This is a genomic window from Gammaproteobacteria bacterium, assembly GCA_041395725.1.
Classification (GTDB): domain Bacteria; phylum Pseudomonadota; class Gammaproteobacteria; order Pseudomonadales; family Pseudohongiellaceae; genus NORP240.
Genome location: JAWKZW010000001.1, coordinates 1 through 57671, shown reverse-complemented (window position 1 = coordinate 57671; position 57671 = coordinate 1). Strand labels below are relative to the sequence as shown.

The 57671-nt window shown below is 57.0% G+C and carries 51 protein-coding genes (1 of these 51 running past the window's edge); 27 read left to right on the top strand and 24 right to left on the bottom strand.

The genetic code is table 11. The features are described from left to right. The 8 genes from R3F50_00255 to R3F50_00220 all read left to right on the top strand — a co-directional run. A protein-coding gene (locus R3F50_00255) for a hypothetical protein (GenBank protein MEZ5488736.1) crosses the window boundary here: on the top strand, positions 1-489 show its 3' portion. It extends 879 nt beyond the left edge of the window; only the last 489 of its 1368 coding nucleotides appear in the window; its start codon lies beyond the left edge, outside the window; it ends in the stop codon at positions 487-489. 182 nt (positions 490-671) lie between these two features. Further along, the gene (locus R3F50_00250) at positions 672-1055 is read left to right on the top strand and encodes a DUF302 domain-containing protein (GenBank protein ID MEZ5488735.1); all 384 of its coding nucleotides are present in this window, start codon (positions 672-674) and stop codon (positions 1053-1055) included. A gap of 276 nt (positions 1056-1331) precedes the next feature. Further along, complete coding sequence (locus R3F50_00245) at positions 1332-1973, top strand: (2Fe-2S)-binding protein (GenBank protein ID MEZ5488734.1); 642 nt, start codon at positions 1332-1334, stop codon at positions 1971-1973. Beyond that, entirely contained in the window at positions 1970-4138 is a 2169-nt protein-coding gene (locus tag R3F50_00240) for a xanthine dehydrogenase family protein molybdopterin-binding subunit (protein MEZ5488733.1), read from the top strand. Before R3F50_00245 ends, R3F50_00240 begins: the two co-directional genes overlap by 4 nt. After that, on the top strand, positions 4135-5133 hold the full coding sequence (locus R3F50_00235) for an FAD binding domain-containing protein (protein MEZ5488732.1): 999 nt from the start codon (positions 4135-4137) through the stop codon (positions 5131-5133). Before R3F50_00240 ends, R3F50_00235 begins: the two co-directional genes overlap by 4 nt. Continuing rightward, on the top strand, positions 5130-5504 hold the full coding sequence (locus R3F50_00230) for a hypothetical protein (GenBank protein MEZ5488731.1): 375 nt from the start codon (positions 5130-5132) through the stop codon (positions 5502-5504). The genes R3F50_00235 and R3F50_00230 overlap by 4 nt, the downstream gene beginning before the upstream one ends. Continuing rightward, on the top strand, positions 5501-5827 hold the full coding sequence (locus R3F50_00225) for a hypothetical protein (GenBank protein MEZ5488730.1): 327 nt from the start codon (positions 5501-5503) through the stop codon (positions 5825-5827). Before R3F50_00230 ends, R3F50_00225 begins: the two co-directional genes overlap by 4 nt. Positions 5828-5842: 15 nt before the next feature. Further along, on the top strand, positions 5843-6562 hold the full coding sequence (locus R3F50_00220) for a DUF6445 family protein (GenBank protein MEZ5488729.1): 720 nt from the start codon (positions 5843-5845) through the stop codon (positions 6560-6562). A 74-nt stretch (positions 6563-6636) separates the two neighbouring features. Here R3F50_00220 and R3F50_00215 read toward each other — a convergent pair whose 3' ends face one another. Next, entirely contained in the window at positions 6637-7542 is a 906-nt protein-coding gene (locus tag R3F50_00215; GenBank protein ID MEZ5488728.1) for an alpha/beta hydrolase, read from the bottom strand. Between the two features lie 140 nt (positions 7543-7682). Then, positions 7683-8636, bottom strand: a complete 954-nt coding sequence (locus R3F50_00210) for a hypothetical protein (protein ID MEZ5488727.1) — start codon at positions 8634-8636, stop codon at positions 7683-7685. Positions 8637-9069: 433 nt separating this feature from the next. Between R3F50_00210 and R3F50_00205 the strand changes: the two genes are divergently transcribed. Beyond that, positions 9070-9810, top strand: a complete 741-nt coding sequence (locus tag R3F50_00205) for a hypothetical protein (protein MEZ5488726.1) — start codon at positions 9070-9072, stop codon at positions 9808-9810. A gap of 312 nt (positions 9811-10122) precedes the next feature. On the opposite strand, the gene R3F50_00200 is transcribed toward R3F50_00205, so the two are convergent. Continuing rightward, on the bottom strand, positions 10123-12201 hold the full coding sequence (locus tag R3F50_00200; protein ID MEZ5488725.1) for a PhoX family phosphatase: 2079 nt from the start codon (positions 12199-12201) through the stop codon (positions 10123-10125). 558 nt (positions 12202-12759) lie between these two features. Here R3F50_00200 and R3F50_00195 point away from each other — a divergent pair. After that, entirely contained in the window at positions 12760-13623 is an 864-nt protein-coding gene (locus R3F50_00195; GenBank protein MEZ5488724.1) for a CPBP family intramembrane glutamic endopeptidase, read from the top strand. A 173-nt stretch (positions 13624-13796) separates the two neighbouring features. On the opposite strand, the gene R3F50_00190 is transcribed toward R3F50_00195, so the two are convergent. Together R3F50_00190 and R3F50_00185 are read right to left on the bottom strand one after the other, a co-directional pair. Next, positions 13797-14417, bottom strand: coding sequence for a YceI family protein (locus tag R3F50_00190; GenBank protein MEZ5488723.1), 621 nt, complete (start codon positions 14415-14417; stop codon positions 13797-13799). Between the two features lie 61 nt (positions 14418-14478). Beyond that, the gene (locus tag R3F50_00185) at positions 14479-15480 is read right to left on the bottom strand and encodes a cyclase family protein (protein MEZ5488722.1); all 1002 of its coding nucleotides are present in this window, start codon (positions 15478-15480) and stop codon (positions 14479-14481) included. Positions 15481-15674: 194 nt separating this feature from the next. Here R3F50_00185 and gdhA point away from each other — a divergent pair, with 194 nt between their 5' ends. Beyond that, entirely contained in the window at positions 15675-17012 is a 1338-nt protein-coding gene (gene gdhA / locus R3F50_00180) for an NADP-specific glutamate dehydrogenase (protein ID MEZ5488721.1), read from the top strand. Between the two features lie 100 nt (positions 17013-17112). On the opposite strand, the gene R3F50_00175 is transcribed toward gdhA, so the two are convergent. Next, positions 17113-17652, bottom strand: a complete 540-nt coding sequence (locus R3F50_00175) for a hypothetical protein (GenBank protein ID MEZ5488720.1) — start codon at positions 17650-17652, stop codon at positions 17113-17115. Positions 17653-17759: 107 nt separating this feature from the next. Next, positions 17760-18866 carry a pectin acetylesterase-family hydrolase gene (locus tag R3F50_00170; GenBank protein MEZ5488719.1) on the bottom strand — a complete coding sequence of 369 codons (1107 nt, stop codon included), beginning with the start codon at positions 18864-18866 and terminating at the stop codon, positions 17760-17762. Positions 18867-19229: 363 nt separating this feature from the next. Here R3F50_00170 and R3F50_00165 point away from each other — a divergent pair, with 363 nt between their 5' ends. Together R3F50_00165 and R3F50_00160 are read left to right on the top strand one after the other, a co-directional pair. Beyond that, on the top strand, positions 19230-19502 hold the full coding sequence (locus tag R3F50_00165) for a hypothetical protein (GenBank protein ID MEZ5488718.1): 273 nt from the start codon (positions 19230-19232) through the stop codon (positions 19500-19502). 39 nt (positions 19503-19541) lie between these two features. After that, positions 19542-19991, top strand: a complete 450-nt coding sequence (locus R3F50_00160; protein ID MEZ5488717.1) for a MaoC family dehydratase — start codon at positions 19542-19544, stop codon at positions 19989-19991. Here R3F50_00160 and R3F50_00155 read toward each other — a convergent pair. From R3F50_00155 to R3F50_00145, 3 genes are all read right to left on the bottom strand, one after another. Then, on the bottom strand, positions 19988-20911 hold the full coding sequence (locus R3F50_00155; GenBank protein MEZ5488716.1) for a cation diffusion facilitator family transporter: 924 nt from the start codon (positions 20909-20911) through the stop codon (positions 19988-19990). The genes R3F50_00160 and R3F50_00155 overlap by 4 nt on opposite strands. Before the next feature lie 89 nt (positions 20912-21000). Next, a complete protein-coding gene (locus tag R3F50_00150; GenBank protein MEZ5488715.1) occupies positions 21001-21897 on the bottom strand; it encodes an alpha/beta fold hydrolase in 897 nt (298 codons plus the stop codon). Between the two features lie 17 nt (positions 21898-21914). Continuing rightward, on the bottom strand, positions 21915-22730 hold the full coding sequence (locus R3F50_00145) for a tetratricopeptide repeat protein (protein ID MEZ5488714.1): 816 nt from the start codon (positions 22728-22730) through the stop codon (positions 21915-21917). 86 nt (positions 22731-22816) lie between these two features. Here R3F50_00145 and R3F50_00140 point away from each other — a divergent pair, with 86 nt between their 5' ends. Further along, on the top strand, positions 22817-23671 hold the full coding sequence (locus tag R3F50_00140) for an NAD-dependent protein deacetylase (GenBank protein MEZ5488713.1): 855 nt from the start codon (positions 22817-22819) through the stop codon (positions 23669-23671). Here R3F50_00140 and R3F50_00135 read toward each other — a convergent pair. Next, on the bottom strand, positions 23633-24232 hold the full coding sequence (locus R3F50_00135) for a hypothetical protein (GenBank protein ID MEZ5488712.1): 600 nt from the start codon (positions 24230-24232) through the stop codon (positions 23633-23635). The two genes, R3F50_00140 and R3F50_00135, sit on opposite strands and share 39 nt — an antisense overlap. A gap of 246 nt (positions 24233-24478) precedes the next feature. On the opposite strand from R3F50_00135, the gene R3F50_00130 reads away from it, so the two are divergent. From R3F50_00130 to R3F50_00120, 3 genes are all read left to right on the top strand, one after another. Continuing rightward, a complete protein-coding gene (locus R3F50_00130) occupies positions 24479-25636 on the top strand; it encodes a DUF2868 domain-containing protein (protein ID MEZ5488711.1) in 1158 nt (385 codons plus the stop codon). Next, entirely contained in the window at positions 25633-26988 is a 1356-nt protein-coding gene (locus R3F50_00125) for a GTPase/DUF3482 domain-containing protein (GenBank protein ID MEZ5488710.1), read from the top strand. Before R3F50_00130 ends, R3F50_00125 begins: the two co-directional genes overlap by 4 nt. 138 nt (positions 26989-27126) lie before the next feature. After that, entirely contained in the window at positions 27127-28014 is an 888-nt protein-coding gene (locus R3F50_00120; GenBank protein ID MEZ5488709.1) for an aldolase/citrate lyase family protein, read from the top strand. Positions 28015-28026: 12 nt separating this feature from the next. Here the strand turns inward: R3F50_00120 and R3F50_00115 are convergent, their stop codons facing one another. Beyond that, a complete protein-coding gene (locus R3F50_00115; protein MEZ5488708.1) occupies positions 28027-29079 on the bottom strand; it encodes a hypothetical protein in 1053 nt (350 codons plus the stop codon). 564 nt (positions 29080-29643) lie between these two features. On the opposite strand from R3F50_00115, the gene R3F50_00110 reads away from it, so the two are divergent. Then, the gene (locus tag R3F50_00110) at positions 29644-31671 is read left to right on the top strand and encodes an alkyl sulfatase dimerization domain-containing protein (protein MEZ5488707.1); all 2028 of its coding nucleotides are present in this window, start codon (positions 29644-29646) and stop codon (positions 31669-31671) included. Positions 31672-31860: 189 nt separating this feature from the next. On the opposite strand, the gene R3F50_00105 is transcribed toward R3F50_00110, so the two are convergent. From R3F50_00105 to R3F50_00090, 4 genes are all read right to left on the bottom strand, one after another. After that, entirely contained in the window at positions 31861-32838 is a 978-nt protein-coding gene (locus tag R3F50_00105; protein ID MEZ5488706.1) for a TauD/TfdA family dioxygenase, read from the bottom strand. 75 nt (positions 32839-32913) lie between these two features. Next, the gene (locus tag R3F50_00100; GenBank protein MEZ5488705.1) at positions 32914-33891 is read right to left on the bottom strand and encodes an aldo/keto reductase; all 978 of its coding nucleotides are present in this window, start codon (positions 33889-33891) and stop codon (positions 32914-32916) included. Further along, the gene (locus tag R3F50_00095; GenBank protein MEZ5488704.1) at positions 33891-35129 is read right to left on the bottom strand and encodes a Gfo/Idh/MocA family oxidoreductase; all 1239 of its coding nucleotides are present in this window, start codon (positions 35127-35129) and stop codon (positions 33891-33893) included. Before R3F50_00095 ends, R3F50_00100 begins: the two co-directional genes overlap by 1 nt. 5 nt (positions 35130-35134) lie before the next feature. Then, on the bottom strand, positions 35135-36877 hold the full coding sequence (locus tag R3F50_00090; protein MEZ5488703.1) for a solute:sodium symporter family transporter: 1743 nt from the start codon (positions 36875-36877) through the stop codon (positions 35135-35137). 178 nt (positions 36878-37055) lie between these two features. Here R3F50_00090 and R3F50_00085 point away from each other — a divergent pair, with 178 nt between their 5' ends. Further along, positions 37056-37739, top strand: coding sequence for a DNA-3-methyladenine glycosylase I (locus R3F50_00085; protein MEZ5488702.1), 684 nt, complete (start codon positions 37056-37058; stop codon positions 37737-37739). Between the two features lie 44 nt (positions 37740-37783). Here the strand turns inward: R3F50_00085 and R3F50_00080 are convergent, their stop codons facing one another. Beyond that, complete coding sequence (locus R3F50_00080; protein MEZ5488701.1) at positions 37784-38431, bottom strand: DUF2959 domain-containing protein; 648 nt, start codon at positions 38429-38431, stop codon at positions 37784-37786. Positions 38432-38499: 68 nt separating this feature from the next. Then, positions 38500-38703 (bottom strand): YqaE/Pmp3 family membrane protein, encoded by a 204-nt coding sequence (locus R3F50_00075; GenBank protein ID MEZ5488700.1) that lies wholly within the window; start codon positions 38701-38703, stop codon positions 38500-38502. 626 nt (positions 38704-39329) lie between these two features. On the opposite strand from R3F50_00075, the gene R3F50_00070 reads away from it, so the two are divergent. The 3 genes from R3F50_00070 to R3F50_00060 all read left to right on the top strand — a co-directional run bounded on the left by R3F50_00070 (position 39330) and on the right by R3F50_00060 (position 44627). Then, positions 39330-41540 (top strand): penicillin acylase family protein, encoded by a 2211-nt coding sequence (locus R3F50_00070; GenBank protein MEZ5488699.1) that lies wholly within the window; start codon positions 39330-39332, stop codon positions 41538-41540. A gap of 133 nt (positions 41541-41673) precedes the next feature. Next, positions 41674-44040, top strand: a complete 2367-nt coding sequence (locus tag R3F50_00065; GenBank protein ID MEZ5488698.1) for a beta-propeller domain-containing protein — start codon at positions 41674-41676, stop codon at positions 44038-44040. 227 nt (positions 44041-44267) lie between these two features. Continuing rightward, positions 44268-44627 (top strand): hypothetical protein, encoded by a 360-nt coding sequence (locus tag R3F50_00060; protein MEZ5488697.1) that lies wholly within the window; start codon positions 44268-44270, stop codon positions 44625-44627. On the opposite strand, the gene R3F50_00055 is transcribed toward R3F50_00060, so the two are convergent. Genes R3F50_00055 through R3F50_00045 form a run of 3 tightly spaced genes read right to left on the bottom strand, consistent with a single transcriptional unit; the run spans position 44619 to position 47654 of the window. Further along, a complete protein-coding gene (locus R3F50_00055) occupies positions 44619-46130 on the bottom strand; it encodes a DHA2 family efflux MFS transporter permease subunit (GenBank protein ID MEZ5488696.1) in 1512 nt (503 codons plus the stop codon). The two genes, R3F50_00060 and R3F50_00055, sit on opposite strands and share 9 nt — an antisense overlap. Positions 46131-46138: 8 nt before the next feature. Next, positions 46139-47212: an HlyD family secretion protein gene (locus R3F50_00050; GenBank protein ID MEZ5488695.1), complete on the bottom strand. Its 1074-nt coding sequence runs from the start codon at positions 47210-47212 to the stop codon at positions 46139-46141. Beyond that, a complete protein-coding gene (locus R3F50_00045) occupies positions 47205-47654 on the bottom strand; it encodes a MarR family transcriptional regulator (GenBank protein ID MEZ5488694.1) in 450 nt (149 codons plus the stop codon). The genes R3F50_00050 and R3F50_00045 overlap by 8 nt, the downstream gene beginning before the upstream one ends. A 573-nt stretch (positions 47655-48227) precedes the next feature. Between R3F50_00045 and R3F50_00040 the strand changes: the two genes are divergently transcribed. The 3 genes from R3F50_00040 to R3F50_00030 all read left to right on the top strand — a co-directional run bounded on the left by R3F50_00040 (position 48228) and on the right by R3F50_00030 (position 51631). Continuing rightward, positions 48228-49550: a cytochrome c gene (locus tag R3F50_00040; GenBank protein ID MEZ5488693.1), complete on the top strand. Its 1323-nt coding sequence runs from the start codon at positions 48228-48230 to the stop codon at positions 49548-49550. Positions 49551-49560: 10 nt separating this feature from the next. Beyond that, complete coding sequence (locus tag R3F50_00035; protein MEZ5488692.1) at positions 49561-50493, top strand: hypothetical protein; 933 nt, start codon at positions 49561-49563, stop codon at positions 50491-50493. 505 nt (positions 50494-50998) lie between these two features. After that, positions 50999-51631, top strand: a complete 633-nt coding sequence (locus tag R3F50_00030) for a hypothetical protein (protein MEZ5488691.1) — start codon at positions 50999-51001, stop codon at positions 51629-51631. Between the two features lie 124 nt (positions 51632-51755). On the opposite strand, the gene R3F50_00025 is transcribed toward R3F50_00030, so the two are convergent. Next, positions 51756-52931, bottom strand: a complete 1176-nt coding sequence (locus tag R3F50_00025; protein MEZ5488690.1) for a type III PLP-dependent enzyme — start codon at positions 52929-52931, stop codon at positions 51756-51758. A 566-nt stretch (positions 52932-53497) separates the two neighbouring features. Then, a complete protein-coding gene (locus R3F50_00020; protein ID MEZ5488689.1) occupies positions 53498-54466 on the bottom strand; it encodes a hypothetical protein in 969 nt (322 codons plus the stop codon). A 515-nt stretch (positions 54467-54981) separates the two neighbouring features. Here R3F50_00020 and R3F50_00015 point away from each other — a divergent pair. After that, a complete protein-coding gene (locus R3F50_00015; GenBank protein MEZ5488688.1) occupies positions 54982-55707 on the top strand; it encodes a YebC/PmpR family DNA-binding transcriptional regulator in 726 nt (241 codons plus the stop codon). 90 nt (positions 55708-55797) lie between these two features. Beyond that, positions 55798-56811 carry a transposase gene (locus tag R3F50_00010; protein MEZ5488687.1) on the top strand — a complete coding sequence of 338 codons (1014 nt, stop codon included), beginning with the start codon at positions 55798-55800 and terminating at the stop codon, positions 56809-56811. A 30-nt stretch (positions 56812-56841) separates the two neighbouring features. Here R3F50_00010 and R3F50_00005 read toward each other — a convergent pair whose 3' ends face one another. Continuing rightward, positions 56842-57501, bottom strand: a complete 660-nt coding sequence (locus R3F50_00005; protein ID MEZ5488686.1) for a DsbA family protein — start codon at positions 57499-57501, stop codon at positions 56842-56844. Positions 57502-57671: the final 170 nt, after the last annotated feature.

The window sequence follows — 57671 nt, the reverse complement described above, 5'->3', positions numbered from 1 at the left end:
AATACTTTCGACGTGGACGAGGACATCTACCTGCTGTCCATGGGGCCTCACATGCACTACCGGGGCAAGGCCATGCGCTACGAATTGGAATACCCGGATGGCGAAAGGGAAACCCTGTTGTGGGTACCCAAATACGACTTCAACTGGCAGTTCCTGTACGAGTACAAGGAGCCCAAGTTCATCCCGGCGGGTTCCACCATGCACATGAGCTGGTGGTTCGATAATTCCGAGAGTAATCCCTGGAATCCGGACCCGACCCAGGACGTGGTCTATGGCCCCGCAACCACTGATGAGATGGCCAACGCGCGCATTTATTACGCACCGGCCATACCTCGCGGAATTGTCGTCGGTGAAGATCTGCCCGCCGATGTGCTGGCCGAAGCCCGTGCCTCCGAGCAGCGCCGTCGTGAGAATACGCGCGTGGACTTCGGTCCCGGAAGTGACGATTTCAGCTGGTTGACTGAAGACGAACGCGAACACGATCACTGATCGGTCGAATGGTTGTTCCAGTACAGGAAAGGGGCGGAAGGGCTGCAGGCCCGACCGTCCTTTTTTGTTTTCAGTGAGCCGGCAATAAGCGCCCTGGCAGTTTACGATTATAAGTAAGAGAGTTGTAAGCCACGCAAACGAGGCAGAACTGGTATTAACCCGGTTGGAATTCCATGACTGAGATGTACTACATTGTTGAGTCCTCCAAGTCTTTCGAGCAGGCCTCCCAGGACCTGGATGCGGCGGTAAAACGGCATGGCTTCGGCGTGCTGCATATCCACGATCTTGGCGAGACATTGCGCAGCAAAGGTATTCAGTTTGCAGAGCAGTGCCGGGTTTTTGAAGTGTGCAATCCACAGCAGGCAGCGAAAGTGCTGGCAACTGACATGCGTCTTAACATGGCCTTACCCTGCCGAATCTCTGTGTTCACCGAGAACGGTAAAACCAGGCTCGGCCTGATAAAGCCGGCCCGGATGCTCTCGGGCTTATCGGATGACCAGCAGCTGGCGGAGATTGCCGGGGAGGTCGAGAAAAAAACTCTGCAGATGGTTGATGAGGCCAAATAATTTTCGGTTTCGAGTGGCGCCGCTTTGCAGGGACCGCATGGCAGGGATTCCAGGCCCTTGGCGGTGGAAGATTCGAACCAGGCCGGTTGCTTCTTAATATCTGAATCAGCAAGTCAGTCGACGGGAAGCCACGGGACAGTAAATAAAACCAGAAAACAAAGGCACTAATAAGAACCGCAGAAAATGGGCAAGCCTAAACTGCAAGAAAAACAAAAAAACAAAAAAACAAAAAAGACAAAAACAAAAACAAAAAACCTAAGCTTGGGGAGACCAACAATGAGCGACCCCTCAGACAAATTCTCTGATACCAGGCCGGCCGACACGCCGGAACTGTCCCGCCGTACGTTCCTGAAGACCACTGGCGCCACGGTCGCGGCTACAACTGTGGCGCCGGCAGTAATCAGTGCCGCATCAGCCAGGGCGCAGGAGAGCAATCAGGGTGCCGGCACGGCCATCGAGTTGACTGTCAACGGTGTGCTGCGCCGGGTGACGGTGCAGGACCATTGGACGCTGGTTGAGCTGTTGCGCGATCATCTGCAGCTGACCGGTACCAAAATAGGTTGCAACCGCAGTGAATGTGGAGCCTGCACGGTGCTGGTAGATGGTCAGCCCCTGTATTCCTGCAGCCAGCTCGCGGTGTGGATGGATGGCCGCCGTGTCACCACCGTGGAAGGGCTGGCAAGGGACGGGCAGCTCTCGCCTGTTCAACAGGCCTTCGTGGACCACAATGGTGCCCAGTGCGGATATTGTACGTCAGGTCAAATAATGACCGCAACTGCCTTGCTTGCTGCCAACCCAAGCCCAGGTGCCGAGCAGGTGAAAGCCGCCCTGGTGGGTAACATCTGCCGCTGTTCCAACTATAACGCTATCGTTGAAGCGGTGGTTGACGCTGGACAGGGTAATGGAGGTGCAGCATGAGCGAGCAGATCAATTACGCAGTTGAACCTTTAAATACCGTCGGCCATGAGACGCCCCGTATCGACGCCGTCGAAAGGGTCACCGGAGCTGCCCGGTATACGCGGGATCAGCGACTGCCAGGGATGCTTTATGCCCGCATTCTGCGCAGCCGCCTGCCTCACGCCCGCATCCTTTCTATCGATACCCGCCGGGCGGAACAGCTCGACGGCGTGCTGGCGGTGATTACCCATGAAAATGCCCAGGTGGTGTGGGGGTCCGGTTCGGTATCCGGTGGGCGCCAGTACAGCGATCAGGTCAAGGACGCCACCCTGCATCGCCGTTACATCTTCAACAATCCCTTGCGGTTTGTCGGTGAGCCGGTTGCTGCGGTGGCGGCTACGGACCGTCATATCGCGGAGCAGGCCCTCGGCCTGATCGATGTGAGCTACGAAGAGCTGCCGTTCGTGCTGGATCCGGAAGAAGCCCTGCAGGCCACTGCTGCAAAGATCTGGCCAGAGGGCAACCTGGCTCCTGATGCCGGCAATAATTTCGCGCCCATGGTAACCCGTCGCGGTGAGATTGATGCCGGCTTTGCCCAGGCCGACCGGGTATTCGAGGACCGCTACAGCACTTCTTTTATTCACAATGCACAGATGGAACCCCGTTGCGCACTGGCGCACTGGGAAGACGACAAGTTGACTCTTTATTCCCCGACCCAGGGGATTTCCAATTGTCGCCATGATACGGCTCGCGATCTGGGCCTCGCGGATCATCAGGTCAGAATTATCTGCCAGTACATGGGAGGCGGGTTTGGCAACAAGAACCAGAACCAGGACACGGATCTGATTGCCGCCACCCTGTCCCGGCGGACCGGCGCGCCGGTGATGCTCGAGTATTCCCGCAAGGAAGACTGGACCGGGGTACACGGTCGCTGGCCTACGGTGCAGTACTACAAGGTGGGCGTGACTGACGCCGGCACCGTGACGGCCATGCAGATGAATGCCTACAGCGGCATGGGCCCGTATCGGAAGAACTCCGGTGGCATCAGTGGCATGGAAGGCTATGCCTGCGATAATTTTGAACGAACCATCTACCCCGTCTACACCAACCGGACGGTATCGGGCAACTTTCGTGCCCCGTCAGAACCCCATGGTCATTACGGAATCGAGTCCATGATGGATGAGATTGCCTATCAGTTGGGCATGGACCCGGTGGAATTCACCCTGATCAATATGCGGCGCCCCACCGACGCCCGACCCTTTACCAATTATTCGCTGGATCAGTGTATCGCCCGTGGGGCGGAACTTTTCGATTGGTCAAACCGTCGCCGGGTCAACCCCGGTTCCGACACGGGTGCCTTCAAGCGGGGGGCCGGCTTTTCCTTCATGATGTTTCGAGCCGGGCTCGGTACCAGCAGCGCCATCGTGCGCGTGGATGAAAACCGGCGTTACACCTTGTTTGTCGGGGTTACCGACATCGGCCCGGGCGCCAAGACCACCATGGGTATGATTGCTGCCGAAGAGCTGGGCGTACCGCTGGAGCAGGTGGAGGTGGTATCCGGCGATACTGATCGCTGCCCCTACTCGGTGGGCGAATCAGGCAGCCGTACCACCATCATGACCGGCTACGCCGTGGTTGAAGCCTGCAGGGACCTGAAGCGCCAGATCGCCCAACGGGGTATGCCGGCCCCGGGCAATGCCCTGATCGCTTCAGCGACCCCGTCACCAACAACGGACGGCAAGGTGCGCAACTGCTTCGCCGCACATTTCTGCGAGGTGGAGGTGGATACCCGTCTGGGCACGAGCGTGGTAACAAAATACGTGGCGGTGCATGAATCCGGGCGACTGATAAATCCCCAGACTGCCAGAGATCAGATTCGCGGTGCCACTATCCAGGGTATTGGACAGGCGTTGCATGAGAATACCCTGTATGACCGCAACACCGGCCAGCCCCTCACCTCGGGCTATTACAGCGGGCGCCTGGCGACCCACCTGGACGTGCCGGATATTGAAGTCGAGTTTATCGAGGTGGATGACGGCTATGGTCCGTTTGGCGCCAAGACCGCCGGTGAGTCGGGCATTATTCTTTCTCCGGCCGCGGTCGCCAATGCAGTAAGCAATGCCATCGGAATACGCATGAAGGAATTGCCGATCACTCGCGACAGAATTCTGGAGGCGCTGTCATGAAACAGTTTCAGAACGTTAATGCGCGCAGTCTCCAGGAAGCCGTCGGTCTCGCACAGCAGGCCAGAGAAAGGGGGCAGGTCATTGCTTTTTCTGGTGGTGGCACCGACCTGCTGCAGCAGGTCAAGGATGGTACCGAGCAACCGGATGTATTAATCAATCTGCGTACTGTAGAGGGTGAAGACCAGATCACCCAGGTGACCGGCGGTATCCAGATCGGCGGGCAGGTGACTCTGGCGGCACTGGCTGCCAGCCCTGTCGTCAGAGCCGGCTATCCGGTGCTGGCGGAAGCCGCCCAAGTGGTTGGTACGCCCCAGATCCGTAACGTGGGGACGCTCGCCGGCAATGTCACCCAGCGGCCCTGGTGCTGGTACTATCGCAACGGCTTTAACTGCTACAAGGCCGGCGGCACCCAGTGCTACTCCGTGGCCGGTGAAAATCAGCAGCATGCGATTCTGGGTGGCGGTCCCAGCTACATTGTGCACCCCTCCGACCTGGCCCCGGCACTGGTGGCCCTCAATGCCCGGTTTAATCTCATTGGCCCCGCGGGCCAGCGCAGTCTTGCCGCGGAAGAGTTTTTCCAGCTGCCGGCTGAAAATCCCCGCTACGAGAATGTACTTGCCCGGGACGAATTGCTGGCCAGTGTGCAGCTGCCAGAGCCGGCCGCCGGCAGGGTCAGTTCCTACCATAAAGTGATGGATCGACAGGCCTGGACCCATGCGGTGGTCAGTGCTGCTGTGGTGCTGGAGTTGCGTGACGGGGTCTGCGATCTTGCTTCCATCGTATTGGGCGGAGTGGCGCCCATCCCCTGGCGTGCAAGAGAAGCCGAGGCGTTACTGGTCGGTAAGGCGCTGACCGCCACCCAGGCGCAGCAGGCCGGTGAAACCGCTGTCAGCGGCGCCCGGCCACTGGCAAAAAATGCCTACAAAGTGCCTATGGCCAGCGCCGTGGTAGAGCGCCTGCTGCTGGCGCTTACAGATCAGCAGGCCGGTGTATGAAGCGCCGGGATTTCCTGCGATTGCAGTCTGCCGGGAGCCAGCAGATCGCGACCCTGTCCTGTGAACGGCTGTTTATGTGCTACGCCGATAGCAGTATCCGGCAGGAGGGCAGGGCAGGCCTGTTACCTGAAGGCGAAGACTGGTGGGCCTGCGAGCCGCCACGCCAGGTGGACAGGCTGTCGGCCGAGCAGCTGTTCCATGAGATAGGCCAGGAAATTGCCGGTGCCGACGTGCTGGTGCTGAAGGATCGGGAGTGGCTGCAGGATGATGAATTTGGCCGGCATGTCGAGCAACTGCTTGGCAACTTCAGGGCGCAGAATCGAGAGATTCGCTATTCAACCATAAATTCCAGAACAGCGGTGAAGTCATGACTCTTGTCACAATCCGTCAGCTGTCGATAGTCCTCGTGCTCCTGTTATTGACCGCGTCCTGTGAGCCGGCCGTGGATCAGGATGAATTATTGTTGCAGCGCCTCAGCGCGGCCATGGCCGCGGCCGCTGATCTGCCTCAGGCGGGGCTCACGATTACGGTCGACGGGGGTGCGGTACTGGTCTCGGGCAGTATCGATTGCGAAGCCTGTGGGGGTACGCGCACTCCCGGTGGAGTGGATACCATCCAGCAAAACCTTGGTGCAGTGATCAGGGCGGTGCCGGGTGTCGGCGCGGTGACTTTTGATCTGCGAGGGTCCCGCTAAAAACTGGAGAACCTGATGGGCTCTGTAATCGAATTCAATCCTGACTACAGGATCGAGGTGCGAAAACTGGCCGGCGGATCTGCGCTGGTGATCGTGGATGATGTGCTGCGCGATCGGGAACAGCTGGTGAGGCTCGCCCAGGAGCAGTTTCCGCAGATACCGCCGGGAGGTCGCTGGCATTACCCCGGTATCGAAGTGCAGCTGGCGGAGGACTTCGCCGAGCCCTGCGCGCGTTTTTTCCGGCGTCATGTGCGCGAATATTTTGATCTGTCGAGGCTGGTCAGGGAAGCCTATGCACGACTCAGCATGGTTACCGTCGCTCCCGAACAACTTACCTGGATGCAGCGCATGTGTCATGTTGATATTTCGAGCACTACCCCCGGTGAATGTGTCATCGCCTCGGTACTGTATCTTTTCGAAGACTGTGAGCTGGGAGGTACGGCTTTTTTCACACAACGGCCGGAAGTAACGCCCTATCTCGAGCTGCTCGAGCAGGGGAACCCGGGCCCCAGATCTGCAGAGTTCGAATTCTTTCAGCAGGCACCTGTCTATCACACGGGAAGTAACGAGTTTTTCCAGTTGGATCAGGTGGCCGAAGCGCGCAGCAACCGGATGATCTTCTACCGGGGGAATGTTCACCATAGCGCCCACATCATTGCGCCACAGCTGTTATCTGAGGACCCTGCAAAGGGCCGGCTGACCCTTAACGGGTTTTATCGGGTGGCAACCCGGTAATCTAGGGGACAGACCACGTTTATTTCGTCGTTAAAAATAAACGTGGTCTGTCCCCTATTCGCCCTATTCCGTGTCTACCAGGAAGTCTTGCCCAACAGCCGCATGATAGCCACGATCGTGGCATCGTAACCTCGGGAACCCTCCCTGACGAAGGCGCCGTGCTCCTCGTTGCTGATAACCTGCACATTGATCTCGTCACCGGCTATGACTGCCAGGGCAGGATAATCGGGTATGCGCATGGTGGTCTTGCCCTGAGCGAGAATCCTCGGCAGGGATACCGGGTACCGGTAGGAGCTCACCACAAACTCCTGGGGAATGCCCCAGGGCAGCCACTCCAGAGGTGAAATCTGACGAAAATTATCGAGGTTTTTCTCAACCGGGCCGCCCACCAGGTTTTCGAGCAGTGGCTCGCCACAATAGATCTCTCCAGAGGTGCCATAGGAATCGATGACCTCCGGATTAATATATGCATCGGCCATGACAAGCCCCATTGGCTCTACTTTCGCTGCAACGTATATTTCGCTGTCAGGTGGCAGCTGTGAACGCATGGCCAGCCATGCACCAAAGTGACCACCTGCCGAATGGCCAACCACCAGCGCTTGATCGGTATCGATCGGGTAGTCCTCGGCAATGGACTGCAACTTGTCGAAGCCATAAGCAATATCCTGCCAGGTTCCGGGCCAGCCGCCGCCAGGGTCGGTGGCGCCACGGTATTGCAGGTTCCAGGCCGCGATACCATTTTCAGTCATTACTTTTGACATAGCACGGTAGGCGTTCATCAGTCCTTCACTGGAGCGCCAGCACCCGGCGTGAAGAAAGGTGACCACCGGAAAAGGGCCTTCTCCCGCAGGCAGGTATAGCTCGCCGTACTGCATGGAATCCGGACCGTATTGGATCCTGGTCTGGGCGGAGATGTTGAAGGGTGTGCATAAAGCCAGCAACAAAATTGCCAGCAGGGTATTTGACCGGGTTGTTTTCATAAGATTCTCTAATTGCCTTGCCTGTTAACTGATGAAGATTATAAGGGGTAATAGGGGACAGACCACGTTTATTTCGTTTATTCAGTCGCTAAAAATAAACGGGTAATAAAAATAAACGTGGTCTGTCCCCTATATACGGGTCAGTCGGTTATCCCAAGCTCTGATCGGACCTCGATAACCCGCTCGCCACGCAGGGCACCAGTCATGCTGTAGTTACCCTCGTGGCAGGAGTATTCGTAAATATGTCCGCTGTCATCCCGGGTGAGAGAATACTCGCCGCGCCAGGGCTCCGAGTAATAAACCGGATCATCTACCGTGTACTGATAAAACAGTTCGGTATCAGAAACCCGCGTGAAGCGCTCGGTAACATGCGCATCGCCGCTGAGCAACATGGGGCGCCCCATGGTGGCGCGGGCCGGGATGTCAGCGTCGTAATGAGTTGTTTCCACCACCAGGGTGTCGCCTTCCCAGCGGCCTATGGAGTGGCCTTCCATGGTCCGAATAGCGTCGGGACGCCCCTGTCCGTCCATATGGATGACCCGCAGCGGCGCATTTTCTTCGCTGAAAAAAGCAATCTTGTCAGGGGTCTGTACGATGCCATGGTACAGCTGGTAGGAAAACGCCCGCATGGGCGGTGAGCCCCAGGCTTCGATACAGCGTTCCACGCCGGGTCGCTGCTCGGGGTGATCGAAACCGGTACCCTCAAAATAGCCATAGGCGGCGCTCCGGGCGCCGAATTCATTGTAGGGCAATCTGCCGTTTTCCGGGTGGACGATGATGGAGCTGCGGTATTCGCCTTTCACCATGGCCAGCACCGGCGGGCCGAAGTTATCGATATCGGGGTCCGTGTTGCCGTCAAGACCACCTTGCTGATGGACAGCCTGGGCGAAGCCGGCAGCCTGTTCGGGCCCCAGCACAAGAGGAAGACCCTCGGGACGCTCCAGCAGGGTGTTGAACCGGGTACCCCAGACGCCCTGTAGATCGGGCTGGCCGTGCTCGGTTCTGGGTGCCTGGTATGCGCTATCGGTCTGGGCATTGGCCCATACGCTGATCAGGCAGGATGAAAATAGCATAAAAAGGGCGCGCGTCTGCATAGTGATGTCCTCGCAATTATGGTGGCATCGGGACCGAGTCGACTGCGTGCTCTAGCCGGAATTCAGAGCCAGGCCATTGGCTTTCAGCACGAGCCCATGACCTCGGTCAAGCGGCGTCGTCTGGGGATTTTCAGGTGTCAACCTGTCAGCCTTGACAGTGATTTAACTACAAAATCATTGCCGATACCACCGCAGCGGAAATTGCCCCTTCGGGTGGGGCCTGTCGGGCGTCACTGGGGCGTTGTCGCGCTTGGCTGGGGCTGGGCCATTCCCTGCGCACGACGCCGCAGTGACGCCCGACAGACTCCAGCAGAGCGTTGCCCTAATTAGTCAGTGGTTCCCTCGGGTGTAAGGCTGTGTCGCAAAAGTGACACACTGTTTCACTACTCTGATCGGATTTAATTTGCTCGCGCTGCGAAATCGCTGACTTACTATGGAAATCTTTCGTTGCCTGTGGCCATGGACGCTGCTGCTGCACTTTATGCTGGGCAGCCAGAGTCTCGCCCGGGAATCCGACCAGCCTGGTTCGGAGCCTCCAGTGGGTCAGTTTACGTTGTTCGGTGAAAGTCCAGACGGCGACAGCGCCACAGAACAAGAGACGAGGGAGGCGAATCGCCGTCGGCGTGCTGCCGACTCGGATGAACCAGAATTCACCTTGTTGGGCACTTCTCGCATTGGCGATCGCTACAGCGCCATCCTGAGACACCGGGATGGAACCGAGATCGTCGTCGTTAGTAGCGGCGGACGCGAGACTTCGATTTCCGGGTACGAGCAGTATGCCATGCTGGAAGTAAATGCCGGTCAGGTATCTATTCGCTTTCCCGACGAGGCTGTCTGCGTGGAATCATCGGATGCCGGGGTGAAATGCCGGGACGATGGCATCGCCACTCTGGAGCTGACCGTCGGCACCCCGTTGGCCCTGGCCGTAATTGCAGGCCGCCTGGACGATATTCCCGGCCCCGCGTCGGTGGATTTTCAGCCGCCACCGGAATCCCAGGCGAGAACACTCAACCCTGGCCAGAACCCGCAACGACAGAGCATTGTCGCGCGTTTGACCGATAAGGGGCGAACGGGCGACCCGCAGACTCCGCGACGCATCGACCCTGCCGACGTTCCTCCTGGCATGAAGATCGTTGCCAAGCCGTCTGGAGACCTGCTGGTACCGGAAGACTGACCCGGATATCCCTCTCGGCAGTCCTGCTAAGTATTCTCCCGGCTAACGCCCTCCGGGACTTTCGCCCGGGCAGAATGCTCCACCTGCCGGTCAGGCAGGTTCGCGCGCTCTTCGGTCGCGAAAGCGCTGGATGACGCAGCCTGGAAAAACCGCACGACCGACCACTGGTGAAACATCCTGGCGAGACAGCAGCAATGAATCCCTGAAAAAGTTCCCAAACAAGGATTTCTTGACTGTTTACCATAAAAAAAGCCCCGGCTGTCGCCGGGGCTTTCTGTCTGCTTTTCAAAACAACGCGTGTTTCGTGATCCACTAAGAGCCGATTACACCACCGTCCTTCCTGGTGATGACAATTGTCGCATCGCGCGGAATGTCGCCCACGTTGCCCGGGAAGGAACTCAGCCCTCCGTCGATATCGGTGGCGGCATCGCCGGTGGCTGGTTCACCATCGCCCGGGTGCTGGATGTTAATGAACATGGTGCGCCGGTCCGGAGTGACGGTGATACCGGTTATTTCGCAGCCCGGTACGCCCGTGAACAGGCGCTTGATCAAAGGCGTGCCGTCAGCCTCCAGGCTGGTGGTGTCGGCAACCAGCATCTGGTTCTGCAGGCCATCCTTCTGGCCGCCGTCAGTCTGGATGAACAGGCGACCTTCCGGATCACACCAGATGCCGTCAGGATCCGCAAAGCTTTCCTCGGTGCCGTGCGTGTCCCGGGCGATCTGAAATACTTCCCAATCGAAGGAGGTGCCGCTGTGGCCATTGGTCTCGGTCCAGCAGACGATATGCCCGTCGGAATTGCCTCCCGGTCCGGCGATCGGATTGGGGCCAGAGGGGCCGGTATCGACCAGGCGCCCTCCGCTGTCGCTGGTAACCTTGACACCGGTATTCGTACGCTGGGAGTTGTTGGTCAGCGTGACGTAGACCTTGCCATCCGGCCCTACCGCAATCCACTCGGGACGGTCCATGGGGGTGGCGCCGACGATATCGGCCGCCAGCCTGGCATTGACCAGCATGTTGGCGAGATCGCCGAATCGTGCTTGCAAAGCCGGCACGTTCATGGACAGTTCCAGCCAGTCCCCGGTGCCGTCTTCGTTAAACTTGGCGACATACAACGTTCCGCGGTCCAGCGGGCTTTCCCCTTTGCGGCGCATTTTACGCCAGGGCTCGGCAGACACATATTTATAGCAGTAATCCCAGCGCTGGTCGTCCCCGTTGTAAACCACTATATGGCCATCATCGGCGACGTGAACTGTGGCGCCTTCGTTCTTCTTGCGACCGAGTGCAGTGCGCTTGACGGGCTTGGCATCCGGGTCCATGGGATCGATCTCCACGACCCAGCCGAACCGTTTATGCTCGTTGGCATAGTTCGGGCTGTTCAGGTCGAAACGCTCGTCGAAGCGGTGCCAGAAGTAGCCAAAGCCGTTGCTGTTCAAGCCGTAGCGGAGCTGAGCTTCGTCCGGAGTGAACGACGTGTCGGAACCGAAGTAGCCGTTGAAGTTTTCCTCACAGGTGAGGTAGGTACCCCAGGGGGTGTAGCCCATGGCACAGTTGTTCACGGTGCCAGCAGGCTCGTTCTGAGCGCTGTTATAAAGCGGGCTGGCCGGATTGCTGAGATCAAGTTCAGCCACTGGCCCACTGAATGCCACTGGTGTATTGACGTGCACCCGTCGTGCGTACTCGCTTTTCTGGACTTCCCACTTGGCGCCGCCGCGTCGTACACGTCGCCGCAGTTCCACGAGAGTTACCCCATGTGCATGCTGCGAGGCGCGAACTTCATCGAGTGATTCCGGGACATCTTTGCGCAATACGTGTGAATTGCTGCCAAACTCGTTGTTCATGCAGAGAATACCACGGTAATTTCCTAACCCTCGAACGCGTTTTCCCAGCCAGGGATTGCGGTATTCATCGGTACTCCAGTCACCATCGCCATCGTCGTCGCCCCAGTCCTCGTCATCTTCCCAACCCCATCGCGGTCGGAAGCGATTGAACATGGGGAAGAACCACATGCCGTCATGGCCGATACCAACCTGCTCGGCCTGGTTGTCCGGATCAACAGGGATGGAGAAAGCCGGACCGCCCGGCACAATCGGATCACCCCAGGGGAGAATAACCTGGTATTCATAGTCTGGGGAAATTGCCGGCTCGGGACCCTGACCTTCAGCTACGGAGACCGGCTCGAAACCGATCAGCGGGCGTCGTCTCCAGTTGCCCCAACGGTTGACCAGGCCATTGGCTTCCGCCATGCTGGTGGAGCCAAGTAATGCGGTGCCGGCCATTATCGTCGCGCCGCCTTTCAGCAGGTTGCGTCGTTCCTCATTGACGCGTAGAACGTCTTCGAACAATCGATTGCCCGAATCGTTGCTGGGAATATCTTCTTGATGGTCGTTCACAAATCGCACTCCTATATGTCGATGTATCGTGGTGAACGGCCAGACTAGTAAGCTTCGATGACATTCGGGTGACGAATTAATTAAGGAAAATTTAAACTTTTGTGACACGCTGTTGAAGTATCCAGGGCTGCTGTTGTCCCGCAAATTTCAGGTCATAAGACCCGCAGAACACCGAAGCCGGAGCCGGATTCAGTCGGTGTCAATGAGGTCTACCTGGCGCGACCAGTGCAGCGGCAGGCATGGTGAAGCAAATCCTTGATCTTGGCCGGTTTTGTCAATTCCAAGGTACTACTCCCTGTTTTGCCGGTCCCCTGACTGGTGGCGGTATTCTGCAGACAGGGGGGCTGAGCCTGTTACATCACTATGTTGCTATCCATCCGTAGGGCGAACGCCGGGTCATAATCAATCAGAGGCTCCCCAGTATTTGTTCGCTGATCTCCTGGCTGGTACCGCGAATTCGCTGTAACTATTACTCACCTTTGACGTATTCATACTGGTCAGCCTGGATCAACTCCAATCCCATTCAGGTTGATACCAAATAGCCCTTGGAGTAAGACTATGTGGAACAGACAAAACCCAATTTCGAACATTGCTATATTCTTTGTTCTGCTTGTGGCGCTCACAACGATAGGCTATTGGCTTATCTTCAGACTGGAACGTGCCAGCCCCTATATGCTGTCCGCAGGTTTGGCTGCCATGTGTACCTGCCTGCTCGTTGGCCGGCCAATTGCATCCTTGGGATGGCGATGGGGAAGTTGGAAAGTCCACTGGCAAAACTATCTGGTGCCACTGCTAATTGCTCTTTCAGCGTACTTAATAGTTTGGATCGCGGGGTTTGGTGGTTTTTATGATCGAAGCTTTGTTGAGGAATTGAAAACTGACTACAACCTGGATCAATGGAATAACGTAGCTATCTTCGTCTTCCATTTTCTGATTTCGGCTACTTTCAGTTTTGTTGTTTCGCTGCCTTCTATAATAGGAGAGGAGGTTGGATGGCGTGGATTTCTCGTACCTGAGCTTGCCAGATTAATGTCGTTTACGAATGTTGCGCTAATAAGCGGATTAATTTGGGCTATGTTTCACTGGCCACTCATGTTTCGAGGAATATATGGTTCATCAGGCACTCCGCTGGTCTACCAAATTTTCTTTTTTTCAGTTGGAATAGTGGCTATCTCCATTGTAATGACCTATTTCAGGTACAAGACGAACAGCCTTTGGCCTGCAGTCGTTTTCCATGCCAGCTATAACATCTTCTTTCAACAGGTATTCACGCCTCTGACACTGCAACATGAAAATTCTGCATGGTACATAGACGAATTTGGAGCAATTCCAGCATTGGTTTCTTCCGCCGCTGCGCTCTATTTTTGGAGAAAGGGTGTCAACGAATTCTCTACTTTCGAGGGCTTTGAGCCTCAGCATTGAAGACACTGGTTCGAAGACGGATGCTCTCACTTTGGCCCATTAGCCGTGTACCTGCAGGGGGGCTCTCAATCCTGTTGGCTGGCTTCGCCTTCCATCAGAAACGGCTGAATTTCCAGGTAAGGCCCGCGGCCTGCGCAACCGGACATTGATTGTCCGCTTACGCTCGAGTCCACTCACTGCCGCAATGCCTCAAACTCGAAGCGCAAAGTCACCTCATCTCCCACGAGGTCATTGGCCACTGCGTAGTCCATGCCCCACTGGCTGCGGAAGAGGGTGGTACGGGCAGAGATACCCAGGGCTTCCCGCCGGTGTCCGAACGGGTAACGAGCGCGTTTGTTGATTGTCACAGTCAGCTCGACGGGCCGGGTATTGCCCAGCAGGGTCAGATTGCCAGTCAGCGTGCCGTGTTCCTCTGCGCTGTTGCCGTCACCGTCTCTCGGAGTATAGTCGGTGGCCTCGAAGATGATGACGGGGTGATTTTCAGCATCGAGGAAGTCGTCGCTGCGCAGGTGATTGTCGCGGGCGTCATGGTTACTGAAAACACTTTCCGCCTGCACTTCAACCCGGCCGGAGCTGAGCGCTTTTGTCTCGGGGTCGTAGCGAAAGCTGCCTGATGCCTCAAGGAACATCCCCGGCTGCTGCTGAAAGCCGATGTGGGTGGCCGCAAACGCGATGGAAAAGTGCTCTGGATCGATTTGCCAGTCCGAAGCTTCCGCGCGGGCATCGGTCGCTGTCAGCATCAGGAAAGCTAGCAGGGGAGTGCACAGGTAGGCACCGGGGTAGAAATTCTGCATGGGGCCTCCTTGTGGCCAGTTGTATGTAGTGGTCTTACGATCGGTAGTGTTCTTCCGGTTTTCAGAATATAGCCAGTGGATTCAACGGCGAACCGGTGCCGCCCTCTACCCGCAGCGGTGCACCTACAAAAAGGAATTCCCAACGGTTCCGCTGTCGCGCCGCGGCGGCCAGGGCATCAAGGTCAAGGTTGTCCAGTAAGGGCATGCCCAGGCCGACCAGCACCAGTGCGTGCAGGGGATTGATCAGCCCCTCGACTCCGGAAGGCATGACGTCACTGACTCCGTCCGAACCAAGCACCGCAACGTCCCGCTCTTTCAGCCAACTGGCTACACTGGCGTGAGAGCCTGCGGCATTGCCGACGAAATTCCAGGAGCCCAACTGCCTGACCCGTTCCCAGCGGCCGGTGCGGATCAGCAGCACATCGCCGCTGCCGACGCGGATTCCGGTGCGTTGCTCCCAGGCTTCCAGATCGGCAGCCGTAATGGCAGTGCCAGGTTCCAGGTAGTCCACGCCGCGCAGCCAGGGCATGTCAATGAGAATGCCACGGGTAAAGACGCCCTGGTAGGCGTTATCGATACCAAGGCGGCTGGAGCCGTCGTCATTCAGTGCGTCTGTTGAGACCCCGTTATACATCTGCCCGTAATGGGCGAAGTGCGGCAGTCCATCCATGTGTGAATGGGCAAAGCCGTGGTACTGGACGGCGTAGCGGTCGCCTGCCACCTCATGGCCTCCGAAGGTGGAAATACTCAGGCTGTGCTCGAACGGGTTGGCATTGAGTGTGCTCTGTTCCTTGTTGACCGGCAGGGAGAGCGAAACCGGGTAACCTTCGGTTACCAGTCGGGCGGCTTCTACCCGCCTCTCCGGCGTGATGAGATTGAGAGTGCCCAGTTCATCTTCGTCGCCCCAGCGGCCCCAGTTGGAGATTTCCTCCATGAGAGCGTCAAACTCCATACGGCTCATCGGGCCTGGGGATTGAGCGGTCGCCTCCGCACCAATGCACAGAATCAGCAGGGCAGTGGAAAGGGTGTGAGCTGCGGAACAGGATCGCAACAGTGTTCTCATTGAGCTTCTCCGCTGATTACTTAATCTCTGGCGTGGCATAGGGAAAGCCGGCATTGGGATGGTCAGGGCACCCGGTGTTGTTCCGCCAGGTCAATCGTTAAACTGCATCATTACCGCGGGTCAAGTCAAGGGTGGCCGCGCTGAACCGTAAGTGACCAGGGCACGTACCACCCTTGAATCAACGGGGAGTAATCATGAGTGAAACTTATTTTGATCGTTTCTTTGCTGACCTGGAAAAACGCTACGCTGGGCAGAACGAATTCCTGCAGGCGGTCCGTGAAGTCTTGAATGATGTCTGCAATGAAATTCATGATCACAAGGAATACGAACGGGAGAGCCTGCTGCAAAGGCTCGCCGAGGCAGACAGGATTATCAGTTTCCGCGTCAGCTGGCAGGATGACCAGGGGGCGATCCATGTTAATCGTGGCTGGCGCGTACAGCATAGCAATCTGATAGGTCCCTACAAGGGTGGGCTCAGGTTTCATCCTTCTGTCACCGAGTCGGTGCTGAAGTTTCTTGCATTTGAACAAATGTTTAAAAACGCACTGACAGGAATGGGTATCGGTGGCGCCAAGGGCGGCTCTGATTTCGATCCGCGCGGTCGTTCGGACCGGGAGATCATGCGGTTCTGCAATGCCTTCATGGATGAGTTGTATCGACACATAGGTGACAATATCGATGTGCCGGCCGGGGATATCAATGTGGGAAGCCGTGAGATCGGTTATCTGTTCGGCCACTACCGACGCCTGGCAAACAATTTTTCCGGAGTGCTGACCGGGAAAGACATCGAGTTCGGGGGCAGTCATGTGCGCCTGGAAGCGACCGGCTTCGGGCTGATTTATTTTGTCAGGAATATGCTTGAGAACCTGGAGAAATCCCTGAAAGACTGCATCGTTGTGCTTTCCGGGAGTGGTAATGTCGCCATCTATGCCGCAATCAAGGCGGTTGAACTCGGCGCACAGGTTATCACGCTGTCCTCCAGTCAGGGGTACCTGCAGGTTGCAGAGGGGTTCAGAAAAGAAGAGTTGCAGGCACTGTTGAAGGCCGGCGGCGATTCTACCGAGCGGCTGCAGAGCCTGGGCGTGGGCAAGTGGATAGATGATCAGCAGCCCTGGCAGGAAAGCTGCGATATCGCGCTGCCCTGTGCCACCGAAAATGAGCTGGACAAAGATGCCGCCAGGTATCTGGTGGAAGGCGGTTGCTGGCTGGTAGCCGAAGGCGCCAACATGCCCTGTACCGAGGGCGCCATCGACTATCTGGAGGAGCATCAGGTACTGCATGCGCCGGGTAAAGCCTCCAATGCCGGCGGGGTGGCAGTGTCAGCGCTGGAAATGGGCCAGAACCGACGTTTCCTGCGGCGCGGCTACGATGAATTGAATGTGGAGCTGGAGGGGATAATGAAGACTATTCACCAACAGTGCGTGGACCATGCCCCGGAGCACGGGAATGGTTTCATTAATTACCGGCGCGGTGCTAATCGTGCCGCCTTCAGGCGCATACGCAGTGCCCTGCTGGCCCAGGGTGTGGGCTGAGACCCGTCCAGGTCTCAGCCTCCAGGCGTAAGTGGGAATGGGCTGGTAAACAGTGGTTGATGCAGCGGCGGAGTGAATGCCCGGTCACGCCCCGCCAGTGCTATTCGTAGACCAGCTCCATGACCTGATTGGGGTCACCGCGAAAAATAATGTAGCCGATGCTGTCTGTGACGATTTCATGCCAGCCGTGGGGCATACCCTTGGGGATGATGGCGATGTCGCCAGGTTTGACCTTCTGCAGGACCCCACCCTTGATTACGCCGCGATGCATTCCCCCGAGGAGGTCGCTGTGGGTCACCTGGGGGTCGACAAATTCGCCGCCCGTCACCATGGTGCCTTCGCCGGAAACGATGTAGTAAATCTCATCCAGGTCCGTGTGGGCGATCCCGGTTTCCTGTTCAGTGACTGGTGTGTTGCTGCGCTGCACTACAGAGACACCCATGAACTCTTCGCCGACATCGATATGCCTGACGACGATGTCACTGACGGTCCGGCCATTGGCCAGGTTTACAAGCCCCTGGTCGAATACCGCGTCGACCTCTTTCTTGTTGATAATGACAGAGCCCTCCAGCTGGGCCAGGGTGGCGCTCATGGCCACGCCGGCGAGCAGGGCGATCAGGGTGGTAAGCATGGTTTTCATGAATCTTTCTCCGCTTGGCATTCATTGACTAGTCAGCGCGATACTCTGCGTTAATAAATCTGCGTTAATAAATAAGAGTTCCCCTGGTGTTTACAGCCGGATTAACTTTATTCGTCCGGTGCCATTGCACAGCCGTCAGCTTCGTTAACACAGCTTATGTCACGTACCGGCCTGCCGTTGATCAGGTCATCCACCCAGTCGACGAAGCGTACGCCTTCCACCTCATAGCTGTAAAAAAGCGGGCTGCGCAGGATTGTATGCACGGTACCCCCGGCGGTGTAGCTGTGCAGTGAATCCACCGCGCTTTCAATTTCCACGTAATGATTCAGTATGCGTTGTGCCAGGCTGAAACTGCCGGGTGGGTCGCCGATCAGGTAGGAGAAGTTGTATTGCACTGCATCTTCGGCGGCGTTGTACTGAGCGATAGTGAGGTTCGGACTGTGCCTGGCGCTGGCGATGTAAAAGTCTTCAAAAGTGAGAGTGTCATTGGTTTTACCCGCATAGTCGGGCCAGTCGGGCAGAATGGCGGCGGTGTCCCAGGCATTGAAGGTGTTCGGCAGATCCGGGCTGTTGTAGCCACCAGCCGCATCGGCAATCAGCACTACCGGCGTGTCGGCATAGTGTTCGGCCACGAAGCCTGCATAGAACGACGAACCAATGGCGCCGGCGCTGCTGCCGCCGATTACAACGCGCTCCGGCGCATCGAAATTCTGATATATCCAGTCCAGAACAGTGGTGCTGTTGAGGTAGCCGTTATGGTAGGTGTTAATCGTGACCTCGCCACCCTCGGCGTTGGTGTAACTGTAAAATCGTTCCCCCGCGCCGACGAACACGTCGCCGGTGCAATAGGGAAGAAACACCATGTCATAGTCCCGGAACGGATTGTCGGTGGCATCCTCGGCAAAGATGCCATGCCCCAGGGCCGGGTTGTTGGCATCCATGTCGGCAAAGGGGCTGTGGACATTGGGCTGACTGTTGAGGTCGCAGGCCTGTCCGAACCAGCAGGCGCCGCCGCCATTGAAATAAATGAGCAGGTTGTCGCTGCTTGCCGATGGATTGGCGTAGAACTGGTACGGTGTGCCGGCAGAACACAACCCACCAGTGGGGATGGCGGTCCAGCCATCGTCCAGGTCGGCCACCGAGGGTAGGTTGCTTTGGGCTGCCAGGGCCGAACAGAAAATCATGCCGACCAGGAAAAGGACTGCTTTCTTCATTGGATTTACTCTATTGGATTAACTCTGCGGTTACGTAGCAATCCATGCTACCGCCTGCGCTGGCAGTTGTCGATACAGGCGTGCGGGCCCGTCGGTCGGGGTTTACTTGCGACAGGCATATAGAGTGTAATCCCGAATCTTTTGGCGACAGGAGGGCACTTGCGCCGGGCAGAATCCGCGCCAAGGGCGTCCCTGCCAGTTATCCCGTGCCGCAGTGCCTGCCGCGTGTGGTCCAGGTTGCGCCAGAACACCATGGAAACAACGATGGCCATCGACTACCAGCATTCACTCCAGCGGGGCTTCGGTACCCGGCAGCAGACTTACACGGAACAGGACACTATCCTTTAAACGCTGGTAATCGGTATGGGCCAGGACCCGCTGGATGAAAAGTGTTTGCGCTTCGTTCACGAAGAGGGTCTTAAAGCCATGCCCAGTCAGGCTGTTGTGCTGGCCTACCCGGGTTTCTGGGCTCGCGAGCCTGATACCGGAATAGACTGGGTGCGGGTGTTGCATGCCGGACTGGAGGTTATTATTCACAAGCCACTGCCGCCGTCTGCGACTGTGGTGGCCACGACCCGGATAACGGAAGTGAACGACAAAGGGGCACGGCTTGGCGCTCTGGTAATTGCAGAATGAACGGTTTCAGACAAGCAGGCACGTGAAGACTACGGTACCCTGAAGACCACAATTCTGTGCCGTGGTGACGGCGGTTTCGGCGGTCGAAGAAAAGCGTCGCCGAAACCGGATCGCATTCCAGACCGGCCTCCCGACAAAGTCTGCGATCTTCCAACCTTGCCGCAGCAGGCTTTAATTTATCGCCTCTCCGGTGATTTCAATCCTTTGCACGCTTCGCCAGCGCTGGCCCGGGAAGCAGGATTCAAAGCGCCGATTCTGCATGGGTTGTGCCCCTTTGGCGTGGCGACCCACGCGATTCTTAAATCCTGCTGCGACTACCAGACAGATTGGCTTAAGCGGATTCGGCTGCGTTTTTCCGCGCCGGTTTACCCCGGCGAAACCATCAGTACCGAGATCTGGCACCAGGGTGACAGTGAAGTGGTATTCCGTTGCCGATCCCTTGAGCAGGACCGAACAGTCATCAACAACGGAGTTGCCGTGTTCCGCTAGTCGCCGAGGGGGCGGCTCTGCAGGGCTTCGGCTTCCACAAACACCCTGCGCACATTAAGGAATTGTTTCTTGATCGATGCGTCCAGCAGCACTACGCTCTGTTCGATATCTGTCGCCGAGGCAGAGTCGCTGAACTTCACACTCAGATTGACCAGAATAAATTCCGGGCCCATGTGCATAGTGAGTACCTCGTTCACGCTGTCGACCAGCGGAATGCCGGCAGCGAGACCCCGAATGCCCTCGACCACTTCCACATTGGCACGTTCCCCGATCAGGAGACTTTTGGTCTCGACGGCCAGCCAGATGGCTGTGCCCCCCAGAATCAGGCCTATCACGATCGAGGCGATGCCATCCAGGTAGAGGTTGCCGGTAACCTGGGTTAAAAAAGTGGCAAGCAGAGCAACCAGCAGGCCAAGCATGGCTGCCGAATCCTCGAACAGTACGACAAACATGGAAGGGTCCTTACCCCGCTGCACGGCTTCGATATAGCCCATGGGGCCGCGGGTCTTGTTGAACTCCCGCAGGGCGAAGTACCAGGCGCCGCCTTCGAAGATGATGGCCAGCGACAGTACCACGTAACTGATCATCAGGTTTTCCAGCGGCTGCGGATCAGTGAGGCGATGGATGCCTTCGTAGAGGGAAATGCCGGCGCCGACAGCAAAGATCAGGATCGCGACCACGAAACTCCAGAAGTAGATTTCCTTGCCATGGCCGAAGGGGAAGCGGTCATCGGCGGGCCGGGCGGCTTTTTTAAGGCCATACAGCAGCAACACCTGGTTGCCGGTATCCACCAGCGAATGCACGCCCTCGGACAGCATGGCCGAGCTGCCGGTCAGAAAGGCGGCAATGAACTTCATGACGGCGATCAGAGAATTGCCGAGCAGCGCCGCATAGATGACGATTTTGCGTGAAGAGGCCATGATGTCGGGGTCCGGACCCGCGGGCGGTATGAGAGGGTCGGTACCGGGCGCAGGATTCAGAATTCCCTGCGACCGGTGCCGGTATGACGTCAGTCAGCGGCGTTGGTGCTGGCCGAGCGGACTTTAGGGTGAGCGAACAGCCACTGAACCACGTTGGTACTGAAGCTGTCTGAAATGGCTGGGATATGAGAACCCCCTTCAATGGTCCAGAGTTCACTGGAGCCACCAGGCTGACAGTCGGAATCGTACCTTACTACGCGGGTATCAAGACCTGGCAGTTCTCGCTCGAGGTCGAGCCGGGCAACCTCCAGGCCGGACCGGGCACAGCCATTGTAGGTTGCCCAGCGTTCAACTGTCTCCGTGGCGCCAGGGTAGCGGTTGCCCGCGATACTATCGCCATCATAGGCAATGGTGCCGTCTTCGGTGCCATGGATCTGCAGGATATGCACGGGGCTGCGCGGCTCTGGTCTGGGCTCGGCAGCCTCGGCGCCAGCCAGACTGGCGATGGCTGCAATGGTGTCAGGGTATTGTTGGGCAATATGGTAGGACATGAACCCACCGTTGGAGTGACCTACCAGGTAGATCCGGTCCGGGTCGATACTGAAGCGCTCCCTGATCTGATTGATGATGGACATGATATAGGCAGCATCATCCTCTCCGGCCGCAAAGAAGTCGCAGCAGGCCTTGGACGCGTTCCAGAAGCGGTTATTGGAGCCGCCGGCTTCCTGCCGGCCATCGGGCGCGATAAACAGGTACCCGTACTGCTCGGCCAGGGCGCTGAAACGCATATAGGCATCCTGACGGGCGCCGCTGGACCCGTAACCGTGCAGCAGCACCAACAAAGGAGCCGGGTCGCTGTCTGAGTAGCTGGCAGGCACGGTCAGGGGCAGTCCGCCGCGCCCCGCATCGATCGACTGGGCGCTGGCCAGAGAGGCCAGCAGCAGACTACTGGCGATGAGACAGGTGATAACTGATTTATTGCGCACCGTGGAACTCCTTTTTGTTAACAGTCACTGTAACTGCGGGCGCGACAGGCGACGGCCATTTCGCGGGCTTCGTCCACCTGGTCACCGGTCATTTCCTCTTCCAGGTTCCTTTGCATCAGTCGGGCGCTGGAATTACCGTTGGCGGCGGCGACATTGATCCACATGGCCGCTTTTACCAGGTCTTTCATCAACCATTGTCCCTGGTGGTACATGGCGCCCAGTTGATACTGGGACTGGGCATAGCCCTTCTGTGCCGCCATACGGAACATGCGCTCGGCTTCGATCAGGTTGATCTCACCACCCTGGCCGAAATAGTGCATCATTCCCAGGCTGTGAATGGCAGGCAGATAGTCCTGGTCCGCGGCGCGCTGCAGCCACATCAGGCCGGCCTCGTAGTCCGGATCACTGACGGTACCGGACTGGTAAATGATACCCAGTTCCTGCTGGGCATCGGCCAGACCCTGTTCAGCAGCTGCGGTCATCAGACGCATGGCTTCGCCCGGGTTGCGTTCGACGCCAATGCCGATCAGATACATGTTGGCAAGCTCTCTTTGCGCCGGGCCATGGCCCTGTTCCGCAGCCAGGCTCAACATCTGTGCACCGGCGGCCATGTCCAGGTCGACGTACTGACCGCTGCGATACATGCGTGAAAGAATGTATTGGGCATCGACGCTGCCTTCACTGACCAGCGGCACCAGCTCGTTATAGGCCGTTTCGTAGTCGCGCATCTCGTAGGCCCGCAGGCCGTCTTCCAGGCCGGCATGGGCCAGCAGTGGCAGGAGGCCGGCCAGCAGTGTAAAAGTGTAGTGGGAAATTCTGTGTCTATGGTTCATGGCATACCGGCTCGTTCTGAAGTAAAACCCGAAGTATACTTGGTGGGACAGCTGTTTGCGAAATTTGCCAAGGTGGTCCACCCGCTGTGATCAATCGTCTGATGGATTTTATCCATGATCACCCGCGACTGCTGGTGCTGACCGGCGCCGGTTGCAGCGTCAACTCGGGGATTCCTGCCTACCGGGATGGCCGGGGCAACTGGCAGCGCAGCGATCCCATCAAACACCAGGAATTTATCAGCTGTCTGGCCAGTCGCAAACGCTACTGGGCGCGCAGTTATGTCGGCTGGCCTCCGGTAAAAAATGCCTTGCCCAACGCTGCACACCGGTCTCTGGCGAACCTGGAGAGCCTGGGGCGGATCGATCTGCTGGTGACCCAGAACGTGGACCGTTTGCATCAGCGCGCGGGGCAGCGCCATGTCATTGATCTGCATGGCCGTCTTGATCAGGTGGTGTGCCTGGAATGCCGCCACGTAAGCCACAGAGATGAAGTACAGCAGCAGCTGGAGGCGCTGAACCCTCACCTCGGCGCTACTGAACCGGCCGCCTCTCTGGCCCCCGACGGTGATGCCGATGTAGCGGATTCCCTGGTGGAAAAGCTCTCTGTGCCCCTCTGTCGCTACTGCGGGGGCCTGCTCAAACCCAATGTGGTGTTTTTTGGCGATTCGGTGGATCGCTCGCTGGTCGAATTCATCTTCGAGAGGCTGGAAAACAGTGACGGCCTGATGGTTGTGGGCAGCTCACTGATGGTTTTTTCCGGTTACCGCTTCTGTCGTCACGCTGCCCGGCACAACAAGCCGATTGCCTGTATCAACGCCGGTCAGACCCGGGCCGATGACCTTTTTACCCTCAAGCTGGAGCAGGACTGTGGTGAGGTGCTTCAGGCTCTGAGCCAGGCACTGTCAGGGAGGGGTGCTGCGATCGTAGACCCGGACCAGTGAGATAGGGGCGCCAAAGACAAACGGTTGCAGAGTCATTTCCACGCGCAGGCGCTGGCCCTCGGCTTCGATGACATAGCTCTCCAGGGTAAATCCGCCGTCCTGTGGCCGGGCCTCCACCTTCAGTGACGCGCCGCTCCAGTTGCCGAAGGAAAAATCTTCCCCGCCCTGATCGAAATAATCACTCGCACCGGTGGTACGGCGCCGGCCGTCGGTATGAAATACCCGTCGGTAACCGTCCGCGTACTCGAACACGAATTCCGGCTCTTGGTAGCTGATCATGAGTACGTCGTCGTAGGAGAGTCGGTCATACAATTCCTGATCCGGCGGGCCGCCGCGGTAGCGGTCTTCTTCCGGCTTGCTGAACCAGCTTCGCCGCGGCACCTTGCCGCCGGCGGCACGGATGGCCTCCTCCACCTGGTCGTCGGTGTTATCACTCAGCTCTTCGTTTATCACCCAGTAGCCACTGAGGGACAACCCGAGGTCAAGCCCGGGTGCCTCCCGGGCCACGCCGTTGAACGGCAGCCACAGTAAGATCGTCAGTTTTATCAGTGCGTTGCGCATGTGGCCTGTCAGTTGTGGGGGCAAGGAGTCTGAACTTTATGCAAAAAGACCGTCTTTGTGCAAGGGGCAGGCGGTCAAGAGTCCCTGGTAGCGAGACCAGCCGTGCCCGTCCCCGCACTGCGCGGATTCCTGCTCACCGACAGAGGCCCGTGCCGGCGGCACTTATGGAGCCTGTCCAGTCAGGGTATACTGGCGACCTTTGCGCCGGGACCGGGCAACGCTATCCGCAGCCAGTGTAGTAATAAATTGACCAGTAAAACAGTTCTACAACCAGCCATGCGTCAGATCAGCACTCTGCTCAGTGTCGCGGGTCTGCTGGCGGGCTTCGTGGTTGCCATCAGTGTCTTGTCCGGCGATGAGCAGGGAAGGGTGAATCTGCTTTACCTGCTGCTTCTGTTTGTGTTCCTGCCAGCCGGCGGGTTGCTTCTGAGTGTCGTTTACCTGTTCAGGCAGTCCGGCCGCGGCCTGGCGGGCTGGATACTGGAACTTCCCCTGTGGCCCGTCGGCGTGCGGCGGGAGATGCTGGCGCTGCAACCCGGCTACGAGCGCAAGTACTGGCTGTTTTACGAGACCCAGTTGCTGGCCCTGGCCTTTGCCCTCGGTGGTCTGCTGGCCTTTCTGATACTGCTGGCGGGCACGGACATCAGCTTCGTCTGGCGCAGCACGCTGCTCAATGCAACGGATCTGTTGCCCCTGTTGCAGATTCTGGCGCTGCCCTGGCGTTTCTGGACCGACGCCCAGCCTGACCTGGCGTTGTTACAACAATCCCAGGACTTTCGCCTGGCAGAGCCTCAGTTTACCGCAGCCCGGCTCGGCCAGTGGTGGAAGTACGCCATCGCGGCGCAGATCACCTACACCTTACTGCCCAGGGCCCTGCTGGCCCTGGTGGCACATTCCCTGTTTCAGCGTAGGAACGCTGCCGCCCAGAAACGGCCGGGGCACCGGGTTTTACATGTGGATGCCATGAATATCGTGCCCATGCAGGGCAAACTGGCGCCGCTGGCCGGTTCTGTACCGGAGGACTACGTAATGATCGATTGGGCCAATATTCCGCCGACCATCAAGGCAGCGCTGGAGAAAAGATTTGGCCAGCCGGGTAGCTTCCTGCAGGCCGGCCCGCTCACAGAACCCGAAGCCCGGCTGAGTAACAGAGCCCGAGACGTGGCAGTGGTTGTCATGGTCAAAGCCTGGGAACCGCCCATGGGCGAACTGGGCGATTATCTGTTGAAAGTCAAACCGGCCAGCTCCGATGCGCCGGGGTTGCTGCTACCCCTGGATTGGGACGGCGAGGGGCTGCGCCCGGTCAAGGACGTCAATCTGCGCGAATGGCGCCGCTTCTGCGGCACCTTACCGGGTGGCTGGTCGGTCCTGCAGGCGCAAGGGAACGCGGGGGCCGCAGCATGACGCCAGCATTTGCAGTAGTAGGTCATCCCAACAAGGGGAAATCCTCCATCGTCGCGACACTGGCCCAGGATGACAGTGTGGCTATCTCGGCCCAGAGCGGCACCACCCAGGTTACCGAGACATTGCAGGTGGAGGTAGGCAGCAGCCGCTTCCAGCTGATCGATACGCCCGGTTTTCAGCGCCCCACGCGGGTATTGCAGTGGTTGGAGCAGCATGCCGAGAATGCCGACCAGCGGCAGGCGGCCGTGCAGCAATTTGTCAGTGATCCCGAGTGCTGGAAGCAGTTTCCCGACGAGGTGGAGCTGCTCAGACCGATTGTTGACGGCGCGGTGATTCTGTATGTGGTGGACGGCTCCAGGCCCTATGGCGCCGAATACGAGGCGGAAATGGAAATTCTGCGCTGGACCGGTCAGGCCAGTATGGCATTGATCAACCCGATCGAGAATGAGCAGTATATTGCCCCCTGGCAGCAGGCTCTGTCGCAGTATTTTAAAGTGGTCAGGGTATTCAATGCCATGCAGGCGGATTTCGATAAACAGCTTTCTATCCTGGAAGCGTTCTCGTATCTGCGCGAGGACTGGAAAGAACAAATCAAGGCGTTGATCGAAGCCTACCAGGAGCAACGAACCCTGCAACGTCAGCAGAGCGTCCATGTGCTGGCTGCTATGCTGACGGACATGTGTTCCAGCCAGGTGTCGCAGAAAGTGCTCAGCCGTGAGCAGGCGCGGCAGCTGCAGCCCGTATTGGAGAAGCGTTTCTACAGCGCCCTGGTCAAACGGGAGCGGGAGGCTCATGAGCAGCTTAAGGGCCTTTATCACTATCACCATCTGGATGTTAAAAGCAGCGAGCTGCCCACCGAGGACAACCTGTTCGATACCGAAAAGTGGATCCTCTGGGGGCTGAATCGCCGGCAGCTGCTGGTGGCGGCGGCCATGGCGGGGGCAGCCACCGGCGCGATGGTCGATCTGGGGCTGGCCGGACACAGTCTGTTTCTCGGGGCATTGACCGGGGGGCTGCTGGCGGGCGGAGGCGCCTGGTTCGGCGCGGACCGGCTGGCGGATTTCAAAATCCGGGGTTTGCCGGTAGGAGGTTATGAGGCGCGCCAGGGGCCCATGAAAAACCGTAACTTTCCGTACGTGCTGGTAAGCCGTTTTCTGTTTCTCAATGCAGCGCTGCAACAGCGCACCCATGCCCGGCGCGACAGTCTGAGTATCGAAGAAGGGGAGCTCAGCGGGCGCATTGAGGGACTGGCAGCCCCGCAACAGAAAGAGCTGCATCGCCAGATGGAAAAGCTCAGTCAACAACGGGGTGCCGAAAACCTAGAGGCGGCGCTGGCTCCGCTGTTCGATTGAGCGGCACAATGCTCTTTGCCGGGGCTTTACAGCGCCTGGCATTGGGTTATCATCGGGTCGACGTTTGTTACGATTTCTTTCGCGGCCGCTTCTGCTGTCCAGGCTGTCGCCTCTCAACATCAACAAGAGCTTTCTGCCATGACTAAAAAGCCTACGCTCGTTTCACTCTGCGCAACTGTTTTTTTGACTCTGCCCTTACTGCTGGTGTCCTCGTCTGCCCTGTCCCAGGCGGGGGAGGTGCGCCTGTTCAATACCGTTAAACAGAAGCTGGCCAATGGTGAGCAGGTAGTCGGTGGTACCGTCGATACCGCTGACCCGGCAATCTACTGCGCCATGGCCAATGCCGGGTTCGATTTCATGTGGATTGAAATGCAGCACAGCCCGTTGAATTATTCCCAGGTGGCAGACATGATCTGGGCCTGCCGGGACGCACCGGCGATTCCCTTTATCCGAATTCCTGCCGCCACCGAGGGTGATATTCAGAAGGCCACCGATATCGGCGCGCTGGGAATTATCGTGCCCATGGTGGATGCGATTGAAGAGGTGGAAACGGCGGTGACCTACGCCAACTACCCGCCCATCGGTAAGCGCAGCCAGGGCGGTGGTCAGTACCGGGCGCTGTGGGGTAACGATTACCGGCAGGCAGCCAATGACAACATCATGATTGTCGCCATGATAGAGCAGCCCGAAGGCGTTGAAATCATCGAGCAGGTGGTCAACACACCCGGTATCGACGGAATCTTTATCGCCAGCTCAGACCTGGGCAGCTTCACCGGCAGGCGCCAGGGTGACCCCCAATACGAAGCCCTGGTGACCCGCGTCAAAGAGCAGACACTGGCGGCAGGCTTATTCGTGGGAGGCCCGCTGGCCTGGCTGGAAAGCCGCGAGGGTTACAGCTTTTTTCAGGGGCCCAGCGCCGGTGCCCTGATTCGCGCCGGCACGCGGGTTTCTCTGGAATCGGCGGATCCCTGCCGTTATCTGCCGTCCGGCGCCACCCCGGTAGCCGGCGAGGATCCCTGCCCCTGACCGGGCAGCGGATCAGTCGTTGGCCACATCTTCGATGCGGGCAGCCCTGAGCATATTGGTCAGGGCGTAATTGCCCTCGTGACAGGCGTATTCGAACATCTGGCCCTGCAGGCGGGAGAAATTGGTTTTCACGGTAATCCGGTCGGTAAAGGTGTCCGGGTCTTCGATGGTGAATTCGTAGTCCATGGCGTCGTCACCCACCCGGGTAAAACGTTCGGTCAGCACACGGTTCCTGGCGCTGCCGTAGGAGGTGGTACGCTGGAACAGGCTCGCCATTTCGGCGCGCATGTTGCGGGTGACCACCACCAGGGTATCCCCGTCGAAATATCCTCGTGAATTTCCATTCCAGAACCTGATCCGCTCGTCGATGTGAGGTCTGCCGTCCAGCGGAATGATTCTCGGATCGTTGCCCAGCTCGGCATGAATAACGATGTGATCATCAGTCTGTACGATGCGTATATTGTTGTTGTAGGTGTTCGCCTTGATATGGGGTGGGCCGGTCTGTGGAAACATCAGGCAGCGACTGGCGAGCCCGAAATCCTCCGGTCGATCGCAACTGGCGGCACCCCAGGAGATGCGCACCGGGCGGTCGAACTCACGGCCACCATCGTTACAGGGGTTGGAACCGGGGGGGGAGCGTTGAATTGTCACGCCCGGTTGGATCGCCGGGAGGCGACCGTCAGCGGGGTAGATCAGCAGTGAGGTGCGATTGTTGGGGTAGGGCTCCTCATACTCGGACCAGAAGGCGTTATAGGCGCCGGTGTCATTGGTGGGTTCGTCCAGAATGCGATCCGCCAGGCCGCTTTCCCTGGCGAGGCGTCGTTCCTCGCTTATCTGCTGGCGGGTCTGACGGGCTTCGATTTCCTCGCTGTTGAGAAATTCCCGACCGTCGAATTGCGCCGGACGCTCAAAGGGTGTGCTGTCATTGAAATTCCACATACCGTTGAGGTCAGGCGCACCACTGGAGGTCTTCGGCACCTGGTAAACCTGGCCTGCGGCGCCTGCTGACCAGAGCAGTAGCGTGCCGAGGAGCAGGAATGTCAGTTCTAAGCTATTTTTATTCATACGGCTGATCGACATAAATAAGGGAAAAAGTAAGTGAGACAGTGACATTGCTTTTGCTTTGTTCAGGCTTTGCTCCAACAGCCGGCCGTGCCGGTTCCAGGGTATCCCTGAGCAGGTCCCGCAACATCCGGCGGGCTTTTAAAGCGCTTCTGTGCTGTCGAGACCCCGCAACCGGACGATTAGAGCCTCTAAACCTTATGACTATTGTTCCCTGGTGTCTAGTGATTATAATGCCGGTTTATTTCCCTGCATCCCATGGTCAGCACGCTGTGCTGGCGCCCGGTCTGACTTTCACTGCTTGGCGTCGGCGTGAAGCTGCCTGGAAAATCATCAGGCAGGTCATCAGGAACGTCATCAGGAACCTAGCCCATGCTGAATAAACTGTTTGCGAACAAGATGATGGCTTTCACGACGCTGATGTTTCTGACACTGGTACCTGTTTTACTCGGCCTGTGGTGGTACATGGGGCAGTTATAGGGCGGCCGGAGTGTACCGGCTGGCCAGTCTGCTTAAGCTGGTATACGCTTCGATTTTCTATTCAGTTACCGGGAAACGGAGTCCGCTATGCCTCGTCATTCAAGCCTATCGATTGCTGGTCTGATTCACCTCTTACCCAGTGTGATACAGGCTCTGACCCTGACCGTGGCACTCGGCTCTGCAGCCAGCGCCCAGCAGACGCACTTTGATCCCCAGGGTAAGCCACCTTCCCGCTGGACAGCGGCTCGACAGGAGGCTTTGAGGGACAGCCTGCCGTTTGAAGACGAGCGGGATTTCGAGGAATCCCGGCGTGGTTTTATCGCGGCGCCTGACTATCAGCAGATTCACGGCAGGGCTGGCAACATCGTTTGGGATATGGCCCGCTACGATTTCCTGCTGGACGGTACCGACTACGATTCCATTCACCCGTCACTGCAGCGTCAGGCGCTGCTTAATATGAATTACGGCCTGTACGAAGTAGTGCCGGATTTTATTTATCAGGTGAGGGGGTTTGACCTGGCCAACATGACCCTGGTACGGGGCGAGACCGGCTGGATACTGTTCGACGTGCTACTGGCCAGCGAGACTGCTGCTGCGGCACTGGAACTGGCGAACCAGCAGCTGGGGGCAAGGCCGGTCAAAGCCGTGGTGTACTCCCATTCCCACATTGATCACTTCGGCGGGGTCAGGGGCGTGATCAGTGGTGACGATGTGCAGGCCGGCCGGGTGGCAGTTTATGCGCCTGAGGGGTTCATGGAAGAGGCGATTGCAGAGAACGTCTATGCGGGTAATGCCATGTCACGCCGCGCCGGCTTTCAGTACGGCAGGGTCATTCCCTCCAGCCCCTTCGGGCAGGTTGATTCGGCGATAGGGAAGGGGCTGGCCGCCGGCACCGCTGGTCTCATTGCGCCAACGGTGGTTGTCACGGAAGATTTCGAACAGCACATGATCGACGGTGTCAGAATCGTGTTCCAGAATACGCCGGGCACCGAGGCGCCGGCCGAAATGAACGCCTGGTTTCCGGATCACAGGGTTTTCTGGGCTGCCGAAAATATTACTGCCACCGTGCACAATATCTATACGTTGAGAGGCGCTCTGGTCCGGGATGCACTGGCCTGGTCCAAGCAGATCAACGAGGCCTTGTATCGATTCGGCAGACAGGCGCAGGTCATGGTGTCGTCTCACAACTGGCCGCGCTGGGGTAATGACCGTATTCAGGAGGTCATGCGTAATCAACGGGATGCCTATGCCAATCTCAATAACCAGGTCCTGCACCTGGCCAACCAGGGTGTCACCATCAATGAAATCCATAATGAATACCGGGTGCCGCCCAGTCTGCAGCAGGCCTGGAACGTGCGTCAGTACCATGGCTCGGAATTTCATAATTCCCGCGCCGTACTGAATCGCTACCTGGGTTACTGGGACGGTAATCCTGCGACTCTGGCGCCATTATCGCCTGATCAGTCTGCGCCGCTGTATGTGGAGATGATGGGAGGCGCCGCAGCCATCCTGGACCGCGCCAGGGACCTGCATGAAGAAGGGCAGTCCCGGCTGGCCATGGAAATTCTCAACAAGCTGGTCTATGCCGAGCCGGACAATCAGGCCGCCAGGTATTTGCTGGCCGACGTTTTCGAACAACTGGGTTATCAGTATGAAAGCGCCAGCATGCGCAATGTGTTTCTATCGGCCGCCCGAGAGCTGCGTCATGGTGCGCCGGAGGTCCCGGCAGCCCGCGGTACCAGCCCCGATCTGGCCCGCGCCATGACGACAACCCAATGGTGGGATGCCCTCGCCACCCGGGTGGACAGTGAGCGTGCTGACGGCCTGCAGTTTGTGATCAATTTCAGTACGCCGGATACCGGTCAGGATTTCGTCGTGGAGATGAGCGGCGGCACCCTTACCAGCATCGAGGGCTACCTGGCCGACCAGGCGGATGCCACGATTACCATGAACCGAAGCGATCTGGAGACGGTGATTATGGGGCAGGCCACCCTGGCTGAGCAGCTGCAGTCCGGTTTCGGTACCGTAGCCGGCAATCAGGCAGTGTTGTTGCAACTGGCATCGGTGCTGGTAGAGTTTGATCCGGGATTTGAGGTATTGCCAGGCACGCGCTAGCAGGCTGATATGAACTCATCCAACTGGTCGCCGTGGCGATAGAGGCAGGCTTAAGGTGCTGACTGTATCTATGGGGGGCGCGATCGGAAATTTTCCTGTTTGCAGTGCCTGCCTCTTTCGATGCCTCTTTCGATGTCGTCGAGTGCGCCCCGTTTGCCCGGCATGGCAATCCGGATTAACCCGGGGCCTTTATTCTGCCAGGGAGGCGAGAACCCGGCGCTTGCCCAGGAAGGGCCGGCGCCCGTGCATGACCAGAAAATTGTCCACCAGCGCCATGTCTCCCGTTTTCCAGGGTAGCGCAACGGTAAGGCTGTCGCTGGTTTCCGCGAGTGCGGCCAGATGCCCGGTATCAAAGTCGGATCCGTCTCCGTAGCAGATGGATTTATCGGACTGATTGCGCGTATCCTGCCAGCCGCGAAAGGCGGCTATCAACTGGTTGAAGAATACCCGGCGTCCATCAGGTAGCTTTCGCACAGCCGGCAGGGTGGCGGTAGTGACGCGCAGATTGTCTTCCTTTAACCATTCCCAGCTGTAACCCAGTGCCTGCAGCTTTTTCTCCGCACTCCGTGGGCTGTCTACCCTTAAAGTGCTGCGCCAGCTTCGACCCTGCCCGGAGCCGGCGTCGTCCTCGGCCGGCATGACGTTGGTATAACGCACACCGAGTTCCTGGCAGCGTTGAATAAAGGCCGGTATACGCTGCTGCAACTTGTCCAGCAGGATATCGGAGCGGCACAGTGGCGTTTCTCCACCCGCCTCCGGTGCCTGTTCGCAGAAGAAAAACAGCCGCGACGGATAGAACGGAGTCTGGGCCATCTCGTGATGAAGGTGGATGGCAATCCCGGCGGGAGCCTCATTAGCGGTGAAGACCCGCTCGGTCACATTGTGACGCACGGCGTTTGATAGCGAATTTTTATAAGCGAAGTTGTGCAGGCCGAAGGCCTGCACGCAATGGTCAAATGCAATGCCGTCGTGAAGGGGAAAATTGCGCAGCACAATGGCGCCGTGTTGATCCAGTTCCTTTAACAGGGATGTGCTATTCCGGGCGAGCCAGCCGGTGACCGCTTGCAGTTCACAGGTGCAATCCTGCAATTGGTAGACCAGTGGGAACTGTTCGGGCCAGTGCTGCTGACCCTCTACATCGATTCTGGCGACAGTTAATTCATTCATAACTTTCCATCCCCGGACAAACCGGAATAACAGTAGTAATTCTGCCCATGGCTGCCGCCGGGCCTGAATGCTGCCCTAATCGTAAATGGGGTAGAACTTACCGAATGCCTGTTCACAGAATACTCCGGGGTCGTTGAACCGCCTGTTCTGGTTGAGGGCGGAAATTGCCTGCATTTCCTGCTCTGTCAGATGAAAATCGGACAGCGCCAGGTTTTCCCGCAGGCGCGCCGGGTTGGCAGTCTTGGGAATGATCGCGGTACCCCGCTGTACGCCCCAGCGTAACACCACCTGGGCCGGCGTACGGCCGGTCCGGGCCGCAGCAGCCAGCACTGCCGGCTGATCGAGAACTGTCTCGTTGTGAGCAGCCATCCCCAGTTCCACATAGGAGAGGGCGGCCAGCGGCGAGAACGCCGTGACCACCATCTCATAGGACCTTGCCAGGCGAATCAGTTTCTCCTGGGTGAGGTAGGGATGGGATTCAATCTGCAACATGGCGGGCTTGATTCTGGCATAGGCCATCAGGTCGTGGAGGAGCCCGCTGTTGTAATTGCAGATTCCGATGTGTCGCACCAGGCCCTGGTCAACCAGTTCTTCCATAGCATGCCAGGTGTCTGCCAGGGGCACAGGATCAATTTCCATGGTCGGGGTAGCGGCATCCGGATCATGAATCCATTCGGGCGGGTAACGAGACTCAATAGGAACGAATTTCAGCGCGATGGGAAAGTGAATCAGATAGAGATCCAGGTAATCCAGTTGCAGGTCGGCCAGTGATTTCTCACAGGCGGCCCGGACATGTTCGGGGCGGTGGTAGGTATTCCACAGTTTTGAGGTTACCCAGAGATCCTCGCGACGACAATGCCCGGCTGCCAGCGCCTCACTGATCCCGACGCCGGCCTGCGCCTCATTGCCGTAATCGGCTGCACTGTCCAGGTGACGATAGCCAAGCTCGATAGCCTGGTGCACTAACGCAGCGGTCCGGGCCTGCTCGATCTTCCACAGCCCAAGGCCCACTGCGGCCATGTCTGACCTCGGGGTGCCAATCTCTAAATTCATCAGTAGCTCCAGGCCTGTTCGGTTAACAGGTCATCCAGGTTGTTATCTCTGACGACCGAGTCGATGCTCACGGCTTCACCGCTGGTCATCGACTGCTGCGCGGCAGTGGCAATAACGATTGATACCAGGCCCTGCAGCGGGGTCGCGCAGTCCGTCGGCAGGCCGGCCAGCTGGTCTGCCAGGGCCATGTGCTCAAAGAAGGTGGCGCCATGATGCCCACTTTGTTCTATGAGTCGCGGGTAGCTCAGCCGGGTCTGGCGTGAGGCGCCAGTTTCGCCCAATTCCACCTCGATTGAGAACTGCGCCGGTTGCTGTTCGTGAATGCTGAAGCGTTCCCTGGCTACCAGCCTGCCCTTGTCACCGCAGACGACCAGCTCTTCGTTAAAGTCCGGGCTGAACATATTGAGTGTAAAGTTTGCACGGACACCGTTTTCGTAGTCGATGATTACAAAGGCATGGTCATCAATATCGGATTTTCTGCCATCTTTTTCGAAGTCCAGAAAATTCACGGACTGTCCGCCACTGGCGAATACTCTGACAGGTTTGGCCCGTGCCAGGAGCTGAATAAGGTCGAAGTAGTGGCAGCATTTTTCCACCAGCGTGCCACCGCTGTAACAGCTGAATTTGTTCCACTGCTCAACCTTGTCCAGGAAAGGGGGGCGGTACTCACTCATCGCGATAGTCCTGAGCGTGCCAAGTGACGCTCTGCCGAGAGCTTCCTGGAAAGCCTCGACATACTGGGCTTTGTAGCGATACTGCAGCCCGATCTGGACGAAACTGTTATGGCTCTGTGCGAGCCGGACTATGCTGGCGGCATCCGCCAGGGTGGTCGCCATGGGCTTTTCGACGAACAGGGGCTTGCCGCTGGCAATTGCGGTATTGAAGATCTCGTGATGGGTGTAATTGGGGGTGCAGATAAGCAGTGCGTCCACATCCGGATCACTGCAGGCTTCTGTAAGGCTGGGGTATCTGACCAGACGGTCCTGACTATAAGTCCGGAACTGTTTTTCAGCAGCTTCCATACTCGAGGCCATACTGTCGAACAGACCGTGGATTCGACACCTGCCCAGCAGCGAGGCAACCCGCATGTGTTCCTGGCCGATGGTGCCGGTGCCGATGACAGCCAGGTTGTATTCGGGTTCAGGGCGGCGATAAAGGTACCGGTCCTGTTCCTGTATATGACGTTGGCTGGCGGCGGACTCAAAGAACCTGAGACGGGGCATGGCAGGGTGTGACATGGCAGTTATTCCGAGACATCCAGCGAGGGCCGGGCATTGGTGGCGGGACCACGCACCCCGGTGCGCAGGGACCACCCCCAGGCGATCCCATTGATGACTGCCAGCAATCCCAGCAAGGGTCCAAACAGTGGTGTAGTACCCCCGACCAGACCAACGGGCGAAAACAACAGGTACAGCCCTATCACACAGGACATCAGGGTTACCGCACAGGGCCTGGCAAAGCGCCAGGGTTGCAGGTCTACCTTATTGTGAGGCTCGTAGTCCCAGCTTCTGGTCGCCGGTCGGAAGTGGCCGAAACCCAGCATGATCAGAACCTCAACCACGAACAGGATAGCATAGAGGTGCAGGAAATGAATCGGAACCCTATCGCCGAGTACGAACTGAAGCAGTCCGTAAGCCAGCAGATGAAATCCGATTACGACTTTAGGGCCGATGGCCGGTACCCGGGTTGTGAAAAGTCCGACAATGACAATGGCGATGACCGGAATATTGTAGAAGCCGGTGAAGATCCGAATGACCTGCCAGAGACCGTCCGGTGCAAATCGTAACAACGGAGCAACCAGGAAAGAGAACAGCGCAATCACTACGCTGGCCCGTTTGGCAACCCTGACCAGTTGCTGATCGCTGACCGGCTCTTTCTTGAGAGGTGCGTAAACATCCAGGCAGAACAGCGTGGCGGCACTGTTCAACAGCGAATTGAACGAGCTGAAAACGGTTCCCAGCAGCACGGCGAGAAAAAATCCGGTGGCATAGACTGGCAGTACATCCCTGATAAGCTGTGGGTAGGCCTGGTCAATTGAGTCAAGATTATCGCCATAAAGATGAAAGGCGATGACACCGGGCAGCATCATCATTAACGGCACCATGACTTTGAAGAAACCCGAGAACAGCACGCCTTTCTGGCCTTCCGCCAGATTGCGGGCCGCCAGGGTGCGCTGAATGACGTATTGATTGGTACACCAGTAAAACAGGTTGGCGAAGATCATGCCGGTAAACAGGGTACCGAATGGAGTCGGGTCCGAAGCCGCGCCGATGGCATTCAGTTTTTCCGTATTGGTGCTGGTAATGATCTGCAGTCCCTGCCCGACGCTCCCGTCACCGAGCGTCGAAAGGCCGAGTAATGGAACAGTAATCCCAACAATCAGCAGTCCAACCCCGTTGAGAGTGTCCGATACCGCCACGGCCCGCAGCCCGCCAAAAATCGCATACAGGGCCCCGATGCCGCCTACGGTCAGAATGGTCAGAAACAGGCCCTGGCCATAGCTGATGGCGAATAAACCGGGTACATCGAACAGCAACATTACCGCGATCGAGCCGGAGTAGAGCACCGAGGGAATGGTGATCAGCCCGTAGCCGACCATGAACAGGATGACGGTGAGGCGCCGGACATCGTCGTCGAAGCGGCTGCTGAGAAATTCCGGCAGAGTCGTGAACGCCCCGGCGAGGTAACGGGGCAGAAAGATAAATGCCATGCAGATGGTCGCGAAAGCTGCGGTGACCTCCCAGCCCATGCTGCTCATGTTGAACCCGTAAGCCGAACCATTCAGGCCGATAAGCTGCTCGGCATTCAGGTTGGTGAGCAGCATCGACCCCGCTATAAACGTGGCGCCCAGGCCTCGGCCGGCAAGGAAATAGCCGTCCCTGGAGCCCACTTCGCCGCGGGTTTTCAGGTAGGATATCCAGGCCACCAGCGCCATGAAAAAGGCGCAGCTGAGCAAAGTGATCAATAAATGATTGGCGCCCACAATAAGCTGGATCCGGTAGCAGGTTGAATTTGGAAACCGCGACCCGGAAGCCTATCCTTGATAGGGTAAGCCGATCAAGCTTACCATCCAGGGAGCCTCTGATTAATTACCACAATGCTCTGGCCTTGCGTTGTGGTAATTAATCCGAGGCTCCCCAGCTCAGCTGATAGAAGCAGGCGCTATGAAAAAATTTGAGCAGATCAAGCGACGTGCCGAGAAACGTAAGGGCGGTCCGGCAGGTCTCAAAAAGCTGTTACCCGAAGTCGCCAGCAATCGAAAGCTCAAGGCCACGGGTGATGATCGCTATCTGTCCATGATGACCCGGGTGATCAACCAGGCAGGCTTCAGCTGGAAGGTCATCGACCGGAAGTGGCCCGAGTTCGAAGAGGCGTTTCTGGGCTTCGATACGTTTAAGCTCAGCCTGCTGGCACCGGAGCAGTGGGAGGCCTACGCCAGCGATCGCCGGGTGGTGCGCAACTGGCAGAAAATTCAGGCCTTGCAGGAAAACCTGTTTTTCGTGCGGGAAACCGCCCGCGAATACGGTTCGTTCGGCAGGTTTATCGCTGACTGGCCGGCCTCTGACCAGGTGGGGCTGCTGGCCTATCTGAAAAGGCATGGCTCCAGACTGGGGGGCAACAGCGGGCAGTACTTTCTGCGCTTCATGGGCAAAGACAGTTTTATTCTGGGACGTGATGTGGTGGCTGCTCTCCAGGGCGCGGGCGTTGAAATCGCCGAGCAACCGAGCAGCAAGCGGGACCGGCAACGGGTCCAGGAGGCGTTCAACCGCTGGCATGATGAAACGGGGCTGCCATACAGCCACCTGAGCTGTATCGCAGCCTGTTCAGTGGGGGAGAACTACCGGTGAACCCCGCAGCCGGGACTGCGGGATTTCACATAGCCTGACGTCTTCTAGATCAGTTCCAGCTCTTCCAGGAAGCGGTTGGACTCAGCGATGGAGGCCTCCATCTCTTCGATCAGCACCGCAATATCTCCCTCGATAGTGGCCACTTCGTTACGCAGGGAGGCGATGGCCCGGGAGTTGAGGTTATGGCGCAGAAACAGTACCTGGTCCCTGAAGGCATTGAGCACTGGAATCATGGTGCTTTCTGCCGCCTGCATGGTGCTCAGCAACTGGTTGTAGCGTGAGCGGGTCTGGCGCAGGGTGCGTTCGCTGGAGCTGCGCAGGCTCTGGTCAGTGTACAGTTCCAGTTCGTCTTCCCATTCATCAAACAGGTCTTCCGAAACCCGCTCCACCGCCCGAATCCGGTCACTGACTTCTTCAGCCCGGCGCTCGCTCTGCTCGAATTCCGAGTTCAGGCGATCGTAAACTTCCTGCAGTTCGCCACCCTCAAAATTCAGCAGGGTGGTGAATTGCTCCAGTGCCGAGTTGAACTGTTCCTTGGCTTCCTCCTGAGAGTCCCGGGCGTCTTCCACCCGGGTCACGAGGATATCCCGTTTTTCTACCCCGAACCGTTCCATGGTGTTGTAGTAGACGGAGCTGCAGCCGACCAGTAGCGTCAGGCCGAGCGGTAAAACTAGCATTCTGGACAGTTTCATGGGGCATTCGTTCCGATGATTGATGGAGTGACTGATGGCTTGTTCCAGGGTGGAAGAATAGCCCAATCTCAGCCTAAGTTCGATTCCTTGATAGCCTTGACCAGTTCTTTGTTGCGCTTGTCCGCCAGGTGGCTGTGTACCACAAACAGGGCATGCACGGCCCCCGGAATCCAGAAAGCCAGGGTCAGGAAGATGTTAAGGATACCCTGTATGGGCTTGCCGCACAGGAATACGGCGACCGGGGGGAGAATTATTGCCAGTAAATAACGCATGGGTCTTTCCTGTCGTTAGAGCCTGAAGACTCGCGGATGTTGATCACGCACCCTTATCCCGCATTCGACGAATACAACACCGAATTCGGGGAACTCACAGCGTTCAGGGAGCGAGAGAGCCATAGCAGGCTCAGAGCAGGTGCAAGCTTATCAATAGTCTTGGGTTGAACCAATACCCTGCAGGGAAGTTGTCGAGCGCGATCGAGGGAGGTCCAGGGAGGTCGAGGGGGGCGAGGTAGAAGGAAACGTTGGATAGGCTGGGTCAAATCCATGAAGGGGTACTGCCTGGAGTGTGGTTCATGAGCTGGACAGTCGATCGATCCTTGTGGCTCCAAACGGAGTAGAAGGCCGGTTTATCGGGAGTGGATCTGAATTCATCTACTTTGTGGCGATTGACGTGGCCCACTGAAGATCTGCAAGCTGATTCAGTAAGGTCCGAGTGGTTTAGCGCAGTAATGACGCGTCAAGACGTCAAACCACATTTGTGCCTTTGATAATCCGCACTGCTGAGGCTGATGAAAACTCTTTCATGTTCGTCAGGAATTGCTGTATTTTTACCAGAATCCAACGGTGCCTCCCTGATATTCTGGCTGTAATTCAACAGTGACTTAACGGTGAATAAACCCATGCATCATTATCTGCTTCTGACCCTCCTGCTTACTTTTGCCGCCTGTTCACCGCAAAATGGCGGACAACCTGCACCCGCAGCGAACAGCAGCTCCGCTGTCTCCTCGCAGGAGTCCGAGGAAGTGAAGCGCTGGCAGGCGCAGGCCGAGAAGGTCACCATCATTCGCGATGAATGGGGTGTGCCGCATATCTATGGCGAAACCGATGCCGATGCTGTGTTTGGCGTGATGTATGCCCAGGCTGAAGATGATTTTAATCGCGTCGAAGTGAATTACCTGAATGCCATGGGCCTGCTGGCCCAGGCTGAAGGTGAGCGGGAAATATACCGCGATCTGAGAATGCGTCTGTTTATTCAGCCAGAAGAAATGCAGCGACTCTACGCCGAGGCACCAGAGTGGCTGAGCCGGTTGATGGATGCCTACGCTGACGGTCTGAATTACTTTCTCTATACCCATCCCGAGGTCGAGCCTAAGGTTATCAAGCGCTTTGAGCCCTGGATGGCACTGTCTTTCTCCGAGGGCAGTATCGGTGGCGATATAGAACGTGTATCGATCGCCGAACTGGAGCAGTTCTATGGCGGTTCTCAGCTGGTAGCGGCAGCTCCCGATAGAAGTGACCAGGAGCCCCGCGGCTCAAACGGAATAGCTATCGCGCCGGCCAAATCCGCCAGCGGCAACGCACTGCTCTATATCAATCCACACACTACCCATTACTTCCGCGAGGAAGCCCATATGGTCAGCGAGGAGGGTCTCAATGCCTATGGCGCGCTGACCTGGGGGCAGTTCTTTATTTATCAGGGTTTCAGCGAGTACAACGGCTGGATGCATACCTCAACCCGCTCCGATGTGATCGATGAATACTATTACGATGAATTCACCGAGCGAAATGGTCGGCTGTTTTACCAGTTTGGCGAAGAAGAACGAGAAGTTACCATTTCTGTCGAGACTATCGATTACAAAATGGCCGATGGTTCCCTGGGTTCAAGAGACTTTACCGTCTATCACACTCATCATGGGCCTGTAGTGCGCTCGGAGAATGGCAAGTGGATTTCCGTGCAGCTCATGAATACCCCCCTTACTGCTCTTATCCAATCCTACACACGCACCAAAACAACGAGCTATGAAGAGTTTTACGAGATGATGAGGCTCAAGTCCAACTCGTCCAATAACACCGTGTATGCGGACAGGGATGGAAACATCGCTTACTTTCACGGCAACTTTCATCCGCTGCGTAATACCCAATATGACTTTAATCATCCAGTCGATGGCAATAACCCCGACACTGACTGGCTGGGCCTGCACCCGGTTGAGGAGGCGATTAATCTCTTAAATCCCGGTTCCGGCTGGCTCTATAATTCCAACAACTGGCCGTTTTCAGCCGCCGGCCCTGGATACAGCCCGAAAAAAGAAGATTACCCACTTTACATGTCGGTTAATTTCGAGAATCCCCGGGGCGAACATGCACTCAAACTCTACCCGACTATCGCTGATTTCGACATCGATAAGCTGATTGAGGCAGGGTATGACGGTCTTCTGCCTGCTTTCGAACGATTCGTTCCAGTATTGGAAAAAGCTTTCGCGGCCAACCCCGATCCTGATCTCAGGGACGCAGTCGAAATGCTCGTGGCCTGGGATAAACGCACCGCTATGGACTCGGTGGAAACGACGCTGGCCCATCACTGGGGCAATGAGCTGTTCAGCCTGCTGCCGCGCGGCAGCAACCTGGACCCCTATGATCGCTATGCCTACGCAGAAACTGAACTCAGCCCTGAGCAATACCTCGCAACGCTGCGGGCAGCTTTAGAGAGAATGCAGGCTGACTTTGGCAGTTGGCGGGTCGCGTGGGGCGATGTCAATCGATTTCAACGTAACGACGGCAGTATCAGCCAGACTTTTGACGATAACAAACCCAGCTTTCCTGTTGAGCTTGCCTCCGGTAACTGGGGAGCGCTGGCTTCAGTAGGCACGCGCCAGTATCCGGGCACCAAAAACTGGTATGCCACCAGTGGTAACAGCTTTATCGCTGCTGTCGAGTTCGGCGACAGAGTCCGTGCCAGGGCATTAATGGCCGGGGGGCTTAGCAGTGATCCGGACTCGCCGCATTTCTTTGACCAGGGTCAAATGTACGGTGTGGGTGAGTTCCGCGATGTGCACTATTACCGCGAGGATGTTGAAGCGCACGCAGAGCGGACCTATCACCCTGGCGACTAGTCCCGCAAGGCGATTCGCAGCGTGTAATCTCCTGTTGGTAATAGCGCGGAAAGTGGGTCTACTACTGAAGCTTTGTCTGGATTACCCTGGCAGAGTCCCTGGTAGAACCCCTGGCAGTGGAGGGTGAGTAAAGATGCAACGTATCGCTGGTAAAAGCCTCTTTGCCTGGCTGCTCCTGTGTCCGCTCCTGGCGACGGCAGTCGAGCCGGATTCCACCGGCAGGATAGTCACTCCTGATGGTAATGCGTTCATCCAGACTGAGTCGCCTCACGCCTTCGCTTCAGCATTCCTGGATACTGACACTTATTCAGCCCACTACTCACTCCCGGTTCGTCCGGAGCATCGGGGCAGGAGCGCCAGTGTCTATCTGGGGGGTATCCACAACGGGATCTGGTATCTGGCGACGCCCTCTGGCTGGCAGCCCTGGGACGGAGCCGTCCAGGCTCCGACACCCCTCAGGCAGGAGGTGTTGCAGGATACGGTGAACATCCAGCTTTTCGACCGAAACTACCTGCCCAGTGGTGATCTTGAAATTCATCTGGCTTACCTGGTCCCCGGAGAGCCCCTGGTCATTGGCGAACACCCGCTGCGCTTCACTATCCAGCCGGCCGGTCAGGACACCCTGCACCGTTTCCGGTCTGCCGGTGCTCTGGAAGATTTTCTTAAGCAGGGGCTGGCAAAAAGCGCATCGAATCGCTTTTATGGGACAGCCGATTTTGCAGAAGCTGCCGCCACGGACGGGGTGGGTTCTGCGGATCTGGCTGGACGTGTATCCACCACCAATCTGCAGGAAGAAGGCGTCGACGAAGCCGACATCATGAAGTCCGATGGCGAGTACCTGCTGATGCTGCGGGACTGCGCCTCGAGCACCTGCGTGGTGACCTATGAGCTGGACAGCGTCAATGCGCTGGCCACGGAATCAGCCAGTAAGGCGCTGTCCGGACCGCAGCGGGCCAGCGGCATGTACCTGGTCACTGAACGTGCAGGCGGTGACCGTCTCATCGTTCTCGGCGGCAATCATTCCTACCAGCTCTGGCTGGACGTGTGGGGCTGGGCCGGGAATACGACTCAGCTGGAGTTTTTCGACGCCACTGACCCGGCGTCATTGGAATCCCTGGAGACTCTTACCATCGACGGCAGTCTCATTTCGAGTCGGAGAGTGGGAGACACGTTGTATCTGCTCACCCGGCATACGCCATACCTGGAGGGCTATGAGCCCTATGCCTACGACGAGAGGTCCCTGGCTGATAACGTGACGCAGCTGTCCAATACCGGCTTGAGTGACCTGCTGCCTGCAGTCATGGATGCCAACCAACGGAAGCGCAGCCTGGTGAGCGCTGAGCGCTGTTTCCTGCCTACCAGCAATCTCGACAGCAGTATCAATCCCACCATTATTTCGGTAACCGCAATCCCGCTGGCGGAGCCGACCGCTTTTACCAGCAGCTGCTTTGTCGGTGAATCGGAAACCCTGTACATGACGCCCGGATCACTGTACCTGGCCACCACACAGTTTCAGGTTGCCAACATGGGATTTGACCGATTGTTCTATCAGCCGGAGCATACCACGGCGGTGCACAAGTTCACGTTACAGGAGGAAGAGGTCGAGTATCGGGGTTCCGGGCAGGTGCAGGGGCACCTGGGCTGGAGCGAAGACAAGAAACCCTTTCGCATGGGCGAAAACGGTGAATTTCTCAACCTGGTGACTTCGGTGGGTGTCACCTGGGACGGTTCTTCAAGCACGATGCTGACTGTCCTGCGTGAGTCCCCCACCGACAACCGGCTTGAACAGGTGGCCAGGGTCGAAGGTATCGGCAAGCCTGGTGAACAGCTGTACGCGGCACGCTTTCTTGGTGATCGGGCTTACCTGGTGACTTTTCTGTTGACCGACCCCCTCTATGTGCTTGACCTGTCTGATCAGGAGAATCCGCTCATCGTCGGTGAGCTGGAAATTGACGGTTACTCGGACTACCTTCACCCGGTCAGCGACACGCTGTTGCTGGGGATAGGCAAAGACGCCGTAGCGGATCAATCTTCGCTGGACTTCAATGGGGCACGTGGCGCCTGGTATCAGGGCGTCAAGCTGTCACTGTTTGATGTCGGCGATCCGGTCAACCCGGTGGAGCTGGATGCGCTGGTGCTGGGCAAACGGGGTACTCAATCGGGCGTCCTTTTCGATCATCAAGCGCTGGCATTTCTCCCTGCCAGCGACGCTGCCCCGGCCCGGCTGGCCATCCCGGTGGACCTTCATGACACGGTACCGGTGCACCCCTGGTTTGACGCCGCAGAACCCAGCGCGTTTTACGACTACACTCACACCGGCCTTTACAGTTTCGAGATCACCGAACAGGCGATAAACCAGGTAGGGCTGATCTTCGGAAGTGAGCCCGGTTACGGTGGCTTTCAAGGTTACTTCGGTGACCGCTCGGTACTGGTGGATGACGTGGTGTTCTATCTGCACGGGGGGCAGGTAAGTGCCTCGCACTGGGGCGAATCACCTTAACAGGCGCCTGCTCTGTGGGCTCCACCGGCCCGGTATCCTCCGGCCAGCGCGATCGTCAGGGAGCCGCAGCTGCACCTGCAGAGTGGTTGCGCCCCATAGCCTGCCCCGGTCCATTCGACGAGCTGCTGCCCCGGCAGGCTGTTCGGCCTGCGCCCTGGTGGCATGCCCTGTGGCTCCGTGCTAATTTGATCAGCGACATTTCGCTAACTCCCGGGGAGCCCTTCGCCATGTTTAAACGTTTTTTCGTTCAGTCTCTTGTCTTAGTCAGCTTCCTGCTCAGTGCGCAGTTCGCCAGTGCCGATGTCAGCGGCAATTGGGTCTTCGCCGTAAACGTCATGGGTCAGACTGGTAACGCCCAGGTGACGATGGCCCAGAATGAGTCGCAGCTTAGCGGCCACTACACCGGTCAACTTGGCGATACGGATTTTACCGGCTCGGCGAACGGCGACGATTTCGAATTTGTCCTCGTCGGGGATGCAGGTTCCGTCACTTACCGGGGCACTCTGCAGCCTGACGGCACGATTACGGGTACCGTGGATCTTGCGGGCATGGCCGAAGGCAGTTTTACCGCCAGAAAATCAGGCTAAGGCATTTCTGCTGCGGGAAGGATTCTTCAGCAATAACACCAGCGGCGCTGAGGCCAGAACGATCCACATCATCAGTTTGAAATCATTGATGTAGGCGATGGCGGCGGCCTGGCGGCTTAGCTCACCTTCGAGCATGGCGACTACGGCGGCGCCGTTATTCATGAGGACGTCGGGTACCAGCTGCCAGCTCCAGCCCAGTGATGCTGGCGTCAGGTTTTCCGACAGGTAGTCGTGGTTGATGGCGATGTTTCGACTGAGCACCGCCATGACCAGGGATATGCCGATGCTGCTGCCTATGTTCCGGGTCAGGCTGAATACCGAGGCGGCCTCAGCGCGATAGCGGGGGGCAAGTGTTGCAAACGCAATGGTATTCAACGGAATAAAGATAAAGCCGAGACCGAAACCCTGCAATGCGCCGGTCCAGATCAGCATTCGTGCTGGTACGAAAACGGAAAAATGGGTCATGAAATACAGTGATGTGGCAGTAAACGACAGCCCCGTCATGATTAAAACCCGTGGGTCGACGCGGTTGATCAGGCGGCCGACCAGCATCATGGAGACCATGGTGCCGACTCCCCGCGGTGCCATCAGAATCCCGACATCCATCACCGGATAACCCATCAGGTTCTGCAGATAGGGTGGCAACAGCGCCATAGTGGCCAGCAGGATAATACCGGTGAAGAAAATGAAGAACAGGCTGGTGACCAGGTTACGGTCGCGGAACATTTCGGCTGACAAAAAGGGATGTTTCACCTGTCGGGTGTGCACAACGAACATCCACAGGCAGGCGAGGGCGATCGAACAGTAAATGACAATTTCGCGGGAAGCGAACCAGTCGAGCATTTCGCCCCGGTCCAACAGCAGCTGAAGGCAGCCGATGATGAGGGCAAGGGTAAAAAAACCGAACAGGTCGAACGGCCGCTGCTCCCGCTCGGAGTCCGGCATGAACATCCCCATGACCACCACTGCAACCAGGCCCAGTGGCAGGTTGATTAAAAACACCCAGCGCCAGTCAAAATTCTCGGTAAGGTAGCCGCCCAGAGTCGGTCCCAGGATAGGCCCGATCATCACTCCCATGCCCCAAAGAGCCATCGCCTGCCCGCGGCGTTCGGGTGGATTGAGGTCCAGCATGGTTGCCTGGGCCAGCGGCACTATACAGGCACCGAAACACCCCTGAAGCAGCCGGAATGCCACCATTTCCTCGATGGATGTCGCGAGTCCGCACAGCAGGGACGTGAGGGTGAAGCCGATGACAGCGGTGACAAATATTCTTTTACGTCCGTACCGGCCAGCCAGCCAGCCGGTGGGAAGAGTCATAATGGCCGAGGCCACAATGTACGAGGTCAGCACCCAGACGACCTGGTCCTGGGTGGCAGACAGACTGCCTTGCATATGGGGCAGAGCCACGTTGGCAATGGTGGTGTCCAGGACCTGCATGATGGTGGCCAGCATGATGCCGCCGGTCACCAGGCCACGATAGCGATACTGTTCCTGGTTTTCCATGGGCGGCGTCAGGGCAGCAGTTCGGTCAGCTGGCCCAGACTGCGCTGATGGCCGGTATCGACACTTACGTCAGCGCTCATGCCGGAAGCCAACAGGGGTTCGCCCTGGTAATTATCCAGCTGGATCAGAACCGGTACCCGCTGGACAACTTTCACCCAGTTGCCGCTGCTGTTCTGTGCCGGCAGCAAGGCAAATTCAGCCCCTGTAGCTGGAGTGATAACCGCAACGTGACCCTGCCAGGTTCTGCCCGGGTAGGCATCGACACTGATTTCCACTGCCTGGCCGACCTGCATGAAGGTCAGGTCAGTCTCTTTAAAATTGGCTTCAATCCAGAGTCGGCTTCGATCGATCAGGCTCATCAAAGGTGCGCCGGTCATGACGTTTTCGCCGGTATGGGTGGAGACACCCGCAATGACACCATTGGTGGGGGCATGCACTTCGGTATGACTGAGATCCAGCCTGGCTTTATCCAGTTCAGCCAGGGCCTGCTTAACGCGCGGGTGTGCGTCAGTCGGCAGGTCAGGGTCCACCAGTCGCGCTTTGATGACTTCCAATGCCTGGGTTTTCTCTGACAGGGTCCGCTGTGCTGAATTACTGGCGTAAAGCGCCTGTTCAAACTGCGCCGCAGAAACCGAGTTACTGTTGTACAACTGTTTAATACGGTCCAGCTCACTGTCACGGTAGTCAAGATCATTGACCGCGGTTGCTATCTCAAGGCGCTTATTGGCCAGCTCGGCCTTCATGCTTTCGATGTCACCCCGGACATTGGCAAGATTCGCTTCAGCCCGCGTCAGGGCTATCACGTAGGGCTTGTCATCAACCCGCAGCAGCAACTGACCAGGTTGCACCTGGTCGCTCTCGTCGACTGAAACTTCTGTCACCATGCCATTGACATTGGCACTGATGGAGAGAATGTTGGTTTTGATATAGGCGTTGTCGGTGCTGACGCGGCGTCCACCGTGCAGATACAGCCAGCCGCCAATGGCAGCGATCAGCGCCGGTCCCAGCAGTAAAAGCAGCAGGTGTCTTAACTTTCGGAGCAGTCCGCCCCTGGCTTCTCCAGCAATCTGTGCATCACTCATTTGCGCCACCTTCAGATTCCGAAAGATTATTTCTGATGCGAAGAAGAATCTCGATCAGTTGCTGCTCCTCCTTCGGTGTGATTCCCTGCATTGCCTGTTTGCGGACCTTCTGTCCGAGCTTCTGTAACGAAGCCATCATGGGCGCTGCCTTGCCGGTCAGAAAAACCCGTTTGGCCCGGCGGTCGTGGGGGTCGTCTTCGCGACGCACCAGACCATCCATTTCAAGCCGGTCGATGTGGCGTGCCAGTGTGATGGGCTTGACGTCCATGAGTTCCGCCAGGGTTTTCTGCTGCACACCGTCACTGCGCTTCAAGTGCGCGAGCACCACCCATTGGGCGCGGGTCAGCCCCAGGCCCTGTGACTGCCGATCGAAGCTCCAGCGCATCTGCCGGGCGACGTCATGGATAATAAAGCCAACGCTGCTGTAGAGGTCTCTTTTCATAGCAAGCATATTATAAGCAAGCTTACTAAATTGGCAAGACTGGTAGCCTGAACTCACCACTCTGAGGTTCATCTTCATTCAGGAAGTTAATATGCTGCCTGGATACTGCTGTGTTGCAGGGGTGATATTTTTCACCATTAAGTGATCCGGTGACGGGGCGGGCGCGCAATCACTTTATTGAAATAAAACCTTGATCTGCAGGCTTTGCAGGTGAAGTGATCGGGCCAGCCTGACGAAATCAGCGCTTTCCAGCATTTTATCTTTAGAGATCAATGCCCTGGCACAGCGGTCAAAGAGCGCAATGATTTCTCTGCAGGCACGGCATTCACGGCGCAAAGCGCCCGAAAGCTATAATATTGACGGGATTAAAATATCGTACTATCGGGATTTTCTGTTAAACATTATTACAATTTCGAGAGCCCATCCCTGTTAATCTTGGACAGTGAGTAAATTCCGGCGAAGTCAGCCTGCAAAAACTGACTGCGACGGCCTTTTTAAAACGCTGGGAATGTCCGCCCGTAGTAGCGTTGATGTAGCGAAGTACAAGTCATATGACTTTACGAGGAGTAAACCATGAAGAAGACCCGTTTGATGGGGCTGTTCTCTGCAGCTGCCCTGATGCCTGCCCTTGCCGGTGCTGCCGAGCCAGCTGCTGACCATCCCACTTACGCCAAGGAAGTTTCCCGGATCATTCAGGAAAACTGCCAGATCTGTCACCAACCCGGTCAGATCGGCCCCATGTCCTTTACCAGCTATGAAGAAGTGCGTCCCTGGGCGCCGCTGATCAGCATGAAGGTGGCGCAGCGGGAAATGCCTCCATATCAGTACGATTCCGATATCGGCATCCAGGAATTGAAAAACGACTGGCGTCTGAGTCAGGATGAGATCGATACTATCGTGGCCTGGGTGGAAGCAGGGTCTCCTCTGGGTAACATTGAAGACATGCCACCGGTTAAAGAGTTTCCGCCGGTCGGCGAGTGGCGATTGGCTGGCGAACTCGGTCTGCCGGATCACGTGATCAAGTCTACTCCGTGGGATGTACCTGCCCAGGGTCAGGACAGCTGGTGGGAACCTGAAGTTCCTTCTGGCATCACTGAAAGCCGCTGCATCAAGGCAGTAGAAACCCTGCCTTCGAAGGCAGCGATCGGCTCGACTCACCACGCCAACTCTCACTTCATGGTCCAGGACGAGAACGGTGACTGGGTCCAGTCCGGTCGTCTCTCCGAATTTGCTGTCGGCAAACTCGGTGAAAAGGTTCCTGAAGGCGCCTGCCGCAAAGCGCCTGCCAACTCCATGGTCGGCTGGAGCATCCACTACTACCCTAACGGTCAGGCGGTGGCTGATGATCAGGTCTCGGTCGGCATCTGGTACTACGATGAAGAAGACGAGTTCAATGAAGAACTGGCCTACGAGCAGGACCTCAGGCTGTACTTTCTTGACGGTGGCGGCGACTACCTGATTCCACCCAACAGCACGCTGATGACGCAGGGCTACCACTCTTTTGACCATCCGGTCCGTATCGACAGCTGGCAGCCCCACATGCATTTCCGTGGTGTTGCGATGACCATGGAAGTATTCGATCCGACTACCGGTCGGAAAGAAGTTCTCAGCCAGACCTCCAACTGGAATTCCGGCTGGAACCACAGCCATACCTATGAGGAAGGCTTTCAGCCACTGATACCGGCAGGTTCGGTACTGATCCTGACTGCCTGGCATGACAATACCGCCAACAATCCTATGAATCCTGATCCGGACCAGTGGGTTGGTGCAGGTCAGCGTACTACTGACGAGATGTCTCACGCCTGGATTGCAGTGACTCACCTTGATGAAGAAGGCTATGAAGAGCTGCTGACCGAGCGCGAGAAGCATCAACAACGCAGCGTAAGCAGCCGCTAGGAGCCCACCTATGAGCAAAACCAGACAGGTTGTATCTGGAGGGCTTGCCATAGCACTGTGTGGGTTGGTAACCGCGCCGTTGTTCGCGCAGTTGCCAGCTCACCTTCGGGACTATCCGCTGGCCACTCGTAGTGCCAGCGGTGAATCCGTGGCGCCGATGTTCAACGGCTGGGTTGCTAACGAAGATGGTTCCGTGCAGCTGATATTCGGCTTTGCGAACCAGAATCGTGAAGCGCCCGTCGATGTCCCGGTGGGGCCGAACAACAAGCTTGAACCGGCCCAGTTCGATGGCGGACAGCCCACACACTTTCCGACTTACCGTCGCGGTGGATTTGTGGGTATTCAGGAACGCGGTGTTTTTGCGGTAACTGTCCCGGCCGATATGGCCGGCACGGAAGTGGTCTGGACGCTGACTTCAGGTGGCAACACCTATTCAGTTCCCGGCCGTGCCACCTCTTCCGCTTACGAGATGAGCCCCGACCCGGCTGCACTGGGTTCCACCAACCCGGCTATCCGCTTCGACCCGAACGGGCCGGAGTCCACCGATCGGGAGGGAATTTATGCTTCCCCTCTGACGACAAAGGTGGGTGAGCCCGTCACCCTGACTGCCTATGTTCAGGATCGCGGCGAGCGGGAAAAGTACGACGAGCTCGAGCGTTTCATCTTCCCGGTAGGTACCGAGTGGATTCTGCACCAGGGTCCGGCCGTCCCTGAGTTTGATAAGGCCAGGATCACTGGTCGCGAAAGGGATCGGCAGGGTGCTGGCGAGAATGCCTCGCCAGGCAGCAATGGCTGGGAAGAAGTCTCCACCATGGCGACATTCAGTGAGCCAGGTGAATACGTGGTCAGACTGCGGGTCGATAACTTCACCGCGCCTGACAGCAAATTCGACAACCAGTGCTGCTGGTCGAATGCGTATGTGCCGGTCACGGTAACGCCCTGAGGCTGATTGCAGTGAGCGCGGGTGATCCTTTCGCGCTCACAAAGCATAAAGCGACTAATTAGAAACCCGGAGTCGGTAACGGCTCCGGGTTTTTTTCGTGCAGGTTTTCCTGCCTTGCAGCTGTTGCGTTCTGCTAACCTGCTTCAGACACCGACCCCTTGAACCGACGCAATCACTGATGAATGAGAGAAATAAATCAGCGGGATCGCTGTTGATCGAGTTGGCAATGGGGCTTGAAGCCGTCCAGGTTACCTTATGACCGGGCGATGTTATCAAATGCTCATTCCTATACCGGCTTTCGGCTGAGGACTCGGGGACCCGGCGACTTTCCCAGTCCAGCTCATTCATTTGGGCGCAAGCATTGAGCCAAGCAGATTCCTTGACTTTTACGCGTAGCGGACACTAGTCTAAGGCAGGTACTGTCTTCTGCAAGGCGATATGATCAGCTTGCAGCAATGGGGCAATGGGAAGTTACGTCTTCATAAGATACTGAAGAGGGCTGAGAATGTTGATTCTTAAGCACTTACGGGAAGGCTTTAGCCAATTAACCGGCGCTGCGCTACTGTTTTTATTGAGCCAGACAGTCCTCGGACAGCAGGAGGAACGTGGTGAAGCCGAGGCTGCTCCAGCCCCTGCTGACGCTGCAGAAGAACTCCGGGTCAGCGACGACCCCGCATTGAAGCCTGCGGTTACGCTGGAACAGATCACCGTTACCGCTCAGCGCACTCTTTATCGCCTCCGGGCGCAGATCGAAGACGCCAGGAATTCCCTGTACTCTTCCTACAATGACCTGAATCAGAAGGACGAATTCGATGTGAACTGCCGGCAGTCGGACTGGACCGGAACGCACATCAGGGAACAGGTGTGCTGGCCGGTATTCTTCGAGCGCGCGGTAGCGGAAAATTCCCAGGACTTCCTCCGCGGCAACGCGGTGCTGGAACCGACGCGGCAGCTTCAGACTCAGTACCAGGGTAAATTTGATGAATTGCGCGCAAACCTGATCCAGGTTGCTGCCGAGAATCCAGCCGTTGAAGAAGCGCTGGTGGAACTTGGCACCCTGGAAGCCGCCTACGAACGAAAGAGGGCGGAATGCATGGAGCAGACCCCCGTGCTGTTGATTTTCCGGGTTTGCCGCTGAAATCGACTCCCGAGTCGTAAAGATTCAGGAGTCTGATTGCAGGTCGGACATTCGATCAGGTCCTGTGGCACCAGGACTGGTAAGGTTGCTTGGAATTATCTGCTTCGATCACGGCCTGTCTGCCCTAATCGATCACATACTGTTTCAATGGCGGGAAACCATTGAACTCCACAGCGCTGTAACTGGTGGTGTACGCGCCGGTGGAGAACCAGTACAGGCGATCACCGATGGCAAGCTCCATGGGCAATTCGTACTTGTTGTCCTCATACATGATGTCGGCGCTGTCACAGGTGGGGCCCGCTATAACGCATTCTTCCAGGTCATTCTGTTTTTCCGTGTAGATGGGGTATCGAATCGATTCGAAAAGCGTTTCGATCAGGCCGGAAAATTTGCCCACATCGGTATAGATCCAGCGGTGCAACGATGTCGCTGACTTACGGGATACTAACACTACTTCACTGACCAATATGCCGGCATTGGCAACCAGGGAACGACCCGGTTCAAGAATTATCTCGGGCAGATCGTCGCCGAAGTCCTCGAACAGAAAGTGTTTGATCTCTGACGCATAGGTTTCCAGATCATTGGTACGGCTCATATAGCTGGCAGGGAAGCCGCCTCCCATGTTGATCATTTTCAGGGTGATACCATTCTCTTCCTGCAGGCGATCGAAAATAATTTTCACCTTGCCAATGGCTGCATCCCAGGCGCCGATATCCCGCTGTTGCGATCCGACATGAAACGATAGGCCATAAGGTACCAGCCCCAGTTCCTGAGCCAGTACCAGCAACTCTACGCCCATATCGATCTGGCAGCCGAACTTCCGGGAAAGGGGCCAGTCTGCGGTATGGCTGCCCTCGGTCAGAATGCGCACATAAATTTTTGAGCCAGGTGCATGCTCGGCAATATTACGCAGATCAGCTTCCGCATCGGTGGCGAACAGACGCACGCCCTTTGCATAAAAATGGGCAATGTCCTTGCGTTTCTTGATGGTGTTGCCGAAGCTGCAGCGCTCCGCGGTTACTCCCAGCTTCATCACCTTGTCCAGTTCGTAGACTGAAGCAACGTCGAAGTTACAGCCACGGTCGCGCAATAGTTCCAATATCTCTTCTGCCGGATTTGCCTTTACAGCGTAGTAAATTTTAGCGAAAGGGAACTGGTCAACCAGGCGCGTGTAGTGCTCGTCGATGATCCGTGATTGGACAACAAGAAAGGGTGTTTCATGTTGGTCGGCGAATGCTTTTACGCGATCAAAATCGGGTTTGAGGTAGTAGTCTTCAATAGTAAGCGCGGTGTTTTGCATAGATAAACCACCTGATGAAAAGCCGCTCTTCAGCAGCGGGGAAGTTAATAGGGCTTACGGGAAACGTGCACGGGAACGGTCTGTCTGCCTGCCGGGAAGGATTGAGCTGTCCTCAGCAGCCTACTATCCGCGAGCAATGGCTCTCGAAGATATAGTCACAGGCGCAGCGACAGGACCCTGGTCAGCAGCGGCGGAACGGGGGTGGAGCGCACAGCGGGCGTGAGAATCCGGGTCGACATGATGAGCCACCTCGTGACAAGTCGCGCAGTCGGGCGACTGCGCGCGCATAGTAATCGAGAGGTGGGTTAAGGGAAAGAGGTATTTCTCAACACGGGAGCTTATTGTCATGCTCGCTGCGGCTGGACGCAGGATTTTCTAGCCAGTGCTTTGCGAGATAGAGCCCGGAAAGTGTTGAATAGAGAAGGCTGAATTGCCAACCAAATGGAATGAAGGAGGTGCTTACTGGCTGGCTGCGAAAGCTTCCAGTGAATTTACTCCCGTAAGAAAGCAGGGCCGCGCAAAACCTTGCGACTTAGGTCGTAACGTTATGAGTGTCCCTGTACCTCCTATTCTTCATCCAGTTCCTGGCGTCGGGCGCCACCAAGGATAGCACCAAGTGCATAGTTACCTTCATGGCAGGCAAACTCATAGACTTTGTCATCGGTGGCCAGGAAGCGTGATTCGCCACGCCAGGGTTGAGTGTAGTAAACGGGATCATCGATGATGAAATCGTAATTGAGTTGCTCCTCGGAAACGCGAGTAAAGCGCTCTATCACGCGGGCATCCGTTGTCAGGCTCACACTGGCTTCTTCCTGCAGGGAATTGAAATTGGTGGTCTCTACCACCAGGGTGTCGCCATCCCAATAACCAACAGATTCGCCAAACATGGGCTTAATGGCATGCTTCCGGTGCTCGCTATTTATGGGGATAATTCGGGCATGGGAGATCATCTCGGTGCGAATTACCACGTAGTCGGGCGTCTGCACGATCTCATAGTTATTGTTATATAAGCCATTGATCATGGGAGGACCTACGCGCATGTTGGTGCTGATACAGCGCTCCGCCAGAGGTCGGGCTTCGGGGCCGTCTGCGCCGGCATTTTTCTCTCGCAGTGCGGCCCGCAATGCACGCCCTTCTTCACTGTAGGGGATCCGGCCATCGGCTGGCTCCACAATCCAGGAGGTACGCACAGTACCGTTGATCACGCCAAACTGTGTGCCGGGATCAATCCAGAACGCGTTATAGCCCCGCCCCTGGGGGAGATCCGATCCATCAGGAAGCTGCCCTGACACCATGTTATCGTCGGTTTCAAGGCGCACCACCTGCGGATGTTCAGCGGTCGCCCGAATTACCTCATCATCGGAAAGAACCAACTTGTCATAGCGGGCATTACGCTCCAGCGTGGTGATGGAGGCGTTGGACCAGGTGCCCTGAATGTCAGGATTACCGTAGGCTGTGCGTTTTGGTTCCCACTCCTGAGCTGAAATCTGGCTCAACCATGCAAGCGATACTAAAGTGACCAGTGTAAGCCTCATATGTTTCCGCCTTTCTTGGTAGTTCCTGTTTAATCTGCTCGAGAATAAGGGTACGAGGGGACAATTACAACTCAAGGAGCCTCTGATTAAGTACCACAATGCTCTGGTCAGGGGGTCTGTCCCCATTTACTGCCGCTCTGGACCCCTCAGGCGCCTCATTCGCTGGCCCCCGCAGGCAGGTGGCCTGCTCCTCGAATGCCAGCGAATTCTAGCGCCAGAGCGGGTTCGCCACCGAAACATGAAACCGGGTGCGTCTGAAGGCTGGAGTGAGTGCCTGGTTCGAAGTGAGTGCCTCTCGCGCCGGATGACATCCTGTCCAGTCAGCCCGCTGACGCATTTTGCAGTACCGGAATAGCCTGAACAGGCAGATTTGGTTTCACTGCGTGATAGCAGGGCAATCAGCCACAACTTAGTCAACTTGCCGTTGTCTTCGCATCCGATATATTCTACGTGCTTTTTGCTGCTGCCACTCCGGCGACAGTGCAAATTTGATACAAACCGGACGGAAGTATTCTATGGGCAGGGCGTACCAGAACCGCAAAGACTCCATGGCCAAAACCGCGGAGGCCAAGACCAAGGTTTACAGTAAATATGCGCGGGAGATCTACGTCAGCGCCAAGAGTGGCGGCACGGACCCGACCGGCAACCTGTCACTGCGCGGCCTGATTGAGCGCGCCAAGAAGGATCAGGTACCGGCTCATGTAATCGAGAAGGCCATCGACAAGGCCAGCGGCGGCGCCGGAGAGGATTTTTCGGTAGCCCGTTACGAAGGGTTCGGGCCCGGCGGCTGCATGGTAATCGTGGATTGCCTTACCGATAACCCCAACCGAACCTTTGGCGATGTGCGAGTCTGTTTTAACAAGGTAAAGGCCAAGTTAGGCACACCCGGCAGCGTAGGCCACCTTTTTGACCACTGCGCCATTCTCAAGCTGAAAGCCGACGAGGAAGCAGTGTTGAATGCCCTGATGTCTGCCGACGTGGATGTGAGCGACATCGAGGCAGAAGATGGCCATGTCACCGTGTTCACACCCAGTGCGGAATACGCCAAGGCCAAGCACGCCCTGCAGGAAGTATTCGCCGACCCCGAAGGAGAACTGGACCTGGAAGTGGATACCATTCAGTTCCTTGCACAAACCACCACGAGCCTGGCGGCTGAAGATCTGGAAGCGTTCGAGAAAATGGTGGACATGCTGAACGATCTGGACGACGTACAGAATGTGTTTCACAACGTGGAAAGCTAAGTAAAGGTGGGGACACTCACAATTTAACAACTTAACAACTTAATTCACGGAATTCTGGCGGTGTTGATTGGCGTCATCTAAATTGACCATATGCCAAGGACGGGCCGATTACATATTCCAGGCGGCTGCTACCATCTGATTGGTCGCGGCCTGGAACGCCGAGCCCTATTCGAGGATCCTATCGACAAGCAAGATTTTCTGGACCGACTCGGAAAGAACCTGGATAGAACCCAATGTCAGTGCCTGGCCTGGGCCTTGATGTCCAACCACTACCATTTGCTGGTGCGTGTCGGGCCACTTCCTCTAGCGAAGCTCATGGCCCCTGTTCTCGGCGGGTATGGCGGCTACTACAACCGCCGCCACCGGCGCAGCGGCTACGTTTTTCAGAATCGGTTTAAGTCAATACTCTGCCAGGAAGACAGCTACCTGCTTGAACTGATTCGCTACATCCACCTCAATCCAATCCGCGCTGCGATGGTTCCTGACCTCACTTCTCTGAATGGATACTCCTGGACAGGCCATGCCGGCATGCTGGGGAGGCTGAAGCAGTCATGGCACGATACACATGCAGTACTTGAACTGTTCGGAAACTCCTATCGCGCCGCGAGAAAGCAGTACCTGGAATTCATGAAAGCCGGCGTTGAGAGCACCGATCCCCGCAATCTCTCGGGCGGCGGGCTGGTGAGAAGCATTGGAAGTTGGGAAGCGTTGAGCCAACTGCGGAAAGAGCACGTCCACTGCATTGGCGACGAGCGCATTCTTGGTGATAGTAGCTTTGTGGTCTCAGCATTGAAGGAAGACAGACTGGGTCTGGATCAAGCTACTTTACGGTCCAGGGAAGGTTGGACTCTCGACAAACTGATTCACCGTACCTGTGGTCTCTGCGAAATCGCGGAGCAGGGAATACTGAACAAAGCGAGGAGCAACAACTGCTCAAGAGCAAAAGCACTGGTTTGCTTCTGGGGGACGATTGAACTCGGGCTGACAACCACAGAGATCGCCCAGCGCCTACAGATTTCTCAGCAAGCCGTTTCGAACTGGATCAAGAAAGGCCAATACCTGGTGGAGACTTCCAACATCAACTTCCCCGATCCCGAGGGTTAAGTTGTTAAGTTGTGAGTGTCCCCGATTTGTTCAGCACCAGCTGGCTTCATTGCTTGGGTGTCGCAGCAATTCATTGATGTTCGCATACAGAACCCGGTAGCCGATGTTGCCATAAAGCGTCTGCCGCCCGTTGTCGATCACGTAGGAGGGGCTGCCTTTGATACCCTGCAGCTTTGCCTGCTGGTAGTCGGCCATCAATGCGGCAATCGCGGTTCCATTAGCGATGGACTCCTGGACGTCGGCCAGATTGAACTGCCTGCCTGCCAGGTCGAGCACGATTCGTAAGTTGCCAATGTCCTGGGCGTCGATAAAAAAAGCTTTTCTCAGCGTCAGTGCAAAGTCGATCGCTGCATGCTGTCCCTCGACTTCTTCGACGGCTTTAATGGCCAGGTGTGCATTGGTGGATGTATGGGGACGTACTCGACTCCAGCACTCAGGATTGACAGGCGCCGAGGAAAACGGCGCTGCGGCTTTGCAGACATGATCGCAGAAACCTTGGTACTGGCCCATGCTTTCCCACTGTTGACCGATGCGGGTGCGGGTGTCACCAAACAGATCGAGGTACCGATGCTGGAACAACACGTTTGCGCCATTCTCGACAAGTACCTCTTCTACCCGACGTTGGGCAATCCAGGCCCACACACAAAGCACGTCGGTGTAGTACTCAATCACCAGGGGATCATTGGCCATAATACCTAGCTCCTTGTTTGTGCGGTCTGAGGTGTGTTTCTGTGCATGCTTGATAGACCCGCGTTACGGGATTTTACCCTGAATAGCTGAGCCAAACCCTGTTTTAGTCTATGCAGGGTTACTGCGTAATTAAAGGTCTAAAGCACAGTACCAAAAGCGTGTGAGGTTTC

What these genes read in the sequence shown, in the direction of transcription:
- R3F50_00055 (MEZ5488696.1), bottom strand. Translation starts at nt 46,130, where the DNA reads ATGGAAAACCAGGAACAGTATCGCTATCGTGGCCTGGTGACCGGCGGC.
- R3F50_00045 (MEZ5488694.1), bottom strand. Translation starts at nt 47,654, where the DNA reads ATGAAAAGAGACCTCTACAGCAGCGTTGGCTTTATTATCCATGACGTC.
- R3F50_00025 (MEZ5488690.1), bottom strand. Translation starts at nt 52,931, where the DNA reads ATGCAAAACACCGCGCTTACTATTGAAGACTACTACCTCAAACCCGAT.
- R3F50_00220 (MEZ5488729.1), top strand. Translation starts at nt 5,843, where the DNA reads ATGGGCTCTGTAATCGAATTCAATCCTGACTACAGGATCGAGGTGCGA.
- R3F50_00195 (MEZ5488724.1), top strand. Translation starts at nt 12,760, where the DNA reads ATGTGGAACAGACAAAACCCAATTTCGAACATTGCTATATTCTTTGTT.
- R3F50_00240 (MEZ5488733.1), top strand. Translation starts at nt 1,970, where the DNA reads ATGAGCGAGCAGATCAATTACGCAGTTGAACCTTTAAATACCGTCGGC.
- R3F50_00120 (MEZ5488709.1), top strand. Translation starts at nt 27,127, where the DNA reads ATGACTAAAAAGCCTACGCTCGTTTCACTCTGCGCAACTGTTTTTTTG.
- R3F50_00225 (MEZ5488730.1), top strand. Translation starts at nt 5,501, where the DNA reads ATGACTCTTGTCACAATCCGTCAGCTGTCGATAGTCCTCGTGCTCCTG.
- R3F50_00165 (MEZ5488718.1), top strand. Translation starts at nt 19,230, where the DNA reads ATGGGCCAGGACCCGCTGGATGAAAAGTGTTTGCGCTTCGTTCACGAA.
- R3F50_00040 (MEZ5488693.1), top strand. Translation starts at nt 48,228, where the DNA reads ATGAAGAAGACCCGTTTGATGGGGCTGTTCTCTGCAGCTGCCCTGATG.
- R3F50_00015 (MEZ5488688.1), top strand. Translation starts at nt 54,982, where the DNA reads ATGGGCAGGGCGTACCAGAACCGCAAAGACTCCATGGCCAAAACCGCG.
- R3F50_00145 (MEZ5488714.1), bottom strand. Translation starts at nt 22,730, where the DNA reads ATGAACCATAGACACAGAATTTCCCACTACACTTTTACACTGCTGGCC.
- R3F50_00135 (MEZ5488712.1), bottom strand. Translation starts at nt 24,232, where the DNA reads ATGCGCAACGCACTGATAAAACTGACGATCTTACTGTGGCTGCCGTTC.
- R3F50_00005 (MEZ5488686.1), bottom strand. Translation starts at nt 57,501, where the DNA reads ATGGCCAATGATCCCCTGGTGATTGAGTACTACACCGACGTGCTTTGT.
- R3F50_00030 (MEZ5488691.1), top strand. Translation starts at nt 50,999, where the DNA reads ATGTTGATTCTTAAGCACTTACGGGAAGGCTTTAGCCAATTAACCGGC.
- R3F50_00050 (MEZ5488695.1), bottom strand. Translation starts at nt 47,212, where the DNA reads ATGAGTGATGCACAGATTGCTGGAGAAGCCAGGGGCGGACTGCTCCGA.
- R3F50_00095 (MEZ5488704.1), bottom strand. Translation starts at nt 35,129, where the DNA reads ATGTCACACCCTGCCATGCCCCGTCTCAGGTTCTTTGAGTCCGCCGCC.
- R3F50_00105 (MEZ5488706.1), bottom strand. Translation starts at nt 32,838, where the DNA reads ATGAATGAATTAACTGTCGCCAGAATCGATGTAGAGGGTCAGCAGCAC.
- R3F50_00210 (MEZ5488727.1), bottom strand. Translation starts at nt 8,636, where the DNA reads ATGCAGACGCGCGCCCTTTTTATGCTATTTTCATCCTGCCTGATCAGC.
- R3F50_00230 (MEZ5488731.1), top strand. Translation starts at nt 5,130, where the DNA reads ATGAAGCGCCGGGATTTCCTGCGATTGCAGTCTGCCGGGAGCCAGCAG.
- R3F50_00205 (MEZ5488726.1), top strand. Translation starts at nt 9,070, where the DNA reads ATGGAAATCTTTCGTTGCCTGTGGCCATGGACGCTGCTGCTGCACTTT.
- R3F50_00060 (MEZ5488697.1), top strand. Translation starts at nt 44,268, where the DNA reads ATGTTTAAACGTTTTTTCGTTCAGTCTCTTGTCTTAGTCAGCTTCCTG.
- R3F50_00170 (MEZ5488719.1), bottom strand. Translation starts at nt 18,866, where the DNA reads ATGAAGAAAGCAGTCCTTTTCCTGGTCGGCATGATTTTCTGTTCGGCC.
- R3F50_00155 (MEZ5488716.1), bottom strand. Translation starts at nt 20,911, where the DNA reads ATGGCCTCTTCACGCAAAATCGTCATCTATGCGGCGCTGCTCGGCAAT.
- R3F50_00190 (MEZ5488723.1), bottom strand. Translation starts at nt 14,417, where the DNA reads ATGCAGAATTTCTACCCCGGTGCCTACCTGTGCACTCCCCTGCTAGCT.
- R3F50_00020 (MEZ5488689.1), bottom strand. Translation starts at nt 54,466, where the DNA reads ATGAGGCTTACACTGGTCACTTTAGTATCGCTTGCATGGTTGAGCCAG.
- R3F50_00125 (MEZ5488710.1), top strand. Translation starts at nt 25,633, where the DNA reads ATGACGCCAGCATTTGCAGTAGTAGGTCATCCCAACAAGGGGAAATCC.
- R3F50_00215 (MEZ5488728.1), bottom strand. Translation starts at nt 7,542, where the DNA reads ATGAAAACAACCCGGTCAAATACCCTGCTGGCAATTTTGTTGCTGGCT.
- R3F50_00250 (MEZ5488735.1), top strand. Translation starts at nt 672, where the DNA reads ATGTACTACATTGTTGAGTCCTCCAAGTCTTTCGAGCAGGCCTCCCAG.
- gdhA (MEZ5488721.1), top strand. Translation starts at nt 15,675, where the DNA reads ATGAGTGAAACTTATTTTGATCGTTTCTTTGCTGACCTGGAAAAACGC.
- R3F50_00110 (MEZ5488707.1), top strand. Translation starts at nt 29,644, where the DNA reads ATGCCTCGTCATTCAAGCCTATCGATTGCTGGTCTGATTCACCTCTTA.
- R3F50_00070 (MEZ5488699.1), top strand. Translation starts at nt 39,330, where the DNA reads ATGCATCATTATCTGCTTCTGACCCTCCTGCTTACTTTTGCCGCCTGT.
- R3F50_00175 (MEZ5488720.1), bottom strand. Translation starts at nt 17,652, where the DNA reads ATGAAAACCATGCTTACCACCCTGATCGCCCTGCTCGCCGGCGTGGCC.
- R3F50_00065 (MEZ5488698.1), top strand. Translation starts at nt 41,674, where the DNA reads ATGCAACGTATCGCTGGTAAAAGCCTCTTTGCCTGGCTGCTCCTGTGT.
- R3F50_00085 (MEZ5488702.1), top strand. Translation starts at nt 37,056, where the DNA reads ATGAAAAAATTTGAGCAGATCAAGCGACGTGCCGAGAAACGTAAGGGC.
- R3F50_00080 (MEZ5488701.1), bottom strand. Translation starts at nt 38,431, where the DNA reads ATGAAACTGTCCAGAATGCTAGTTTTACCGCTCGGCCTGACGCTACTG.
- R3F50_00185 (MEZ5488722.1), bottom strand. Translation starts at nt 15,480, where the DNA reads ATGAGAACACTGTTGCGATCCTGTTCCGCAGCTCACACCCTTTCCACT.
- R3F50_00235 (MEZ5488732.1), top strand. Translation starts at nt 4,135, where the DNA reads ATGAAACAGTTTCAGAACGTTAATGCGCGCAGTCTCCAGGAAGCCGTC.
- R3F50_00245 (MEZ5488734.1), top strand. Translation starts at nt 1,332, where the DNA reads ATGAGCGACCCCTCAGACAAATTCTCTGATACCAGGCCGGCCGACACG.
- R3F50_00100 (MEZ5488705.1), bottom strand. Translation starts at nt 33,891, where the DNA reads ATGAATTTAGAGATTGGCACCCCGAGGTCAGACATGGCCGCAGTGGGC.
- R3F50_00010 (MEZ5488687.1), top strand. Translation starts at nt 55,798, where the DNA reads ATGCCAAGGACGGGCCGATTACATATTCCAGGCGGCTGCTACCATCTG.
- R3F50_00035 (MEZ5488692.1), top strand. Translation starts at nt 49,561, where the DNA reads ATGAGCAAAACCAGACAGGTTGTATCTGGAGGGCTTGCCATAGCACTG.
- R3F50_00115 (MEZ5488708.1), bottom strand. Translation starts at nt 29,079, where the DNA reads ATGAATAAAAATAGCTTAGAACTGACATTCCTGCTCCTCGGCACGCTA.
- R3F50_00075 (MEZ5488700.1), bottom strand. Translation starts at nt 38,703, where the DNA reads ATGCGTTATTTACTGGCAATAATTCTCCCCCCGGTCGCCGTATTCCTG.